We start from the raw sequence: 57,671 nt of genomic DNA on the forward strand, positions 1-57,671 counted from the left end.
TCAGCCATGGGCTTGCATTTGAAAGAAGGCGCAGACGACGATCTGGCCGAGAACCACGAAATCAACGTCACACCGTTCATTGACGTGATGCTGGTGCTGTTGATCATCTTCATGGTGGCAGCCCCGCTCGCCACCGTGGACATCAAGGTCGACCTGCCGGCCTCCAGCGCCAAACCGACGCCACGGCCGGAGAAACCGGTGTTCCTCAGCGTCAAGGCTGACCAACGCCTGTTCCTCGGCGAAGACGAAGTGAAAGCCGAAGCACTCGGCGCCACCCTCGACGCCAGGACCAAAGGCAAGAAAGACACGACGATCTTCTTCCAGGCCGATAAAGGCGTGGATTACGGCGACCTGATGAGCGTGATGGACAACCTGCGCTCTGCCGGTTACCTGAAGGTGGGTCTGGTCGGACTCGAGACGGCAGCCAAGAAATGATCACGACGCGCCAAAAGCTGACGCGTTACAGCGGGAGCCTGGCCGTGGTGCTGGGTGTCCATGCGCTGGCCATTGCGCTGGCGCTGAACTGGACGTCGCGCCCACCGATCGAGCTGCCGCCGCAGGCGATGATGGTCGAATTGGCGCCGGTTCCGGCACCGCCACCGCCGGCACCGCCGAAGGTCATAACGCCGCCACAGCCACCCGCCCCGGTGGAAGAACTGCCGATACCGAAGCTGGCTGAAGTGCCGAAGGCCGAGATCGCCGTGCCGAAACCGGTCAAACCCAAGCCAAAGCCTCAACCGCCCAAGCCTGTGGAGAAAAAGCCGGAACCGCCTAAAGAGAAGCCGTCCGAGGAAAAACCGAGCGACGCGCAACCGACTCGGGCGCCAACGGAGAAATCCGCTCAGCCGGCACCAGGCCCATCACCGGCGCAGCAAGCGGCCAAGGCCAGTTGGCAAGGCACCCTGCTCGCTCACTTGGCCAAGTACAAGAAATACCCGGCCAGTGCACAGGCGCGGGGCAAGGAAGGCATGAACCGTCTGCGCTTCGTGGTGGATGCCGAAGGCAACGTGTTGTCGTTCGAACTGGTGGGCGGTTCTGGTACTGCCGATCTGGACCGGGCCACCCTGGAAATGATCCGCCGCGCCCAACCGCTGCCAAAGCCACCGGCCGACATGTTGACCAACGGCGCCATCGAAATCGTTGCACCGTTTGTTTACTCGCTGGAAAAACGCCGGCGCTAAACCGCCGCAGATCCCCATGTGGGAGCGGGCTTGCTCGCGAAGAGGCCAGAATATTCAGCATCTATGTTGACTGACACACCGCTTTCGCGAGCAAGCCCGCTCCCACAGGAATATGTATCAACCATAAAAGGCACCCGAAAGGTGCCTTTTGCATATCCGCCAGCGGCAAACCTGCTTTGCCCTGTGTCACTCAACGCACTCAGTCTGATAACGTGCGTCTATCGATTGCAGCCGGTATGCTTGGCTCGCAACTTCATGGACGCTTGCTATGACTCTTACAGAATTACGCTACATCGTTACCCTCGCCCAAGAGCAGCACTTCGGCCACGCGGCCGAGCGTTGCCACGTCAGTCAGCCGACCCTGTCGGTGGGCGTGAAAAAGCTTGAAGACGAACTCGGTGTGCTGATTTTCGAGCGCAGCAAGAGTGCCGTGCGCCTGACCCCGGTCGGCGAAGGCATTGTCGCCCAGGCGCAGAAAGTGCTGGAACAGGCCCAAGGCATCCGCGAACTGGCCCAGGCCGGCAAGAACCAGCTGACCGCCCCGCTGAAAGTCGGCGCCATCTACACCGTCGGCCCGTACCTGTTTCCGCACCTGATTCCACAACTGCACCGGGTCGCCCCGCAGATGCCGTTGTACATCGAAGAAAACTTCACCCACGTGCTGCGCGACAAACTGCGCAACGGCGAGCTCGACGCGATCATCATCGCCCTGCCGTTCAACGAAGCCGACGTGCTGACCCTCCAGCTCTACGACGAGCCGTTCTACGTCCTGATGCCGGCCCAGCACCCGTGGACCCAAAAAGAATCCATCGACGCCGCCCTGCTCAACGACAAGAGCCTGCTGCTGCTCGGTGAAGGCCACTGCTTCCGCGATCAAGTGCTGGAAGCCTGCCCGACCCTGGCCAAAGGCAACGACGGCGCCAAGCACACCACGGTGGAATCCAGCTCCCTGGAAACCATCCGCCACATGGTTGCGTCCGGCCTCGGCATCTCGATCCTGCCGCTGTCGGCAGTCGACAGCCATCACTACGCCCCCGGCGTGATCGAAGTGCGTCCACTGACGCCTCCGGTGCCGTTCCGCACCGTGGCCATCGCCTGGCGCGCGAGCTTCCCGCGGCCGAAGGCGATTGAAATCCTTGCTGACTCCATTCGCCTGTGCTCGGTGGCCAAGCCGCAAGCACCGGTGGTTGCGGCCTAAGTCGCTGCCATGACCGAGTTGTCGCAAGTGTCGGTGACGGCACTCAAGGGTGTCGGCGAAGCCATGGCCGAGAAGTTGGCCAAGGTCGGCCTGGAGAATCTCCAGGACGTGCTGTTCCACTTGCCGCTGCGCTATCAGGACCGCACGCGCGTGGTCCCGATCGGCCATTTGCGACCGGGCCAGGACGCCGTGATCGAAGGCACCGTCAGCGGCGCCGATGTGGTCATGGGCCGCCGCCGCAGCCTGGTGGTGCGCCTGCAGGACGGCACCGGCGGGCTCAGCCTGCGTTTCTACCATTTCAGCAACGCCCAGAAAGAAGGCCTCAAACGCGGCACGCGCATTCGCTGCTACGGCGAAGCACGGCCCGGTGCGTCGGGGCTGGAGATCTATCACCCGGAATACCGCGCCATCACCGGCGACGAGCCGCCGCCGGTGGACGAAACCCTGACGCCGGTTTACCCGCTCACCGAAGGCCTGACTCAACAGCGCTTGCGCCAACTGTGCATGCAAACACTGACGATGCTCGGCCCCACCAGCCTGCCCGACTGGCTGCCGAATGAACTGGCGCGGGACTATCAACTGGCGCCGCTGGCCGATGCGATCCGCTACCTGCACCACCCGCCGGCCGATGCCGACGTCGACGAACTCGCCCTCGGTCATCACTGGGCGCAGCACCGTCTGGCCTTCGAAGAACTGCTGACCCATCAACTGTCCCAGCAGCGTCTGCGCGAGAGCATGCGCTCCCTGCGCGCGCCAGCGATGCCGAAAGCCAGCAAGCTACCGGCCCAGTATCTGGCCAACCTCGGTTTCAATCCGACCGGTGCTCAGCAACGGGTCGGCAACGAAATCGCCTACGACCTCAGTCAGCACGAGCCCATGTTGCGGCTGATTCAGGGCGACGTCGGCGCGGGTAAAACCGTGGTCGCTGCCCTCGCCGCACTGCAAGCGCTGGAGGCCGGATATCAAGTGGCGCTGATGGCGCCCACCGAGATTCTCGCCGAGCAGCATTTCATCACCTTCAAGCGCTGGCTCGAACCGCTGGGCATCGAAGTCGCGTGGCTGGCCGGCAAGCTCAAAGGCAAGAACCGCGTGGCCGCACTGGAGCAGATCGCCAACGGCACACCGATGGTGGTCGGCACCCACGCGCTATTCCAGGACGAAGTGCAGTTCAAAAACCTCGCGCTGGCGATCATCGACGAACAACACCGCTTCGGCGTGCAGCAACGGCTGGCGTTGCGGCAGAAAGGTGTTGGCGGGCGGATGTGTCCGCATCAGCTGATCATGACCGCCACACCGATTCCCCGGACGCTGGCCATGAGCGCCTACGCCGACCTCGACACCTCGATCCTCGACGAACTACCGCCCGGCCGAACCCCGGTGAACACCGTGCTGATCACCGACACCCGGCGTGTCGAAGTCATCGAGCGGGTACGCGGCGCCTGTGCTGAAGGCCGTCAGGCCTATTGGGTGTGCACGCTGATCGAAGAGTCGGAAGAGCTGACTTGCCAGGCCGCCGAAACCACCTACGAAGACCTCACCGCCGCCCTCGGCGAGCTGAAGGTCGGGCTGATCCACGGCCGCATGAAGCCCGTCGAGAAAGCCGCGGTCATGGCCGAATTCAAGGCCGGCAACCTGCAACTGCTGGTCGCCACCACGGTGATTGAAGTCGGCGTCGACGTGCCCAACGCCAGCCTGATGATCATCGAAAACCCCGAACGCCTTGGCCTTGCGCAGCTGCACCAATTGCGCGGTCGCGTCGGTCGAGGCAGCGCCGCCAGCCATTGCGTGCTGCTCTACCATCCACCGCTGTCACAGATCGGTCGTCAGCGCCTGGGCATCATGCGCGAAACCAACGACGGGTTTGTCATCGCCGAAAAAGACCTCGAACTGCGCGGTCCCGGCGAAATGCTCGGTACGCGTCAAACCGGCCTGCTGCAATTCAAGGTCGCTGACCTGATGCGCGACGCCGATCTGCTGCCCTCCGTGCGCGACGCCGCCCAGGCGCTGCTGGAGCGCTGGCCGGATCACGTCAGCCCGCTGCTCGACCGCTGGTTACGTCATGGGCAGCAATACGGCCAAGTGTGAGCACCGTCGCAGTTTCTGAACCACCGTCCTGAGCAAGCTGGTTATACTCCTGCCATTGTTTTAAAACGGATACAGACCATGACCGAAGTTGCCCTCGCACCCGCCTCCCCGCACGCTCCGTCGGTTATTCGGCTGATGCTGGGCAAATTGGGTATCGCCTACGAAGAAGTCCTCGACCATCACGGCCTGAACGCCGCACGCAAAGTGCAGGCTGTTCTGCTTGATGACGCCGTGGGCACGCTCATGGTGCTGTTCCCGCAGAGCCAATTGCTGGACCTCAATCGCCTCGCCGAACTGACCGGCCGCCGCCTCACCGCCGTGTCCACCGAACGCCTGGTAAAAATGCTCGGCAAACACAACCTGAGCCTGCTGCCCGGCATGCCGGCGCTCACCAGCTCACCGTGCCTGTATGAAGAAAGCCTGCTGCGCGAGCCGAAGTTGCTGATCAACTCGGGCGAGCCGGGCGTGTTGCTGGAGATCACCAGCGAAGACTTCAAGACCATGCTGACCAAGGCCAGCGCCGCCAACTTTGGCGAAGCGCTGATCAGCATTCGCCCGAACCTCGACCGCCCTCACGATGACCGCGAGGAAATCACCCAGGCCGTTCAAGCGTTCACCGCACGACGCATCCAGCAACGCCTGGAAGAGACCATCGAGATTCCGCCGCTGGCCGAGACCGCGCAGAAGATCATCAAACTGCGCGTCGATCCCAACGCCACCATCGACGACATCACCGGCGTCGTCGAAACCGACCCGGCCCTGGCCGCACAAGTCGTGAGCTGGGCAGCGTCGCCGTACTACGCCTCACCTGGCAAGATTCGCTCAGTAGAAGACGCCATCGTGCGGGTGCTGGGCTTCGACCTGGTGATCAACCTGGCGCTGGGCCTGGCCCTGGGCAAAACCCTGAGCCTGCCAAAAGACCATCCGCAACACACCACGCCGTACTGGCAGCAATCGATCTACACCGCCGCCGTCATCGAAGGCCTGACCCGCGCCATGCCGCGCGCCCAGCGCCCGGAAGCCGGCCTGACCTACCTCGCCGGCCTGCTGCACAACTTCGGCTACTTGCTACTGGCCCACGTCTTCCCGCCGCACTTCTCGCTGATCTGCCGCCACCTGGAGGTCAACCCGCACCTGTGCCACAGCTACGTCGAGCAACACCTGCTGGGCATCAGCCGTGAACAGATCGGCTCGTGGCTGATGCGCTACTGGGACATGCCCGAAGAACTGGCTACGGCGCTGCGCTTCCAGCACGACCCGGGCTACGACGGCGATTACGCCGAGTACCCAAACCTCGTGTGCCTGGCTGTGCGCTTGCTGCGTAGCCGTGGCATCGGCTCCGGCCCGGATGAAGACATCCCGGATGCCTTGCTGGAACGCGTCGGCCTGACTCGCGACAAAGCCAACGACGTCGTCAGCAAAGTCCTCGAAGCTGAAGTGCTGCTGCGCGAACTGGCTTCGCAATTCACCCAGGCCTAAAACCTATCGAGGGCAAGCTCACTCCCACAGAGGTCGCCTAATTCCTGTGGGAGCGAGCCTGCTCGCGAAGAATCCACCCCGGTCTACCTGAATCACCACACCCCCTGTGGTGAGGGGATTTATCCCCGTTCGGCTGCGCAGCAGTCGCATACCCATTCAAAGAGGTGTGCCAGATAAAACCGGGATCTCAGGTTTCAGGCCCGCTTCGCAGCCCAACGGGGATAAATCCCCTCGCCACAAAAAGCCCCTTCATAAACCGGACACAACTCTCAAGCCTTAGCCTTCGCCTTCCTAGGCTTCAAATACTTGGTCAACCCCTGGAACCAGATCACCAGCGCCGGGTTGCCCCTGATCTGAATCGACTTGTCCTGAATCCCCGTCATAAACGCCAACTGCTTGTTCTTCGCCTGCATTGTGGCAAAGCCATATGCCGCGTCTTTAAAGGCAATCGCAAACGCAGGCTCGGCATACACGCCGGACTTGCTGGTGATGCGCTGATCCTTAACAAAGAAATGCCGCGCCACTTTCCCGTCCAGGGTCTGTAGCTGAAACACCAACTCCTTGTCACCCAACTGCTGCTGAAACGCAGGATTAGTCCGACTGGCCTTACCCATCAACAAACCCAGCATCCACAGAAGAAAACGAAATTTCATGCGCACAGCCTCAAAAGGAAAATGAACGGCCGGCGCAGTGTAACGGCTTCATGCAAGAACGCCACTGTCTGGTTACGTTAGAAGAAGATGCTGGCCTTTTTGACGCTGATGACTACCAAGTCATTGACGAAACCAACTGTTTAAAAGCGAGGATATTTTGATCTTTCTACGCTCAAGTCCATCGGATATTTCCTTCAACACGCGGTGCTGTTCGTGAACTAGGCAGCCTTAGGTTTCACCGATAGTCTTTGTTCGTTACCGCAAAAACGGTGACACGGACGTGCAAGTCCGGTACATATCGCCGCACAATCGCCAATCCGAACATCGAGCGTTTTCATGCTCGCTGTAAATGATTTATGGCGGCTGTGCGTGGGAGGTCCCTTTGGGGTCTGCCGGGGTCCGATATGCCCGGTCTTGCACACCTGCGCACGGCTGCCACCCTTATTCGAATGCAAGCGAAGAGGACACAGCCACATCCAAAACACATATCGGGACATACCAATGATCAAGCCAACACCCAATCCTCCAGAACACGAAGACACATCCCCCTACGAATCCTTCGATTCCAAAAAGCTCCACGAAGCCGCCGAACGCGCGCTCGATCTTCACCTAGGCACACCTCCTGATAAAAAATCCACACGTCGCAATGGCGATCTCTTCATCGTCGCTCCCGACCTCCACACCGAAACCATCCTGGCCAACGCCTCAGAAGACCTGCTGTCCATCAGCGCCATCGCCGCCGACCTGGCCGACAGCGTAGAAGGCTCACGCCGCTCCGTCGCACTGGCACTCAGCAGAATGGCGGTCGGTGTGCATCTGTTAGTGGAGCGAGCGCTGGACCATATTGATTCGCCGGATCCGGCGGAGCATCGGGTGAAGGCGTAGCAACTTCGCGAATAGAGAGCGGGGGGCTTCGCGCCCCCCCTTCTTGCTGAACCAAAGTCACACCGAGCCTCAATACGATCGCCCGGCTTAACGTCCCCTTCTTCAACGTTTATATCTGCACAGCGAAATTCACAGGCAGTGACTGGCCTTTATGTCTGAGCCTTGCGAAACCAAGCGCTTCACGCCATCGCTACCCTGCGGGTGGCCTTTATCAGCGGACAACTGATAACAGGCCAGCGCCCGGGACAGATCCTTCGTTCCCAACTGGCCACTTTCAAAAGAAGAACCCAGATAGCTCATCGCATCTGTGGAGCCCATGGAAACCGCGCGAATAACTTCCCTTTCTGCCTTCTCGGGGTGCAGGCAAGGGCCGTTATAATCGGTGGAATTACCGTTACAAAAATACGTGGCATAACCCAACGCGCCGTTCGGTAGCGTCGAGGCCGCTTTGAACAATGTCTCAAGCTTGCTGGTTTCCAACTGAGGTGCCATCTGCGAAAGACTCAAGCGTGCCGCCGACAGACTCGCCTGTGGATCACCCGACTCTGCAGCACATACATAGTTTTCCAGGGACGCTTCAATCAACTCTTTAGTCAGACGGTATTGCTCAAGAAACCCTAACCCACCCAAACCCTCAGCACGTTGATAACAGAGGTTCTCGGCGCGGCTCATTCCGGGTCTACCGGGTGCGACAAGCTCCTTCTCGCTGATTGACCAATCCTCAATCCCCACAAGCGCCCAGCACGCCTTTTTAGCAAAGTTAAAAATCTTGATGTTGCTGTTACCGGCCCGTTTATCCACAACGTTCATGTGAGTGTCGTCGACCGTTTCGATCTCAACCCCTTCAGTCTTGCCTTCCGTCGCAGCCATCAACGGAAACGCCAAACTCGAGCCTGTCTCAGCAGTAATTTGAGGTTCAAATCGACCAGGGTCCGAGGTCCGCTTCAACACCAGTATTTTTACCGCCGGTGCGGTTAGGCGCTTCTGGGACTCGGCATTGGCGGAAAACGCTGGCAGAAACTGCGCGAAGTCCGAGGATGGACATGAAGCACTTCCCCCGCCCCCACTGCCTGAACGGCCCACAGTCTCAGGCGCGATCCCGTCCAAATAAGCCGAACGCTCCCGACTCATTTTTGCAATGCAATTGTTCACAACCGCCACATGAGCAGGCTTGGCTGCCTCAATCTCGAACGCCTCTACGGTGCAATTCGTATCCCGTAATTTGATCCATGCACGCTGGGATTCCTTTACCCGCGTCGAATACTCCACCCCTAATTTCGGGTCAACTGTATATTGAGATTCAAGCCTTGCCATCAGTTGATGATAGCTCGTATTCAACTGAGAATCGGCGGAATTCTTTGCAGCCTCGGAACACGGAACAACCTGCGAGCTAGAGCTGATTTCACTGCAGTCGTCTTGGGCGAACGCGGCCGAAACCGGCAGTAGCGAGAACGCGATTAGCACGCGGGTTAACCCTAAAACAAAGCATTTCACTGTCTTCAATCCTTGATTATAGAACATACCTATTTTTAAATTTATTTCAGCTACTTTGATGGCGGAGCAACCGCGATTTGCCTGGCACGATCAAGGGTCACACGAATCAAGCAACTAGCAGATTGCTCACCATATATAGACTTTACGCACTCGAGATCCCGAAGCTTCATCCAAGCTCGTTGAACCTCACGAAACGCGTTTCTTTTTTCGTCACTTAAACGATTTGCCTTATCATGGTAAGCCGAATTAAGCAGCGCATCCGCATCCGCCAAAACCAACTGATAAATATCGCTCTCTCGCACTATTTTGACTTGAGGTAAACTCTGAGATAGATCCGCATCCCAGTTATTCAATCCATTATTGTCATCAACTCTTAGCTTGACCGTTTTATTATCAAACCACCCATATTGATTTTTTGCCTGCTCCGACTTGTAAAACAACTCAATATAAATTGGGTCGCTTCCCCGTTGCGGATCATTTAGCAGAGTCTGCTTTAAAACACTGACATTTCCATTCCCCTCATCTAGTTCGAAAGAAAAGCAAGGGGTTGGCCCAGGCTGTGCGGCTGACTTGCTACCACGCATACAGTCCGCTCGAGTAGAGCCGCTCGGCTCATCACTTCCCGTTTCTACATCTTGAATTCTAATTAGCAGTCTCAAGTTAGGGGCCGCAGAATAGTCGGCTTGTAATATCTTCGCGGAATAGAACGGTTCTGCTTGAACGGTAGCGACGCCAAATACAAAAAATGCGGAGCATGCCAAGAAAATTATATTTTTAACCACAGGACTTAATTCCATTTAGTTTAAAAAATTTGGACATGTCTATTTATCGAAAGCCAAACCTACTTTACAAATAAATCCGTCTCCTTTTTGCTGCGGGTGATCCTGGAAAGGATCTTTTTCAGACTTGACCTCTCGTTTTCATAAAAGGTGTTGCACTGAGAAACAACGACAAAGCCCTTCGTGGTTTCTGCTTGAAGCGTGTTGCAGATTAATCCGAACCCTTCAACACCGCCCGGGCCAGGATAAATGACGTTTTTCATGTCCAGCAGCTTCCAGCCTTGCTGCTTCATTGACGCTTTGGCTGTCGCCGCAGCGTCCGAAAACTCCATAATTGATTCAGCATCAGGTAGATCGATCAGCTTGTTGTAGCGCTTTGTATTGTCGATTCCGACAACCGCAAAAATGTCCTGCAGATTTTTCCCAGTGACAATGACGGTGGGAAGATTATCGAAGTTTTTGGCGTAGTCCGGTTGGTTAAGGGGCACAAGCTTTAGTATGTTAATGCCCCCTTCCTGAACGCAGCTTGCAACCTTCAGTTCCGTTTGAGGCACGTCGAACGGGCAAGGTTGATCTTCAGCGAACGCATCCGCGCCCTCCAGGAACAGGCTCAGCACAACAGCGCCCATCAGAGCCGCCTTGAAGCCGTATCTTTTTAAAATACAATCCATGTCGCTCACTCAAAAAACTGCCACCCTCATAAATAAATCAGTCCTCTTTTCGTTGAAATAGGAACCGCTATTCCTTTGGCAAAAAGGGGCAGACCACTTAAAGCCCTACAAACAAATCCACCCCTTCCTTAAAATTATTTACGCGAGGGCTTGGTGATGCATAAAGTAGGCACATTACCTTTATAGTACATGCTACGCAGAACTTTCTTTTCCTTATTCACCTTAAGGTTGAGAAACTCATCACCGCAAGCAGACTTCAACTCTTTAAAAGATGAATCTTTTGGAGTATAAACAAAAATTCGATGAATAGAATACGTACCCATTCCATCATCGATATACCAAACTGAAAAATCCTGAAAGCCGTCAAAGTTATAATCCCCCACCTCAACATGCATAACTTTTTCTGTCTGAAACGATATCACCCTATCCTTGGAACCCTTCTTTGTTTGCACCGTAACAGTTAAGTCCGTCTTGTCAGGCACAAGCGTTACCGCCACTCGCTTTTCTGGCTCAAACTGTATAGGCTCAGCAAACGCCACAGCACTCCAAAACGCAAAAACAAGTACCGCATAAAAACTTTTGCTTCTCATATTCATCACTCCGCGGATAACAAATTTGCTCGAACAGTAGCTTTATCTGTTGCTGTAATATTTACTTGAGATCCAACCTCAGTACTATCCGTGAGTTTGCGGAGCATAAAAGCTGTATACGCCTGCCTCTCGTAGTACCCATTGCCGCCACCATTAACCAACCGATTCACAAATCCAGTGTTATCTGCCGAGTACGCTCTGTCGGAGATTCGATTTATATTAATTCCTAGAGAGAATGGCCTGAACACCCAATAAAAACCTCCAGAGTCACAAGCTTCATAAATGTTCTCGCCTATTAGATCCGGATCATATCTCGGAGCCCACCTAGAAAGGGTACCCCCCTCTGACGGGTTCTGATTGTAATGTGTGGAAGTTGCAGTTAACCGCGGGTGGATACCTTGACGACGTTCTGCATATGCACCTGCATGATTTGCCAACCCACGAAACTCCCCATAGGACTTATAGTTTCCAGCCCATGTTAACTGCATGATCCCTCGACCATAAAAAATGGTATAAAACTCGGTCGCCGGATTATTCGCGTTGTACTCTCCAAACCCCCACTCATGCATCAAACGTCTCGCCCCAGCGAGATTTCTCCACTGAGCTGTTTCAAGCAGTACTTGAGCTAAAAATATTGCTAGCCTTTTTTTATCTCCACCAAGATATTTTCTTATTGTTTTATTCAGCTCTACCCTATGTGCTGAAACCCTAGTTCGCGCAGTAGCTTTTGTAACTGTATAAATTGCATTGTTATCCGTATATGCAATTCTTGGATTTCCAGTTATATGATAAAACATGTGCTTAGGGAACGTACTAACTATCTCTTCCAAGCTCAGCCAACCACATTTTCTAAAAACAGAAATAAACTCTTTAGGAGAAAAGTGCCAATGTTCAGAATCAATCCCGGTCAAGCTTGCATCTTCCCAAAACGCCAAAGCTTCATAGTGCGCTCTTAACCTCTGGAAGTTATCAGCACCCATTATAGGAGCGTCACCATCGCGTAGCCAGTTGAAGCGAGTTTCAAATGCTCCTCTTATCCATTCGCTAGGAAATTTACAAACCAACCGTTTCAATTTTTCCTGACTCTCAGGGCGTGCAACGACAGCATTACATTCATTACGCTGCTCTGCTTTACTCGGTACTCCCGGCAGCCCCAAAAGGTTAATTATAAACTGGGACTGGCACCGCCCATCACCATTAGTATCATCCTCTACTAGTTTCCAACCCAGCCAATGTGGAAAATCGGAGTCACTATAAACGGTGACAGTCGTACTGTTGAGATTTACCCACCCAACTCCCCCTGCGTATGCAACCTGCCGCCAATGCGCGGCATCCGCGGGTTGAAGTTGAGCAGGCCCCAAAATCCTGCCAAATTTTAGAAGCTCATAACCTGCGCTTGGACTCTGCGGGTATAGATTGCATGCAGTATTATATAACTCGTACTCGTAGTCTTGCGCTTCATCCCGTGTACCTAGTTGCACACCTAACTCGTCAAACGTCGTCAGCGTGCATTGTCCTCGATTAAGACTCATCCGGACAAAGTAAGCGGCTTCCGGACGATGCACAATTGCTGACGCATTATCTGGACTTCTTGGGTTTTCCGGCCTACCTGCGTAAAAAACAACTTCCGGAGGCACATAAAAGTGCGTATCCCCCCAGCAGCTATCTGTCCTTCCATCGCTTACGGTGCTAGTAGCTCCAGAACTTCTTCCTATCAGCTTAGAAACTTGATCTTGACTACAAATAATTTCTAAATGTATTTTGTTCGAGACGCCATAGACACTTCCGGCCCGGCCCAATACGTCTTTCCGACTAACATGCTGCCCTACGTGAACGCCCGCTAGCGTGATGGTAGAGAGGTGCATGTAAATTGAATAAAAAACCACATTAGCTTCGGCATTTTCACCAATTTCCGTCTCGTGCTTTATCACCAAGCAACCATTATCGGTCCATCCACCACCGTAGTTCTGCGCATGCGTCAAGACATTATTTGGCTCAGATGCAGGGCGGAAATAAGCGACTTCTCCGTCAGCAATTGCACGTACGGGCAAATGGACGTTCGCACTAACGGGTGCAGTGAGATGAACTCCACCATGCCACCCCATATCATGACTGATTGGAAATGCACCGTTTCCAGGCTCTCCGCAGACCATAGCGCGATTAAGAAAATTCTCATCACTTTCATTGGCGACCGGCGCGGGAATAAAAGGAGGGCTAATTAACATTGATATGATCCATTTATATTCAATTTCAGATCCATAGAAACCAACTTCACAGGGAGAATGGGTAATCCACTTCTGGTTTCGTTTCTTGCTTCGCATTCCCCAACGCCTGATCCATCAAACTCCCCGCCTTATCCTTATCCGCAGCCCCCGGCAGCACCGGCGGTTTAATCCCAATCCCCGTCCCACTTCCAGCAGACCCACCGGCATTAATTTTCACCACCGGCCCAACAACCGTAATCCCGCCAGCGTCGAGTTTGATAAAGCTCCCACCCGCCTTCACGGTGAGCTCCATCCCCGCCTCAATCACAATCTTGTCCCCAGCCTTCAGATGAATCTCTTTCCCAACGCTAGTCAGCTGCGCAGTCCCCAACTTCACATGCTGGTTCTGCCCAATCGTCAGGTGGTCATCCATCCGCGCTTCAGTCTTGCGATCCGCAATCGTGGTCCGATGTTCCTCAGCCTTCAGCTCGGTGTAGGTGTTCTTCACAACCGTGTCGTGGCGTTCGTTACCCACGCGAATCTTCTGATCATGCTCAATGTTTTCATCCCAATCCCGCTGGGCATGGATGAAAATCTGCTCCGCGCCTTTCTTGTCTTCAATCCGCAGTTCATTAAACCCGCCGCCACCCGGTGAGCTGAGGGTTTTGAACACGGTGCGAGTCTTGTTCGCCGGCAATTCGTACGGAACCTGGTTTTCCTTGTGGTACAGGCAACCGGTCACCAGCGGCTGATCGGGGTCCCCTTCAAGGAAGGTAACCAGCACTTCCATCCCGATACGCGGAATGACGATGGCGCCATAACGATCGCCGGCCCAGCTCGATGAGACGCGCATCCAGCAGCTGGTTTTGTCATCAGCCAACCCTTCGCGGTCCCAGTGGAATTGCACCTTGATCCGGCCATATTGATCGCAGTGAATTTCTTCACCTTTGGGGCCGGTGACCATAGCGGTCTGGCTGCCGAGTACACGCGGCTTCGGATGCTCCAGCGCCGGGCGATAGAACACGTCCCACGGGGTGGCGAGGAAGCGGTTGCGGTAGCCCTGGTGGAAGTCGTCTTTGTCGTCGGTGGTGTCGCTGGTCACCGACTCTTCGAGGACTTGCGGTTGTTTGCCTTCGTGGAAGATTTCGGTGAGCAGCCACAGGTCGTTCCACTCGGTGCGCGGGTGGTCGGACATTTCCAGGAAGTGGCCGCTGATCAGGCGGGTTTGATCGCCGTGGCCTTCGGCCTGGCGGTAGTCGGCGCGGTGGCGTTCTAGGGCGCGTTGGCTGAGGAATTTGCCGCGCGCGCGGTCGATGAAGCGGCCGGGGTAGTCGTAGTCTTCGAGGTCCGGCGCGTCGCTTTGCGCCTCGGGTTTGTAGGCGGACTCGAGTTGCAGGCGTGGTTTTTCGAAGTCGTAGTCGCGGCGGGTGACGCGGCCGGTGCGGGTTTCCAGGCGTAGTTTGAAACCTTTGATCACCGGTTCGTCGGCGACCATGCCGCTGCCTTGGACGTAGGCGGTGGGCTGGCCGAGTTTCGGGAACACGGTCTGGTCGTCGCCGAACACCAACAGATGACCTTTGGAGCTGTGCTGGAAGTGGTAGTGGATGCCTTCTTCTTCGCACAGGCGCTGGACGAAGTGCAGGTCGGTTTCGTCGTATTGCACGCAGTAGTCGCGGTCCGGGCAGGGCTGGCTCAGTTGGAAGCTGTAGGCGTTGCCCTTGATGCCGTGTTCGTCGAGGATCAGCGCGATGATTTTCGGCGCCGACATCTGCTGGTAAATACGTTGGTTGGTGCGGTGATGCAGGTATTGCAGGTGCGGCACCAGGGAGATTTTGTAGCGGGTCAGGCGTTTGCCGGCGTCACCTTGGGCGACACGGTAGATCTGGCCGTGGATGCCACTACCCTGCGGATCGAACGCCAGAAATGCCTGCTTGTGCAGGAGCTTTTCGAGGTCGAGGTCGGGGTTTTCGCTGACCAGTTCCAGGTCGAAGCGATACGGCTGGCTGATGCCTTCGGTGCCGGTGAACGACAGCACCTGCAGGTCACCGACGTAATCTTCGACGGTCAGGCTGAAATGCGTTTCGTTGGAAGGGTTAAACATTGTTTGCTCCCTGTTCGGTAGTCATCCGTTACGCCCGACGTCGCAGACGTTGCAGCCAAGTCGATGTGGCGCCCATAGCGTCACGCAGTTGGGCGGCAGTGATCGTTCGATCTGCCGCATTGAATGCCAGCGCCGTTCGCAGGGCTGGCCAGCAGTGTTTCGGGAGATTCCTGGGGGCGTGCAGCTCGCGTTCGAGGTGGCCGTCGCGGGCTTCGGTCGAGGGCAAGCGGCGGAACGGGTGTTTGCCGCCCGCCAATTCGTAGAGTACGCAGGCCACGCCGTAGACATCCGCGCTGGCCGACAGCGGTTGGCCTTCGAGCAGTTCGGGGGCGGCGTAGCCGGGGGTCCAGGCGTTGAAGCGGTTGCGGCTCAGGTGTGGCAGGCCGGGCAAGATGCCCTCCTCGGCCTGGCCCAGACCGAAGTCGAACAGGCGCACGCCTTCTTCGCTGAGCATGACGTTGCTCGGTTTCATGTCACCGTGCAGCACGCCGCGAGCGTGGGCGAAGGCCAGCGCGTCGAGCAGCGGCAGCGCGATGTCGCGCAGTTCTTTCCACGGCAGGCCCAGCGGCCGCTCGCAGAGTAATTTGTCCAGGGTCAGCCCACGCATGAGTTCCATGGTGATGAAGGCGCGCTGGCAGTCGGTGTCCACTTCAAAGCTGTGCAAACGCAGCACGTTGTTGTGGCGCAGGCGTCGGGTCAGGGCGAACTCGCTGTAGAGCAAGGCACTGGCGTCCGGCGATTCGGCAAATTCTTCGCTGAGGATTTTCAGCGCGATGTAAGGGTCGGGGTCGCCGAACTGCTCGCTCAGCAGATCCCGTGCGCGGTAAACCGCGCCCATGCCGCCGGCACCGAGCAGGCGCTCGATGCGGTAACGGCCTGCGAGTACGTCCGGCATTTCGCCGACGCTGGCCTTGGTCGGCGCCAGCGCGGGTTCAGCCTTGTGTGATTTGGCGAACGCAAAGTAAGTCAGGTTATTGGCTTCCTCGTCAGTCACCAGCAGGTCGTCGAGCGACGGCATGAGTTGAGTCATTGTCGGATCACCACGGCAGTCAGGTTGTCCCGGGCCGAGCCACGCAGAGCGCCGTCGAACAGACGCTCCAGCGCAACGTGCGGCGCGGTCAGGCTCAGGGCGTTGCCCAAGGCATCGGTGCTCAGCCCCTGGTACAAACCGTCGCTGCACAACAGAAACGTATCGCCGGGGTAAACCTCGAGTTCGAGCACGTCCAGCGTCAGCACATCGGCAGCCCCGACCGCGCGGGTCAGGGCATGGGCCGAAGGATGCGCACGGGCGTCCTCGACGCTCATGTTTTGCTCGTCGATGAGTTGCTGTTGCAGCGAATGGTCCTTGGACAGCTGATACAAACGCTGGCCACGCCACAGGTAGCAACGGCTGTCGCCGGCCCAGATGCAGGCCGCGCGATTACCTTCCACCAGCAGCGCCACCACGGTGCTGCCCATGATGCTGTCGTGGCGCCCGGCCGTGACGGTCAACTCCTGACCCAAGCGACGGTTGAGCCAGTGCAGGCACTGGCGGATGCCTTTGAGTCGTTCGTCGAAGTCGTCCTGCACCGGCAATTCCGCCAGGCTGGCGACGATCAACTGGCTGGCGATGTCGCCACCCTGATGACCGCCCATGCCATCCGCGACCACCCACAGCCCCTGCTGTGGACAGTCCAGAAAAGCATCTTCGTTGCGCGCCCGAACCTTGCCCGGATCGGTACGCGCAGCGCTGCGCCAGGGACTGGCAACCAGCATCAGAGCTGCACCGGCATACGGAAGGTACGCAGCACGCCCATGTCGAACGGGTTCGGTGTGCGCTGGCTGCTAAGCAGGTAATTGGCGCGCAGGCCGCCTACGTCAGCTTTGAGCACCAGCACATCGCGACCGCTCAGGTACTCCGTCTGCATCAGGTCGAACAGACGGAACAGCGACCATGGGCCGGTGTTCTTCTCGATGCCGATCGGGCGGCCGGCCATTTTGTCGAGGACCAGGCTGGTGCGACCGTCTTCAGCATCGGTCGGCCATTTGAACGACACCGGCACGATCGGACCGTGGCGGTATTCGATGGTCTTGTCGCCAAACTTGAACTCGGAACGGCTGACGGCCGGGTCGAGGGTGTACGGCTCCAGTTTGAACTGCACTTGTGGCTCGGCCGGGTTGATCGAGAAGAAGCTCTGGCGAATCACTTGTGCCGCGGCCATCTGGTCGAGGTAGACCTTGGAGATCGGCATGCTGTGACCGTCGATGCTGCGCAGACGGTAGTTGCCTGCATCGCCACTCACGAACGGACGCATGTACGTGTCGAAGAAGCGATCGTTGATGCCCTGCGCCTTGAAGAACTCGCGGAAGTCGCTGATCGCAACGTCGCTGGTACTGTGGGCGCTGAACGGGTAACGCTTGTTGATCGCCTTGCCATAGAAGCTGTACAGCTCGCTCTGATAACGCTGGTTCAGGTACTGGTAGGAATCGTTCAGCACCAGACGCCAGGTGTCTTCAGCCAGTACGTTGAACCACACGCTGACCGGACGCGGCAGACGGTTGGAGGCATTGCGCAAGTTGCTCAGCGCATCACGCTGGCCACTCATGCGGGTCTTGGCCATTTCGAACGCAGCCTGTTCCGGCGCACTGGCACGCGCCAGGCTCGCCAGTTGCAGTTGCAGGTCGTTGAGTGCCGTCAGGGCCGGGGTCAAATCAGCGGCCGGGCCGTTGTTGTCATCCAGCAAACGGTGCAGCGGTTCGAAGCGGCGTTGCAGGGATTTCTTCGCGGTGTCGGGCAGGTTCTTGGTCATGTCTGCGGCTTTGTCAGCCGCAGCCGCCGCGAGTTTGCCAAGCTTGCCGCCCTTCTCGCCCAGTTTGTCCGCCGCCTCGGCCGCTTCATCAGCGCTGTCGGCGATCACCGGGAAACGGGTGTTTTCGCGTACTTCCACCAGCAGTTGCAGCACGGGCGAGTTGGCGGATGTCAGGCCCGCCAGTTGCTCGGCGCCCTCACTGAAGTCGCTGATTGGAGGCAATGCCACCTGGCCGACCGCTTCGCTCCAGAAGTTGGCGTAGTCGCGGAAGTACAGTTGCTCCAGTTCGACCATCAGGCGACGCAAGTCCATGCCGCTGATGCCCGAGCCTTCGCCCAGCACCCAGTTGTCGCGCAGGATATCGGTGACCAGCGCAGAGCCCTGAACCGAGAAGTACTGCTGATAACCCTGTTGGGTGTAGAACCCCGGGATCACATATTCGGTGCCGACAAACAGCGCACCCTGTGGGCCCAAGTGTTGGCTCAAACGGTACTCCGGCAGGTTGCGGGCCTGCTCGCGCAGCATCCGGTAAACCACGTTGGCCAGCGACTCGCTGCGTAACACCTGACGCGCCTGGGCCACCAGTTGATCGTTCAGCGGATAGATAAACGGCTGCTTGAGCAAACGCTCGAAGTGCGTGTTCAAACCGTTCTGCACGGCAGTGTTGCCGGCGTAACGCTGGGACCATTCGGTGGCCACCCAATCCTTGAGCCACGGGCTGTCGCGACGGTCTTTCATGTTCAACATCAGGTACGCACGCAGGCTGTTGAGCAGGCGTTCGCGGTCCTTCATGTTGGCGCGGATCTGCCCTTCCAGCAGGGTCGCAACCTTCGGCAGCAGTTGCTTTTCAAGCTCACGCTCGTAGGCCTCCTTGACCACCGGGTTGACCTCTTCGCCTTGGTACAGGCCGCCACGTTCGTGGTACGACACGTCACCTTTTTTCGGGAAGACCTGAGTCGCCGCGTAGCTGGTGTCGAGGGTTTTGAGTACTGCCATGGAATCATCACGCGCGGTCAGGGCCGAGCGCTGTTGAGTCCAGTTTTGAGCCAGGTTACGCAGGTTTTCCAGACGCTCGTAGTTGGCCGAAAATCCGCCCGCCCACAGCATGCCGAACAGCGCCAGTGCCGCCAAAGCGCCTACGTAGAGGGCACGTTGGCCCCAATGGATGCGGCTGCGTTCGCGCTTGTCCAGACCCGCCAGATCGGCTTCCGGGAAGATAACGCGGCTCAACAAATGGTGGATGAAGCGCGAACGGCCGCTGCGCAAGGTCGGCAGCACGCCAGCGTTCATGCCCAGATTGGCGCCGATGCCGGCGGTGGTCTGGTCCATCTCTTGAGTCAGGTGCGGTGCGCTGGTCAGGTAGAAACCGCGCAACTGGCTGACACGCTGGTAACGGTTGCCGGTGAACGCCATGTCGACGAACAGGCACAGGCGCTCGCCGATCTGCCCCAGTTGATGCGGGAAGTCGAGGATGCGGCCACGGCGCTGGGTGTCGCGCTCCTGGTGCATGCGCATGATCACTTGGCTGTTCAGGCGACGCAGCAGCTCTTCAAACTCGGCGCGCAGCACGGCGACGTCGGTGCCGCTCTGCTCTTTGCGGAAACTGGTGCCGAGTACTTGATCGCTTTCTTCGCGGGTCAGTTGATCAAAGAACTCGTCGAAACCGAGCAGCTTGTCAGCCTTGCTCAGCACCAGATAAACCGGCACATCGACGTGCAGTTTTTGATGCACGTCTTGCAGACGGGCACGCACCTGGCGAGCCAGGGTGTCGAGGTCTTGCTCGGTGTTGCCCAGCAGCATTTCCACCGGAATGGTCACCAGCACGCCGTTCAACGGACGGTTGCGGCGACGCTTGCGCAGCAGGTCGAGCAAGGTGCTCCAGGCGCTGCCATCGACTTCGGCATCCGGCTGGGTCAGGTAACGCCCGGCGGTGTCGATCAGCACACCGTGGTCGGCGAAATACCAGTCGCAATGACGGGTGCCGAGGGTGTCGCGGGTCAGTTTGCGGTCGATCTTGTTGATCGGAAACTCAAGGCCCGAGAAGTCCAGCAAACTGGTCTTGCCGCTGCCCTGCGGGCCGATCAGCAAGTACCAAGGCAAATCACTGCGCCAGCGTTCGCTGCGACCGCGATAGAGGCTCGAGGTCTTCAGGGTTTTCAACGCGTCCTTGAAGCGCACGCGAAGCTCTTTCTGCTCTTCGTCGATCAACTCTTCACGGCGGATACGATCCTGGCCGTCTTCGGTGTCTTCGATGGCTTTCTTGCGTACGCCAGCGCGCCAGCTGACGAAGACCATGGTCAGGCCCCAGATCAGGAACAGCACACTGATGGTCAGCAGGCGGGAGGTCGAACCTTCCCAGAACTTGTAGTCATTGACCGCCAGCAGCGGCCCGACGAACCACACCAACAGCGCGACGAACAGCACCAGCAGCAAGGTCCAGACCCAGGTCTGACGCAGGAATGCGCCGACTTTCTTGAAAAACTTTTTCATCACACGTCCCTGTTTACGGCTGCGACTGCGGCTGGACCGCGGCCGGATCTAGCTGCTGATAAGGTTGCAGAACGGTTTCGCGTTGCTCGCCCAGTACCCAGGCGAAGCCCGAATACATCACCACCAGGCACACCACGGTGAACAGCACCACCATCCACGCCGGCACGATGCGCACCAGGCTGCGGCGCTGATCGTTCAAGCCTTCCCAATGCGGCGACAGCTCACGTGGCACGTCGCCGCGCAACTGACGAATCTGGCGATACAAGGCGTCGCGGATGCCTTCGAGCTCGAGCATGCCGCGCGCTTGCACGCGGTACTTGCCTTCGAAACCCAGCGACAGGCACAGGTACATCAGCTCCAGCATCGGCAGGTGCTTGACCGGGTTTTTCGACAGGCGATCCAGCAGCTGGAAGAACTTCTCGCCGCCGAAAGTTTCGTTGTGGAAGCTGCTGAGCAGGCTCATCTGCGACCACTCGCTTTCGTTGCCCCATGGCGTGGTCACGACGGCTTCGTCGACCACGGTGCAGAGCACGTAACGGGCGGCCATCACCTGGCTGCTTTCGGCGCCGTTGTGCAGCGCCCGCACTTCAAACAGTTTCAGTCCGGCCGTCAGTCGCTCGTTGAGCGCGTACATGTCTTCGCGGGTGTCGCTGTGCTTGAGTCGCACCACTTCCGACAACAAGTCAGACGCCGCTGCGACCAGCGAATTGAGGCTGATGTTGAACGCTTCAGCCGGGCGTAAACGCGCGGCGTAGATCATCCGCTCTTCCAGCTGTTCAAAACGCGGCGGTGCGGCGAAATCGGTCAGCGGGCTCGAAGCAGGGCCGTGGCCCTGGCGGTCGAGCAGGACGGTTTTATCGTCCTGGGTATGTTCCATGTCCTTGATCATGTCGGTCAGTTCCTGATGGCCCAGAATTTCAGTTCAAGCTCGGCGAATTCGCCGGACACGTGGAACGCGAAGCCGCCGGAGCGCTCGAGTTGTGCCAGGTCTTCGGAACTGAGTTCGAGAATGAAATAGGTTTTGTTGGAGTGGAACGCGATCTGCCGCGGGGCCACCGGCAACGGTTTGACCTTGATTCCAGGCAGATGCAGGTTGACCAGTTGGCGGATGCGCTCCACCGGGCCGACCTTGAGGTGCGCCGGCAAGCGATGGCGCAGTTCTTCGGAGTCGCAGTTGGCACTGGCGGCGAGCACGAACGAGGCCGAGCCCAGCAGTTTGTGGTCGTGCAACGGCGAGACGATAATCCCGTACTGACGCGCTTGCAGGACCAGTTCGATGGCGTGCTGTTCGAGCACCATCGACAGCACCTGACGAATCGCTTCCATCAATTTGCGGAAGCTCGCGCCCTGGTCGCTGTGCTGGTAACGGCTGTCCAGACGCGGGCGTTTGCTGTCGCTGGAGAACGTCGCCAAGTCGCCAAGCATGGTCAGCAGCGTGCGGTACAACTCTTCCGGGTGAACCTGCTCCAGGCCGAGGTAGTGGCGCAGCAGCAGTTCGGTGCGGTTGATCAGTTGCAGCATCATGAAGTCGCCGACTTCCGCGCCACCGACTTTGCCGTTCGAGCGGATGCGTTCAGCGATGGTGTCGCCCCGATGGCCGAGCATGCTGATCACTTCTTTCAAGCACGACAGCAGGTAGCTGGACGAGTGCGCCTGAATGTAGGTCGGCACGAAATCCGGGTCGAGGCTGATCACGCCGTCGGGCGTGGTGTCGAGCACTTCGCAGATCTTCAGTTTCACGTAGGCCTGGTCGCTCTGCTGCTCGCCGAGCAACAGTTTGAAGTCCGGGCGGCCGCAGCTGACCTGGCTGGCGGAGTCGTCGCCGGCGTTGGAATCGGCGACTTCCGCTTCGTACGCGGTGTAGCGCGCCAGCACGTCGGATTGCTCCGGACGGCGCGACTCGATGTGGTTGCCGGTGACCAGCGGCAGCGCCAGGTAGATCGGCGTGTTACCGGTGTTCGGCGGTACGTCGAGAGCCAGCGGTTCGGTGTTGCCGCCGAGTTCGAACAGGCTGCCGTCCGGCAGAATCCCCGAGGCCTGGCTGATCACCAGTTTGCCCATGTTGAGGAACTGCAGGTCGATGTCCAGGTTCAGGAAGCCCCAGGTGTAGCTGCCCAGCAACTGCGTGCGGGTCTTCATCTGGTGGTCGTAGTAGCGATCGTTGTGCTGGAAGTGCTGCGGGCGCAGCAGCATGCCTTCCTGCCAAATCACTTTATGGGAATTCATGATCAGTCATCCGCCTTGGCGAGCGTTTCGTTGCTGTTGCGAATACCGGCCTGGTCGAGGGTCAGATCAGCGTCGGTGACTTCCACCGGGGTGACTTGCACCGTGTAGCGCCATTTGGTTTCCGGCAGATCGCGGTAGGCGGCGAGGATGCCGACGTAGCGACTGCCCTCCTCCACGCTGAGTTTCATCTCCACGGTTTCACCTGGACGCAACTCGATTTCTTCGCTGGCCACCAGGTCCGGGGCCAGGGATTCCTTGGCGCGCTCGTACAGGCTGAAGAAGTCAGCGTTCTCGAACGTCACCGGGTGCTTGAGCTCGAACAGACGCACAACGATCGGCGACGGACGCCCGTTGAGGTCCGGGTTCAGCTGATCGCTGGCGGTCAGCTTCAGGTTGAGCTTGGTGACGTGGGAATACGGCGACAGCGACGAGCAGCCGGCCAGCAGCACCAGGGCCGCGAACGCCGTCAGCGTCTTGAAAAAAGCGGTCGAGCAGCGAGACATGCGCATCATCCTTGGTGGTCGGTGTGAAGGGTGGAAATCAGGCGGATCTGTTCTTCGTAGGCCTGAGCGAAGTCGCGGGCCAGCAGGCGCTCGCTCCAGTCATCGTCCTGACGCAGGGCCTGGTGATAACGACCGTAGGCTCTCCAGCGACTGCCGGACGTGGCGAGCAACGGCTTGTTGTCGCGCTCGAAACGCAGGGTCAATTGCTGTGGCGAAAAGTGTTCCAGCGTGCCGCGAACAGCGGCGCGGCTAGCGGTCAACAGAGCGACCTGATGCGCCTGTAAATCGCGGAACGCACGGGAGATCGCCTGCTCGGCCGGCAACTGACCCGGCTTGTTCGGCTGCAACAAAATGCCCAACGCTTCGCCGGCATCGACGGCAAATTTCAGCGGGTTCTTTTGGGTGCCTTGCACGGTGGTCTGGGCCAGACGCAGTTCGTTTTTCAGTTCGCTGCGGGTGCGCAGGCTCTGCTGCAAACCGCCGACGCTTTGCTTGAGCAGGCGTGCAGCGTTCAGCGCCAGGGCTTCGCGGGCGTCGTGGTCGAGGCCTTTGAGGTCCACGCCCAGCGCCGCACCGAAGTGTTCCCAGAAACCTTCACTCTGACGCTCGACCGCTTTGGGCGGTGGCGCGGGCGCTGGCTCTGCCGGGGCGTTGATCAGCTCCGGCACCATCAGGCTTTCCATGTCGATGCGCGCATAGTCGGCGCGCTGACGGGTGTCCTCGATAGTCGTACTCGGGGAGATCAGTTCGTCGATTTCCGAATACACGCGCTCTTGCTGATCGAGGGCGTTGAGCGGGTCGAGATCGAGAAACGCATCGTCCGGAATGATGCTGCCTGCTGCTTGCGGACGGCCGACTTCAACGTCGAAGGTCGCCGGGTCGCGCACCAGCCGCGCACGGATCTCGAAGTCACCCAGCACGTAGACACTGCCGTGCTCGATACGCATCGCTTCGCCTTTGCGCAGGCGCGCGCCGCTTTCGCTGTCCTGGATACCGTTGCTGCTGGTATCGGTCAGGAAAAACGTGCCTTCGCGGTAGCTGATCACCGCGTGGTGATTGGACAGGTGACGCTTGCGGTCCGGGATGATCCAGTCGCAATCCTCACCCCGACCGATCACGCCACCGGCCTGTTTGAAGGTCTTCTGGCACAAATCCGTGGGCACGAACTGCTTGGTGTTGAGCATTTCGAAAACCAGTTCCATGGTGATACTCCTTGCGGTCACTTGCCGCGATTGACCGCCTGCGGATCACCCAATGGGCGATAGGTGTTGTCGTTGTATTTGTAATTGCCGCTACAGCCGCCGAGGCCGCATAGAACGACGAGGGTCAACAGGACGGCTTGCCAGTGACGAACAGACATCAGAGGGTCTCCAGGGGTAGACAAAGTACAAAGCGCCGACCCGTTTGGGCGGCGCTGTTAGAAGCGGATGAGGTGAAGCCGAGAGCTCTAGTCCGGGACATTGAGCACTGCCTTTGTGGCGAGGGGACTTGTCCCCGTTGGGTCGCGAAGCGGCCCCAAAACCGGCCACCCCCGTTTATTCAGGTAAACCGCATTTACCGGACTGCGACTGCTGCGCAGCCGAACGGGGACAAGTCCCCTCGCCACAGGAAGCTCGCTCACTGCAGGAAACTTCCTCACCACAGGGAATGCGCTGGCCACAGGTGGCATTCCAACCAAGTTGCAGAAATCGAGATCAACCATCGAAATCACCCAAATTGATATTCAGGCGCCCGAGGCGATACAGCAGCGTGCGGCGTGGCAGCCCGAGTTCGCGGGCGGCGAGGGTCTGGTTGCCGTCGTTTTTGCGCAGGCAATCGAGCAACAGGCTGCGTTCGACCTGCTCCAGGCGTTCGCGCAAGTTCAGGCCGCTGCTGTCTTCCGGCATGGCTTCCATGCGCAGAGAGAAATGTTCGGCCAGTAACTCACCGCCCTCGCACAGCAGCACCGCGCGTTCGACCAGGCCTTTGAGTTCACGCACGTTGCCGGGGAAGGCATAACCGGACAGGTGATCCAGCGCAGCATCGGACCAACTCACGGCGTCCCGTTGCAAGAACGAGCACGCCTTGTCGGCGAAGTGCCGGGCCAGGTCGAGGATGTCGCCTTCGCGCTGACGCAGGGCCGGCAACTCGATCGGAAATTGCGCGAGGCGGTAGTACAAGTCCTCGCGGAATTTGCCTTCGCTGACCAGCACCGACAAATCCCGGTGAGTCGCGGCGATGATGCGCACATCGATCTTGTGGGTGTCGTTGGAGCCCAGCGGGCGGATCTCGCCTTCCTGCAGAACCCGCAACAGCTTGGCTTGCAGGGACAACGGCATGTCGCCGATTTCATCGAGCAGCAAGGTGCCGCCGTTGGCCGCGTCGAACAGCCCGGCACGGTCGCGATCGGCACCGGTGAACGCACCTTTGCGGTAGCCGAACAATTCGCTTTCCAGCAGGTTCTCGGGGAACGCCGCGCAGTTCTGCACGATGAACGCCTGGGAACGGCGCGGGCCGCAATCATGAATCGCCCGCGCCACCACTTCCTTGCCGGTGCCGGTCTCGCCGCGCAGCAGCACGGTGTATGGGCTGTGCAGGACTTTGCTGATCAGCGAATACGTCTGGCGCATGGCCGAACTCTTGCCGATCAAACCGTAACCGCTGGCGCTCGGGACGCTGACCTTCGCCGGTCGTGCATCACCGGTCGGCTGACGCAAACGTTGCAGCAAATGCAGTTGGCCGAGCACGAACGAACCGAGTTGCCCGAGGGAATCAGCAAAGCCTTGCAGGTCGATGTGCCGGCGACTGGCGCACAGCAATAAGCCTTCGACAGCTTTCTGCTGATTGACCAGCGGCACGCACAGCAGCGACTGCCAGGGCGTGGCCTGAGGCGGCAGGAAACTGGTTTCGTGCAGGCTGCCGCTCAACTCGCTCAGGCACACCACGCGGTTCTGGCACAGGGCGAATTGCAGCAGTTGTTCACCGTTGTAATCCGCCGGCAGGCTCGCCGCTTCCCGGGGTTGCAGGATGCCGTTGAGGCACTCGGCGTTCATCCCCAGGCACGTGTGAGTCGCGTCCAGCAGGTACAGCTGCGTCAACTCACAACCGCTGAGCTCGGCCAACCCGCGCACGAAGTCACCCAGCAGCGCAGCACCGTCCGCCGACCGCGACAGGCTGGCGAATTGCGCCAGCAAGGCTTCGGCATAGACCAGCGGTTGCGGCACTTGAGTGAACATCACACCCACCTCAGGCGAACTCGCACGTCACGCTGGCGTTGCCATCGAGCGTCGCGTGAACGCGCTTGAGGCTTTCGCCCGTGGCCATCGCATCGAGCAAGCGGTCGGCCACCAACGGCAGCACGTGCAGGTCGAGCAAATGGTCGATCAGGCGCGCGCCGCTGTCGCTTTGGGTGCAACGTTCGGCCAGGTGATCGACGAGGTCTTGCGAGTAAGTGAAATCCAGCTGACGACGGTTCAGGCGCTCGCCCAGACGACCGAGTTTGATTTCGATCAGTTCGCGCAGCACCGGGCCACCGACCGGGTAGTAAGGCACGACGCGCATGCGCGCCAGCAGCGCCGGTTTGAAGTGTTTGCTCAGCACCGGGCGGATGGTTTCTTCAAGGACTTCGGCCGACGGCCGCGCGCCGTTTTCACAGAGCTCGGCGATGCGGTCGCTGCCCAGGTTCGAAGTCATCAGGATCAGCGTGTTGCGGAAATCGATCTCGCGCCCTTCGCCGTCGTTGGCCACGCCTTTGTCGAAGATTTGGTAGAACAGGTTCAGCACGTCCGGGTCAGCTTTCTCGACTTCATCGAGCAGCACCACCGAGTACGGTTTCTGCCGCACTGCTTCGGTGAGCATGCCGCCCTCGCCATAACCGACGTAGCCCGGCGGCGCACCGATCAGGCGCGAGACGGTGTGTTTCTCCTGGAACTCGGACATGTTGATGGTGGTGATGAAACGATCGCCGCCGTATAGCAAGTCCGCCAGGGCCAGCGCGGTTTCGGTCTTGCCGACGCCGCTCGGGCCGACCAGCAGGAACACGCCGACCGGTGCATCAGGTTTGTTCAGGCCGGCAGCGGTGGCGCGCATCGAGCGGTCCAGTGCGTGAACGGCTTGTTCCTGACCGCGAATGCGCGTGCGCAAGTCGGTGGCGAAGCTCGCGACCTTGGCGTTGTGCTCGCGGGCCAGTTGGGCCAATGGCACGCCGGTCCAGGCGCTGATCACTTCGGCGACCAGACGCGGGCAGACTTCGAAGCTCACCAGACGTTCTTTGACCTGAAGCTCGGTCAGCGCTTTGTGAGTTTCGTTGAGTGCGCTTTCCAGCGTTTCGACGCTTTGCGCTTCGTCCACCGGCAGCGTTTCGATCACGGTGCCTTCGGCATCTTCTTCAACCGTGACAATAGGCTCGACGGCGGCAGCTTCGCGGGCCTTGGCCAGTTGCTGACGCAGGTCCAGCAGGCGCTCGGCCAGTTCTTTCTGCTCAGTCCACAGCGCTTCGAGGGCGACCATTTCATCTTCGGCTTCGGCCAGGCGACCTTCCAAAGCGTCCAGCGCTTCGCGATCGATCAGCAGACCGGCCTCGGCATCACGGCGCAGCGCCTGACGCTGACGGCCACCTTCAGCCAGTTCGCCACGCAAGCGTTCGAGGCTTTCCGGGGCAGCGGCGAGGCTGATGCGCACGCGAGCGCAGGCGGTGTCGAGCACGTCGACGGCTTTGTCCGGCAGCTGACGGCCAGCGAGGTAACGAGCAGACAACTCGGCCGCCGCAACCACCGCGTCATCGCGCAGGTAGATGCCGTGGCTCTTCTCGTAAACCTGAGCCAGGCCACGCAGGATGGTCACCGCTTCGCTGACGGTCGGTTCGTGCAGTTGCACCGGCTGGAAACGACGGGCCAGGGCCGGGTCTTTTTCGAAGTACTTCTTGTACTCCGCCCAGGTGGTGGCGGCGATGGTGCGCAACTCGCCACGGGCCAGGGCTGGCTTGAGCAGGTTGGCCGCGTCGGAACCGCCGGCATTGCCGCCCGCGCCGATCAGTGTGTGAGCTTCGTCGATGAACAGGATGATCGGTTTCGGCGAGGCTTTGACTTCGTCGATCACGCCTTTGAGGCGACGTTCAAACTCACCTTTGACGCTGGCGCCTGCCTGCAACAGGCCCATGTCCAGCGACAGCAACTCAACGCCTTTCAAGACTTGCGGCACTTCACCGGCGGCGATGCGTGAAGCCAGGCCTTCGACGATGGCGGTTTTGCCGACGCCGGCTTCACCGACCACGATCGGGTTGTTCTTGCGGCGACGGGCGAGGATGTCGACCATCTGCCGGATCGCGCCATCGCGGCACAGCACCGGGTCGAGTTTGCCGTCGCGGGCCTGTTGAGTCAGGTTGTGGGTGAAGCGCTGCAGCAGCGATTCGCCGGGCACAGCGGGTTTACCGGTGGCCGGTTGTTCTTTCTGCGACAGAGCGAATTCTTTCAGGCGCTCGATGTTCAGCTTGGCCAGCAATGATTGGTAGCGGCTGCCGGCGTAGCGCATCGGGTTGCGCAACAACGCGAGAATCAACGCGGCTTGCTCGACCTGGCTTTGGCCCAGTTCAAGGTTGGCCACCAGCAACGCATCTTGCAGCCACTGCACCAGTTCCGGGGCGAACACCGGGTTGCGCGAAGCGCTGTGCTCGACCCGCGATTGCAACGCGGCGCTCAGCTCACCGGCATCCACTTCGGCGTCTTGCAGCGCGCGCGCGAGCAAGCCTTGCGGGCGCTCCAGCAAGCCCAGCAGCAAGTCTTCGACGAGGATTTTGCTGCCGCCACGGGCGACGCAGCGTTCGGCCGAACTTTCCAGGTCACGACGGGTTTCGGCGTCCAGCGCCTGGATAAGTTGTTGCAGGTCTACGTTGATCATTGGTCATCTGTCCTTAATGAATTTTGCTGCCCAGGGTCACCACGCCGTCCGCTTTTTCGCGGCCGAGCCAACTGGTCCATCCCAGGCGACAGGCGTTCTGCTCACCGATGCGCAGTTCGCGGATTTCTTCCTGGCGCAACACCAGGCGAATGTCGTAATCGAGCGGGTCACGCAGGGTGAACCGCACCAACGCACAGAGCGGCTGGTAGCCGAAACCGATCGGCAGGAATTCGTGGAAGCGTTGCCAGTCCAGTTCGCGGATATGAATGCGAAATTTGCCGCTGCGGTCGCGCACGTGTTCGCCCAGCACCAGGTCTTCGCCGAGCAGGCTGTTGGCGCGGCCCAAGCGATTGCGCTGCTCGTCGAGGATTTCGACGCGGCGCTCGATGCATTGCTCGATGGTCAGTTCGGCGTGTTTGAAGTAGTAACGCAGCACCGCTTCGATCAGCGCCGCCGAGTGCGCCCGCAGGCTGAGCAAACCGAGGTACGGCAGCAGGCGTTTCCAGTTGAGTTCCTTGGCCTTGCGGATCTCTTCGCCACCGAGGCCGATCAATGCAAACAGCTGCGAAGAAAACGGGTCGAGGGCACCGCTCTGGAAGCTTGCGCGGTAGCGGTATTTTTTCCAGATCGGCAGCATCAGCCGTTGCAGGCGATGGTGAAACAGGTCGAGGAAGTTGCGGGTCGGGTTGCCGTCTTCGCTGTCGCCCAAAGCCTGCTCGCCGTAGAACGCCGGCAGTGGCGAACCGGAACCGACCAGGCCGATCAGGTTGAAACGCAGACGCGCGCGCATCTGCCCGTGCTCTTCGAAAAACTCCACGCGATCGACGTCACTGCCGGGGAAACCCAGGCTCGGATTGGCCTGGAATTCCAGCTGGTCATACAGATCGTCTTCGCTCAGGTACGGGTGCGCCTCGCGCAGCCGGTCAACCACCAGCAGCACGGCCTGGAACAGCGAGTACTCGCGTATTACCCGGGTCAGCCCGCTTAAAGCAGGGGTTGCAGACCCATACGTGGTGTCCATTGGTACACCTCTCCCTGTGTGCTTTTTACTCGCAGCTCGTGGTACGAGTTGAGACTGGCGTAAAGCGCGAAAAACTCGTTAAGAACCGAAGCGAAAACGAACAGGTCGCCCTCGCCGATATACCCTTCCGGGTCGATGGTCAGCTCGGTGCGCAACCCGCGTACCGGCAACCCGCGGTGCAAGCGGTCGACGTGTTGGTGTTTGATCGACTTGAGCCCGCCCAGCAGGCGCTTGCTGACTTTTTCAGCGTGTTGGTCGTAGTAGCGCGGCAGGTCGTAGGTTTCAAGAATCACCTTCAACGCATTGACGTCCGCCAGCGACAGATAGTTAAGCGACATGTTGCTGATCAGCTTCCAGAGGAAGTCACGGTTCAGCGGCGGCGCATAACTGGGCGTGGCCGGTGTGATGTTGCGGAAACTGAGGAACTCCGGCGTCTCTTCGCAGGCCACGCAGATGTCGCCGAGCTTGAGCTTGCGCGGCAGGTTCTGGTTGGTGCACATCAGCTCGATCGACAGGGTTTCGTGGGCTTCGGTGTGGCGAATGCCAAAGCTCAGGTAAGTGTCGAGGCCATCATGCAACAGGGACGAACGCTGACGGATGCTGTAATGCGGACGGCTGTTGGGCACGTCGAAACTCGGGTCGTGCTCGAACGATTCGAACGGCACGTACTCCTGATAACCAAGGCCGCCGGGCTTCCAGCCGGTGACGTTTTCCACCGAAAACACACCGCAGTTCTGCAGATCGTATTCGGCTGGCAGCAGCAGGTATTCGTCTTGCTTGCCGTCGAGGCGGATCGGCAGTGCATCGTGCTTGAACAGGTTGACGATGGGCGTGCAGTAGAGCTTCACGTTGTCCAGCGTCGGACGCATCCGCATGATGCCGCTCTTGCGAATGTCGAAGCGCAATTCGAGGCCGCGCATTTGCTTCAGCGTGTCTTCCGGCAGGGCTTTGAGCAGGTCCAGACCGTTGACGTCGACAAACAGGAATTTATCCTGGAAGGCGAAATATTCCTGCAAGTAGCGGTAGCCGCGGAAGGTGTTCAGCGGATACGGGATCAACGCCTCTTCTTCGGCGAAACCCACCGGCTGCACGCGGTCGCCGGGCATCTTGAACGCCATCGGCGTGCCGTTGACGCCGTTGATGGGCTTGCCGGCGCCGTCCAGCGGGATCAGCTCGATGCCTTCCAGGTTGCGCAACAGGCTCAGGTAAAGCATCTGGCTGATGTAGCGCTCACCGGCGAAGTGCAGACGCAGACGGCTCAGCTCCAGCTCACCGAGGTGACCGTCAGCGCTCATCTCCAGACGCAGGCTCAACAGCGAACCGTCGCCTTTCACCGAGTAATTCAGCGCGGCCAGATCCAGCGGCAAGACTTCAGTCGGGTAGCAGGTACGGAAACGGCAACGCACGTCATCGATCGGCACACTCTCAACCGGCGTGTCGCGCTCGACCATCAACGCCGGCCCGGAACGCTTGAGCGGGTCGAACTGCAAAATGCTGAACGCCGGCAGCGGGCGCATGTAGTTGGGCCACAGCAAATGCATCAGCGAATGGCTGAGCTCCGGCAACTCGTCGTCGAGCTTCTGACGCAGGCGGCCGGTCAGGAACGCAAAGCCTTCCAGCAACCGCTCCACGTCCGGATCCCGCCCGGCCTGGCCGAGGAAAGGCGCCAACGCCGGGCTACGCTCGGCGAATCGACGACCTAACTGGCGAAGTGCGGTGAGTTCGCTTTGGTAGTAGTGGTTAAAGGACACGGGGGGTTACCTGTTTGTCGTTTTTGCAAAATTTTTCAGAGCCGGAACATCCAACAACTGCGTGCGTCATGGGCAAAAAGAACGGTCATCGACAGTCCATGAGCGCACGGCTTTTTCTTCGACCTTCTCAACCCGCGCCAAAGCCGTGCGTAGCGCTTGCCCATCAATGGTTTTGACGGCACTGGCGCTTTTTATCGACAGGCTGTACTGGTCGCTTATCTGGCCCGACACGTCCTTGCCCGCCGACGTGTAGTTGGCGATGGACCGGCGCTCGTCAGGGCTCAACGTAAAGCTGCGGGGCTGATCGTCATAGTTGGAGTCATGGGCCAGGGACAGCTCCAGCGGTACTCCGCAGGTGTTGAGCAGGTACACATCGTTGCGGTAGACCTGCTGCGCAGCGCAGGCCGTCAATGACACGAAGAAGGCAAAAAAACCGGTCCACTTAAACATCGAATCCATCCTTGGCAGCTTCATGGGCAGAACGATGCATCGTTGATCGTCCAGGAGCTGATATCGCCTTGTCTCACCGGTGTTTTGCCTTCAAGGGCCGCTCTTAATGCCTGCGCATGAATGACCTTCGAGACACTAGCGGTGTTGATCAGCAGTTCATAATCATCGGCAATGCGCACCACCGAGTCTTTGTCATACGAGATATAGCTGCCGATGATTTGTCGGGCGCCGACCGGCGCGACATAGTCGCCAACAGACGGTCCCCAGTTCGAAAAATGCGAAACCTTCAGCGTCAGGGGACTAGCGCAGCTGTTCTGCAGATAGATTTCGTCACGGAAAAGCTGCTGCGAGGTGCAGGCAGTCAGCGGGAACAGCAATGCTGCGCAGCCGATGTACTTAATCATCGAATTCGACCCGGGCCAGCCAGAGAAGGCTTTTGACGTCTTGTTCGGAGGCGACGGTGCGGCTCAGCCTATCGGCCGTGGGCGCGCGGTAGTCGCTAAAGTACTCCATGACATCGACTTCACCTGTCAGCGGATCGTCATGATTCGGCGTTGGATTTTGCATCAGGCTTGAAGAGCCTTTGTGCGTCCACGAATAAGTAGGAACTATCCCGCCACCGTATTCGTTGAGAATCAAATGGCCTAACTCATGAGCCGACGTTTCCTTGAACTGTTCTTTGGCGTAGTTCTTCGCGACTTCCAAGGGGCTACGACGTTGAACAACATAACTGTCATAGGCGAAGCCCATGTTGTGATAAAGCTTTCTGGCAATCGCCAGACTGGTAGAACGTCCGAAGTCCTTGGACAACGAATCAATCAGTGGGAAGTTTCCAGCTTTCGGTGTGGCATTGATGTCGGCTTTGACCGTAACTTTGTAAGCACCCTTGCCGGTCGTGATCCCACTGGCAATACCACCGGCCCGCGAGCCATTACGCGACCAATAGAGCTCGATCCCTTCCTTGGCCCAACCCAGTAATGTGTTGAACGGCGTCGGCGCCAGGCCCGGGGTAGAACCACTGCTGCCGCCATCGGAGAAGCTCGGCCGCAACACGACATCAACCGTCTTCGCACTCCGATCAACCCGAACATCAACCCACTTCACTTCTTGCGCCGAGCACTCAAGCGTCAGATCGGTGACCTGTTGTTCGCCGCCCTGAGTCGCGGTCAATCGCACCTTCAGGTTCGGGCTTTTCAGAACACGGGTGTCGAGAATGCCGGCGGTGTCGTAGCCATCCCACTGCCATGAGTGCTCACCAGTCGGCAGGAACGCTGCGGTATTGGGTTCGGCGTAGATCAACTTTTCGCCGTCCAGCACTTCCAGCTTCACGGTGTCGGCAGCGGCCTTGCGGTTGTCGATGAGGAAGTCGATCAGCTCACGGTTTTTCGTGGCACCGCTTTTGATTTCATCGTAATCCGGGACCTCCAGCGGCGTCAGAACCGAGTTGCCGCCAGACTTCAGTTTCAGCCGGTAATCGAGCTTCTTTTCATCAGCGCTGACTTCTGGAATCAGTGCCGCGACCACAGCACCCAGCGCGGTCGCAACAATCCCGGAGAACGACGCCGCCGAATGCGAATTCCCGATAATCACCGTCCCGGACCCGGCCGTAACCTTGTTGCCATGAGTTCCAACGGAATCCACCGTCGCAGCCGGTTTCCCGTTGATCAAAACCGTCGTCGCCAACCCGCCCGACATCGCACCACCACACGCCGAGGCATCGCCTTGGCGGGCGGCCGCGAGGCCGTCGAAGAAGACGTCGCCGGAACCGGCGACAATCGGGTTGGTGCCGTGACCGGGGAGCGGGCAAGCGGTGGGGTCGGTGACGCGGGCTGCGGGTTTGCCGGACATCGGAGTCTCCTTAGTTGACCTTCACTTGACCGCTGCCATCCAGGCGCGCGGCGAAACTGACCTGACGCTTGAAACCATCAACTTCCAGCAAGCCTTCGATGCTGAAGGACAGGCGAAGCTGATCGTGGTCACGCGGCAGGGAAATGACACGCACATTGCTCAGGCGTGGCTCGTAGGCTTCGATGAAATTTTCGATGGCCAGACGGGCCTGACTCAGGGAGTCGTGCAGGCTCAGACGCATGTCATTGAGATCGGGTAGCCCGTAATCGGACAGCGTTTGCACGCTGCCCGCACGGGTGCTGAGCATCTTGGCCAGATGGGCAGCCACGGACGCCATGGCGGAGACCTCGCGGCTCCAGCCGACGCGTTTGTCCGCGTCGCCACCCAGGCGTTCGAAAAGGCTGCCGTATCCAGTCATGAGTTAGCTCCGCTTACTCTTTGTCCAGCTTGCCAACCAGCGACAGGGTGAAATCGGCACCCATGTACTTGAAGTGCGGGCGCACGTTCAGGCTGACGCGGTACCAGCCAGGCTCGCCTTCGACATCGCTGACGATGATCTGGGCAGCGCGCAGTGGACGACGGCCACGGACTTCGGCGCTTGGGTTTTCCTGGTCGGCCACGTACTGGCGGATCCACTTGTTGAGTTCCAGCTCGAGGTCGGTACGTTCTTTCCACGAACCGAGTTGCTCGCGCTGCAGCACTTTCAAGTAGTGAGCCAGGCGGTTGACGATCATCATGTACGGCAGTTGGGTGCCGAGCTTGTAGTTCAGCTCTGCCGCCTTGCCTTCTGCGCTGATGCCGAAGAACTTCGGCTTCTGCACCGAGCTTGCGGAGAAGAACGCCGCGTTGTCGGAGCCTTTGCGCATGGTCAGGGAGATGAAGCCTTCCTCGGCCAGTTCGTATTCACGACGGTCGCTAACCAGAACCTCGGTAGGAATCTTGGTTTCGATTTCGCCCATGCTTTCGAAGTGGTGCAACGGCAGGTCTTCAACCGCGCCACCGCTCTGCGGGCCGATGATGTTCGGGCACCAGCGGAATTTGGCGAAGCTGTCGGTCAGCTTGGTGCCGAACGCATAGGCGGTGTTGCCCCACAGGTAGTGCTCGTGGCTGTTGGCGACGGTTTCTTTGTACACGAACGATTTGACCGGGTTTTCTTCCGGGTCGTACGGGTTACGCAGCAGGAAACGCGGCACGGTCAGGCCAACGTAACGGGAGTCTTCCGACTGGCGGAAGCTCTGCCATTTGGCGAATTGCGGGCCTTCGAAGTGATCTTTCAGATCCTTCAGGTCCGGCAGACCGGTGAAGCTTTCCAGACCGAAGAATTTCGGGCCGGCAGCCGCGATGAACGGCGCGTGGGACATGCAGGCAACGCTGGACACGTACTGCATCAGTTTCACGTCCGGCGAGCTTGGGGACATGAAGTAGTTGGCGATGATCGCGCCAACCGGCTGACCACCGAACTGACCGTATTCAGCGGTGTAGATGTGCTTGTACAGGCCCGATTGCATCACTTCCGGCGAATCTTCGAAATCGTCCAGCAGGTCCTCTTTGGAGACGTTGAGGATTTCGATCTTGATGTTTTCGCGGAAGTTGGTGCGGTCAACCAGCAACTGCAGACCACGCCACGACGACTCCAGGGACTGGAACGCCGGGTGGTGCAGGATCTCGTCCATCTGGCGGCTGAGCTTGGCATCGATCTCGGCGATCATGCGGTCAACCATGGCTTTCTTGACCGGCTCACCGTTGTTCTGCGGCTTGAGCAGCTCTTCGATGAAGGCCGATACACCGCGCTTGGCGATGTCGTAGGCTTCGTCGTCCGGCGTCAGGCGGGTTTCGGCGATGATGCTGTCGAGAATGCTGTATTCGCCGTTCTCGTTGCTCTTTTGCTGTGCTGCGCTAGTGCTCATGGTGTTGGCTTCCTTGGCTGATGGAGACTCAGGCGTCCTGGGCTGCGGCATTCAAGCCCAGCTCACCCAGTACGCGACCGCGGGATTCGTCGTCGGCGAGCACGCCTTCGATGGCTTTGCGGAACGCAGGCGCGTTACCCAGCGGACCTTTGAGGGCCACCAGCGCGTCGCGCAGCTCCATCAGTTTTTTCAGCTCAGGCACTTGCTCGACCAGGCTGGCCGGGTTGAAGTCCTTCATCGAGTTGACGCGCAGTTTCACGGCCAATTCTTCAGTGTCGCCTTCTTCCTGAAGACGGTTCGGTACGCTCAACGTCAGCTGCAACTCTTGCTTGGCCAGCACTTCGTCGAAGGTCATCTTGTCGATGCTGATCGGCTTGCGATCTTCGACTTTACGTTCGTCCTTGCGGTGGGTGTAATCACCGATTGCCAGTAGTTTCAACGGCAGTTCAATCTCTTCCTGAGCACCACCAGTGGCAGGTTTGAAAGTGACGTTGATGCGTTCCTTGGGGGCTACCGAGCCTTCTTTGGCCATGGCTATTCTCCTTGCGGTTGTGGCCCTGGGGCCTATTCGAGTACCACTTCGAGATCGAGGTGGCACAGCCTGCGATAAATCTCTTCCTTGCGTTCACGTACGGCATGGTTCTGCGGTAACAACTCGCAGCAGCTATGCAGTAAATGCAGCACTTCCAGCGCAAGATCGGGCTCCCAGGCGTTCAGGCCTGAGTCCTGTAATGTTTGGTCCAGGGTTTCGAGTTGGGTCTTGGCCAGTTCGTATTTCTTGGCCATGAAGCACAGCCGCGCGAGGGCGAACTGCCAGAAGAATCGGACGCGTCCGCCGTGGGCGCTTTGCAGGCCTTGCTTGAGGATCTGCACGGCGGCCTTGAGGCCGTCCTTGCGCAGGATCGGCAAGACTTCTTCCAGGGCCAGTTCCCAGGCCGGCTGACTGTCGGCGACTTCGACCTTGCGCGGCGCACTGGCGCTTTGCAGATGCGGCATGACGTGGGCGCTGACCCAGGCGCGGGTCGCCGGATCGGCAAACGGGGCGCCGTCATGGAATCGCAATTCGATGATGCCGGGCAGGCGCTGAATCAAAAGCGCGAAGTGGATTTCCACTTCGCGCATAGACATCTCGGCGCTGAGCCCCTGGAGGCACTCCCAGACCATTCGCTGGCCATCGAACCAGAACGGCGCCTTCGCCAGGCTCGCCTCCAGTTCCACCAGCAGGTCAGCGTATTTGGCGTGGTCGTAACGGTCCTGGTAGGCCTTGAGCTTGTCGGCTGGCAAACCACGCAGAACGGTAATCTGCTCGGCATTGCGCTCGGGCACCGCGTCGATGGGCAACCACAACAGTGTGCGATTGAGGCGCAAGGCGCGCAGGTCGGTGGCTTTTTGCTTGAGCCACCAGGCACACAACGGTCGCGCGCTTTCCTGTTGGGCGCGCAGGGCCTTGTGGGCTTCTTTCTCGTTATCGATCGGTGCGCCGGGGGTGAACAGCTGCGTGGCGACTTGTTTGACCTGGGCCACGGCAGCCCCGACCACGCCGGGTTCTGGCTGGTTGTCGGCGGCGCGCTGAACCATGTTTTTCAAGCGGCGGGAGATCGGCAGCAGCAACGGCGCATCGTCGCCCAAGTGCGCGGTGCAAGCGGCATCGAGACCTTCAAGGTGTTCGACCAGCCGCCGGAACATCGGCAACTGCTCTTTGATCGCGACGTTTTCGGTCAGCACCTGCTCAAGACGCGGTACCAACCAACTGATGGCAGCGGAGCGGGTGCGGGCCTTGTTCGGGTGGACTTCGGCCCAGTGGCTTTCGCACAGGTAGTGCAGCAAACCGAGGCCGGCCAGCAGCCCCTGGAATGATTCGCGCTGGTACAGCGCCCAGGTCAGCCAGGCGCCAACCCGCAAATCCTTGGACTGGGTGCGCAGCAGGTTTTCACTGTTTTCGCGGATTTTCAGCCAGTCGATCTGACCGCTTTCGTGCATGGATTGGGCTTTGCCCAGCTCGCTTTCCAGCGCCTCATATTCGCTCGAAAAGCGAACGTCCTCGCCCGCGAAATTCTCTTTGGAAACAGAGGCTTTTGCGAGTTCGAGGTAATGAGCGGAAAGTTTGCTTGAGTAGGACATCCATGACCTTTAATTAGGATTACAGTCATACGTCTATTGGAGTTCCAACGACGCGAGACAGAATCAAAGAGCTGCGATGAGTCTCATCCAATTGAGTTCGTGCTCTTTCAAGTGCGCGCATCGTACTCACGATGATGGCCACTAGCAAGCATCTGGTTAAACAACAAGACGAAGCGTCTCTATTGCTCGTAGGTGAATTCCTTATATATCGCAAGGGATTCCCTGATATCAGTTTAATATTTCCTCACCTGACGTATCGATCGGAAAGCACCGACTTAGAGCCGTCGCTGTCAATCAACCGCGGTCGCTGCCGATTGAATCGCTGCCACGCGTCTGAATCATGACAACAATAAAAATTATTAAATGTAGGAGGCTTCCGAAAGTCGCTGTCATCTTTCAACAAATTGGAGCGACAACAGCCCGCATGAAAAGTGCCACTATAATGATGGCACCCCATACACAAAACAAAGTTCCACATTGGAACTTTCGGTATCGCGGAAATTTCATATCGGGTTTTAAGGAGTGCCTACATTTCCGATGGTTAAACACCGCTCAATTGCGCGTGTTTAAAACGCCTCAAGGTTACTTCCTGCAAGCTACAACACCTTGCGCCGTTGCCTACGGCTACGCCAGAATCCGCCGGCTTGTGCGCCTTGGGGCTGGTCGGTAACTTGGTTCCTGTCACTGCCCATCAGTGATCGGGTTTAGCAGCCCGTGGTTGTTAGTGAGGTGCATAGCGTTTCCTTCAGTCAGGTATTCATATCCCTGCACTTGATGGTGGCTGTGCGTGGGGCGCCCTAGGGCGCGCCGGTTTGCTAACTCCCCGGTCTGCTAACCCGCGCACAGCCGCCACCCATCGTTTAGCAGCGACGTGTGAACGGCTCCATTTCAGGAGCTAGCAAATGTTCAAAGTCACACCCAACCCACCCGACACCGATCCGGTCTCTCCCTACGAAAGCCCCGATTCAAACAAACTCAGCGAAGCCGCCGAACGCGCCCTCGACCATCACTTCCCGCCAGCCGACCCCATACCACCAAAACGCAACGGCCAACTCTTCAGCGTCTGCTCGGGCATCAACCCTGAAACCCTGCTCGCCAATGCCTCGGAAGATTTGCTGTCCATCAGCGCCATCGCCGCCAACCTCGCCGACGATGTGGACGGTTCCCGCCGCTCCGTAGCCCTGGCGCTCAGCCGCATGGCTGACGGCGTGCATTTGTTGGTGGAGCGAACACTGGATTATCTGGATGAGCCGGAGATGGCGGCGATTTTCGCCAAGCAACAAAGCCGCGTCATCTAATCCGTCACCCATAAAAAAATGGGCACCCAACCTCGTTGGCGTGCCCATTTTTTATCCCGCTCACCCGCTACGCGGGAAGTCGGTGCGTGTTACGGATTAACGCTGTCTTTCAACGATTTGCCTGGCTTGAACGCAACAGTGTTGCTGGCCTTGATTTTGACGGGCTCACCGGTTTGCGGGTTTTTGCCGGTGCGGGCACCGCGGTGGCGTTGCAGGAAGGTACCGAAGCCCACCAGCGTGACGCTGTCCTTGCGGTGCAGAGCGCCGGTGATTTCTTCGAGAACGGCGTTGAGAACGCGGTTAGCCTGCTCTTTGGTGAGGTCTGCTTTTTCAGCAATTGCAGCGGCGAGATCTGGTTTACGCATTAGTGAAGCCCCTTTGACGGTTTTTTGTTGTTATGTCCGTGCTGTTCTCGTTGGAACAGCGCCCAAAGCGCCGCAGATGCTCTACTCTGCGGCAGACGGGAATGAGGATGGCACGCAGCGAAGAGCCGCGCCAGTCTCGGCGCGACCTTTGTATGGGCAAAAGAGGGGTGATTCCGACAGAACGACCGGTATTTACGCCAGCAGTGCCGGAAGCTCTTTGTTCAGGGCCAGTTTTTCCATCACCGCCGCGCCTGTCAGGGCATATCCCAGCAGTTTGCCGCTGGCATCGCGGCACAATACCTTGATGTCCGCGCCCTGCCCTTCGACTGTCCAGACGCCCTCCAAACCCCGTGGTGGCGGTGAAACCACCAAGGGGCAGACCGGCGTTTTAACGGTGATGGGCATCGGGCCATAACTGACCGCCGTCGGGTTTCCGGCGAGGGTCTGGGCCAGCGCTCTCGCACAGCTCATGAGGGGCATCACGTACAACAGATTCAGCCCATCGACTTCGGCGCAGTCGCCCAAGGCATAGATATTGGCGTGGGAGGTTTTCAGCTGACGATCGACCACCACGCCGCGATTGACCTGCACACCGGCCGCCGCCGCCAGGTCGATGCGCGGACGCAGACCGATGGCCGACACCACCACATCGCAAGGGATCACCTGGCCATCGGACAGATGCGCTTCCAGTCCGTCAGCAACGCGCTGCAAGCGATTGAGCACCGGCCCGAGGTGGAAGCGTGCGCCGAGGCTTTCCAGCCCGGCCTGGACCGCAGCGGCCGCCGCCGGGTGCAACAGGGTCGGCATGACCTGCTCGCACGGTGCAACCAGTTGCACCTCGTAGCCGCCGAGGACCAGGTCGTTGGCGAACTCGCAGCCGATCAGACCGGCGCCCAGCAACAACACCCGACGCTTGCCGGCCGCCGCTGCGCGAAAACGTGCGTAATCTTCCAGATCGTTGATCGGGAAGACTGCGTCAGCCGCGTCGCCTTCGATCGGCACTCGCACGGTTTCCGCGCCCCAGGCGAGGATCAGGTCACGGTAAAACACCGCTTCCTCACCGACCCACAAGCGCTTGTGGCCAGGGTCGATGCCGCTGATGCGCGTATGCGTACGCACTTCGGCCTTCAATTGCTCGGCCATGGTGCCCGGTTCAGCCATGCTCAGGCCGTCGGCGTCTTTGTTTTTGCCGAAGCCGGTGGAGAGCATCGGCTTGGAGTAGGAGCGTCCGTCATCGGCAGTAATCAGCAGCAGCGGGGTTTCGCCATCGAGTTTGCGAAACTCCCGGGCCAGGTTGTAGCCAGCCAGCCCGGTACCGACGATCACGACAGGTGCGTTCATTCCTTACTCCTCTAATTGTTTTAAGCAGCGATTTCGATCATTTCGAAATCCATCTTGCCCACGCCGCAGTCCGGGCACAGCCAGTCTTCCGGTACGTCTTGCCACAGTGTGCCCGGCGCAATGCCGTCGTCCGGCCAGCCTTCGGCTTCGTTATAGATCAGGCCACAGACCACACATTGCCACTTTTTCATTGGGTTCATCCTCAGGATTCAGGCTTATTGCCGGCGCGAACGGTCGATGGTTGGAGCGCTGCCGTCCGGCTCAGCGCGTTTTGTACTGATCGGGCCCGGCAGATGCAAGCCTGTTCGACGCAATGGCCGGCCGGATCAATCAAAATCACAGGCTGACATGGTAAGCTCGCCGCCTCATTTGCTGCCAATAATGACTCACTGTGCCGCACTCAAAATCCCCTGCCGCGACCCCGCTTTGGCTCCCTCGAAGCCAACTGACGCCCCTCCCCGACATGTCTACGCTCGACTGGCTGTTCGACGAAGGCTCTTTGACCCGACGGCTGATCCGTTTGTCGAATGACGGTTTCAGCGTCACGCCACTCTTCGAAGGCTGGCAACCGCTGCGCGCCGACGAATGTGCCGCGCTGGACTTGGCCGAAGGCAGCGAGGGCTGGGTGCGCGAGGTGTATCTGCGCGGCCACGGCGAAGCCTGGGTGTTTGCCCGCAGCGTGGCGGCGCGCAGTGCGTTGCAGGGCGATGGGTTGCACATGGACGAATTGGGCAGCCGCTCCCTGGGCGAATTGCTGTTTTGCGATCAGGCATTTCAACGGCGCGTCATTGAGGTTTGTCACTATCCTCAGGAGTGGCTGCCGATGGAGTCCCGGGCACCTGAGCTGTGGGGCCGCCGTTCGCGTTTCGACCGCGGCGCCTTGAGCGTGCTGGTGGCCGAAATTTTCTTGCCGACCTTGTGGAACGCTACTCGCGCCCATCCGGAGAATTGCTGATGTATCAGAGCCTGCTCAAGTCCCTGAATCACTTGAATCCACGGGCCTGGGATTTCATTCAGCTGACCCGCATGGACAAACCGATCGGCATTTATCTGCTGCTGTGGCCGACGCTGTGGGCTCTGTGGATTGCCGGCAAAGGGTCGCCCTCGTTGGCCAACATCGTTATTTTCGTCCTCGGTGTGGTGCTGACCCGCGCCGGCGGCTGCGTGATCAACGATTGGGCGGACCGCAAGGTCGACGGCTACGTGAAACGCACCGAACAGCGGCCATTGGTGAGCGGCAAGATCAGTTCCAAAGAAGCGCTGGTGTTTTTCGCGCTGCTGATGGGCGTGAGTTTCCTGCTGGTGTTGTGCACCAATGCGGCAACGGTCTGGCTGTCGTTCGGTGGCTTGGCGCTGGCCTTCACTTACCCGTTCATGAAGCGCTACACCTATTACCCACAAGTGGTGCTGGGCGCGGCGTTCTCCTGGGGGATGCCAATGGCGTTCACCGCCGAAACCGGTGAACTCCCGGCGGCGGCGTGGTTGCTGTGGATCGCCAACCTGCTGTGGACGGTGGCCTACGACACCTATTACGCCATGACCGACCGCGACGACGATTTGAAGATCGGCGTGAAATCCACGGCGATTCTGTTTGGTGATGCGGACCGGATGATCATCCTGATCCTGCAAGGGTTGGCGTTGGGTTGCCTGCTGCTGGCCGGGTCGAAATTCGAGTTGGGCGGCTGGTTCCACCTGGGATTGCTGGCGGCGGCGGGCTGTTTTGCGTGGGAGTTCTGGTACACCCGCGGCAAGGACCGGATGCGTTGCTTCAAGGCGTTTCTGCACAACCACTGGGCCGGGTTGGCGATTTTTGTCGGGATTGTGCTGGATTACGCGTTGCATTGACCGTTGGAAAAGATCGCAGCCTGCGCCAGCTCCAACAGGGGGATGGAGCGACCGCAGGCTGTGAACTGTTTACGGCACAGGCGAATCGCTTATTTATGCTCGCGCATGACGTGCCAGACGTCCTTCATATTGTCGCCTGCCATGTCACCGGGTTTTTTGTCCTTCATGAACATGTAAAGCGGCTTGCCGTCATAGGCCCACTGCATCTTACCGTCGTCACGCTTGATCGTGCTCCACTTGCCTTCGGGCTTGGCGCCCGCCGGCGCCATCATTGGTGGCCAGTATTCAGCGCACTCGCCGTTGCACATCGACTTGCCGCCCGAGTCCTTGTCGTACATGTACACCGTCATGCCCTTGTGATCGACCATCATCCCGTCTTTCATCATCGCCGGCTCGGCGGCGAAGGCCAGTGTCGGCAGCGTTAGCGCAGCCGTGACCAGCAGAGCCTTCCAGGTTTGAGCAATGTGTTTCATGGAAACCTTCCTTTTGTGGTTGTCAGGATTCGGAATTAGAGCTTAGTTCAGGATCATGACAATCGCCGGGCGACTAAAATACTGTCACACGACTGCAATAATTCCGTTATCTAATGCGGCGCAAGACAGTTAAATGACAAGAGGATTAAGGCATGGTTGGCAGGAGCATTCTGATCGTCGACGACGAAGCGCCCATTCGCGAAATGATCGCCGTTGCGTTGGAAATGGCCGGCTATGACTGCATGGAGGCTGAGAACTCGCAGCAGGCCCACGCCATCATTGTCGACCGCAAGCCGGACCTGATCCTGCTCGACTGGATGCTGCCCGGCACGTCCGGCATCGAGCTGGCCCGACGCCTCAAGCGCGATGAGCTGACCGGGGACATCCCGATTATCATGCTCACCGCCAAGGGTGAAGAGGACAACAAGATCCAGGGCCTGGAAGTCGGTGCCGATGACTACATCACCAAACCCTTTTCCCCACGTGAGCTGGTTGCGCGCCTGAAGGCCGTACTGCGCCGTGCCGGTCCTACCGATGGCGAGACGCCGATCGAAGTCGGCGGCCTGCTGCTGGACCCGATCAGCCACCGCGTGACCATCGACGGCAAACCCGCCGAGATGGGCCCGACCGAATACCGCCTGCTGCAATTCTTCATGACCCACCAGGAACGTGCCTACACCCGTGGCCAGTTGCTGGACCAGGTCTGGGGCGGCAACGTCTATGTTGAAGAGCGCACCGTCGACGTGCACATCCGCCGCCTGCGCAAAGCCCTCGGCGATGCTTACGAAAATCTGGTACAAACCGTGCGCGGCACCGGCTACCGGTTCTCCACCAAGGCCTGATCCGGGCCTTTCCCGCCCGACAAGCTGACAAGGACGCGCGTTCAAGTGAACCAAAACTGGCATGGCACCCTGATCCGCCACATGCTGCTGCTGGTCACCGCCTGCCTGGTGATCGGCCTGATTACCGGCTATTACGGCTGGAGCCTCGCCGCGGGCCTGGGCCTTTATCTGGCCTGGACGCTCAAGCAACTGCTGCGTCTGCACGAATGGCTGCGCCTGCACAAATCCGATGAAGCACCGCCCGATGGCTATGGCCTGTGGGGCGAAGTGTTCGACAGCATTTACCACCTGCAGCGTCGCGACCAACGTGTGCGCGGGCGTCTGCAAGCGGTGATCGACCGGGTCCAGGAGTCGACTGCAGCGCTGAAAGACGCAGTGATCATGCTCGACAGCGACGGCAACCTCGAATGGTGGAACCGCGCCGCCGAAACGCTGCTCGGCCTCAAGACACCACAAGACAGCGGTCAGCCGGTGACCAACCTGGTGCGCCATCCGCGCTTTAAGGAATACTTCGAGCAGGACAGCTATGCCGAGCCGCTGGAAATCCCGTCACCGATCAATGATCGCCTGCGCATTCAGCTGTACATCACCCGCTACGGCAACAACGAACACTTGATGCTGGTGCGCGACGTGACGCGTATCCATCAACTGGAACAGATGCGCAAAGACTTCATCGCCAACGTCTCCCATGAACTGCGCACGCCGTTGACGGTGATTTGCGGCTATCTGGAAACCCTGCTCGACAACGTCGAGGACGTGAACCCGCGCTGGTCCCGTGCCTTGCAGCAGATGCAGCAGCAAGGTGGGCGCATGCAGACCTTGCTCAACGATTTGCTGCTGTTGGCCAAACTGGAAGCCACCGATTACCCGTCGGACAACCAACCGGTGGCCATCGACGGCTTGCTGCAATCGATCAAGAGCGACGCTCAGCAACTGTCCGCCCAGCGCAATCAGAAGATCACCCTGGAAGCCGACCCGACGATTCTCCTCAAGGGCAGCGAAGCCGAGTTGCGCAGCGCATTTTCCAATCTGGTGTTCAATGCGGTGAAATACACACCGGCCGAAGGCAATATCCGCATTCGCTGGTGGGGTGATGAGCAAGGCGCACACCTGAGCGTGCAGGATTCCGGGATCGGCATCGACAGCAAACACCTGCCGCGCCTGACCGAACGCTTCTACCGCGTCGATTCCAGCCGCAACTCCAACACCGGCGGCACAGGGCTCGGGCTGGCGATCGTCAAACACGTGCTGCTGCGCCACCGCGCACGGATGGAAATCAGCAGTGTGCCGGGCCACGGCAGCACGTTTACCTGCCATTTTGCGCCGGCCCAGGTCACCAAATCCCGGGTCATCAGCGCCGCCGACTGATACCGGCGAGCACTCGCCACTAGGCAATCGCCCGGTCAGCCGCTACATTGGCTGACTTGCGCCTGCCCTTCAGGCGCACTTTTTTCTTTCCTTTCGAATACACGGAAACCGCAAAACTCCATCATGGACCCTTCCCCTGGCTTGACCCTCGCGACACTCTTCGCCGATTTCGGCATGATTCTTTTTGCTCTGATCCTGGTTTTGCTCAACGGTTTTTTCGTTGCGGCGGAATTTGCCATGGTCAAACTGCGCTCGACCCGTGTCGAGGCCATCGCTGATAAAAACGGCTGGCGCGGACACATCCTGCGCACCGTTCACAGTCAGCTCGATGCTTACCTGTCGGCGTGCCAATTGGGTATCACCCTCGCCTCCCTCGGCCTCGGCTGGGTCGGTGAGCCGGCGTTCGCGCACATCCTCGAGCCGATCCTTGAAGCCGTCGGCGTGCAGTCGGCCGAAGTGATCAAAGGCGTGTCGTTCTTCGCCGCGTTCTTCGTCATCTCGTACCTGCACATCGTGGTCGGTGAGTTGGCCCCGAAATCCTGGGCCATCCGCAAACCCGAGCTGCTGTCGCTCTGGACCGCCGTGCCGCTGTACCTGTTCTACTGGGCCATGTACCCGGCCATTTACCTGCTCAACGCCAGCGCCAACACGATCCTGCGGATCGCCGGCCAAGGTGAACCCGGCCCTCATCACGAGCACCATTACAGCCGTGAAGAACTGAAACTGATCCTGCACTCCAGCCGTGGCCAGGACCCGAGCGACCAAGGCATGCGCGTTTTGGCCTCCGCGGTGGAAATGGGCGAGCTGGAAGTGGTCGACTGGGCCAATTCCCGGGAAGACCTGGTGACGCTGGAATTCAACGCGCCGCTGAAGGAAATCCTGGCGATGTTCCGTCGCCACAAGTTCAGCCGTTATCCGGTGTACGACAGCGATCGTCAGGAGTTCGTCGGCCTGCTGCACATCAAGGATTTGCTGCTGGAACTGGCAGCCCTTGACCACATTCCCGAGTCGTTCAACCTCGCCGAACTAACCCGGCCGCTGGAGCGTGTTTCGCGCCATATGCCGCTGTCGCAGTTGCTGGAACAGTTCCGCAAAGGCGGCTCGCACTTCGCCGTGGTTGAAGAAGCCGATGGCAACATCATCGGCTACCTGACCATGGAAGACGTGCTGGAAGTATTGGTCGGCGACATTCAGGACGAACACCGCAAGGCTGAGCGCGGGATCCTCGCGTACCAGCCGGGCAAGCTGCTGGTGCGCGGCGACACGCCGCTGTTCAAGGTCGAGCGCCTGCTGGGCATCGATCTGGACCACATCGAAGCCGAAACCCTCGCCGGGCTGGTCTACGAAACCCTGAAACGGGTGCCGGAAGAGGAAGAAGTGCTGGAAGTCGAAGGCTTGCGGATCATCATCAAGAAGATGAAAGGGCCGAAGATCATTCTGGCCAAGGTGTTGATGCTCGATTGATACGCTGATCCGGATCCGCGTCGATCCCTTCGCGAGCAAGCCCGCTCCCACATTGGAATGCATTTCAAATGTGGGAGCGGCGGTGCGGCGGTCCGACTTGCTCGCGAAGGCGTCAGAACAGGCAACACCTCACTGTTTGCCGAGCGCAAAGTTTGACAGGCTGCCCACCGGTTGATTGAACTGGTACGGGATCGACACCAGCCCCAACCCGGTATTGCGCTGCACCACGAAATGCAGGTGCGGCCCGCTGCTGTTGCCGGTATTGCCCGACAAGGCCAGCGGACTCCCTACCGACACCCGCTGCCCCTCGCGAACGCTCACCGAACCTCGCTTGAGGTGCAGGTACACGCCCATCGTCCCGTCATCGTGCAGCACCCGCACGAAATTACCCGACGGATCGGTGCCGCGCCCGGTCTGGGCATTCTCGGTTTTCACCACTACACCGCCTCGCGCCGCAATGATCTGCGTGCCTTCGGGCATGGCGATGTCCATGGCGTAGCGGTTCTTGGGACCAAAGTGGCTGTATTGACCGTTGGCGCCCTGACTCAACCGAAACGGCCCGCCACGCCACGGCAGCGGGTACCGATAGGCCATGGTGGCGCCTGAGGGGTCGCCCAGGGAGTATTCAAATTTTGGGGTATACGCGAGCGGCCTTTCGGGCTTCGTGGCCGTGAGCAGCGCCAGACGAATACTGCTGCGTGCCGGCATCACCCGGCGAATCGGCCGGCTTGGCGCACCACTGACGTTCTTCAGCCCGCCGAAGCTCAACTCGATTTCTACCGGCGCATACAGGTCATTGCGCACGTAAACGCTGTCCACGCCCTTCTTCTTCGTGATGACGACGTACACCTGGCGCTCAAGATTCTCGACCATGCGATCACGAAAAACGAACACCTTGGAGCCCGCCGTGGGGCGGTCGCTGTAGGAGACCACGCCACTGGCGTCGGTGGACTTGTAGATCGTCATGGCCATCGCCGAGGCGGATGCCATGAAAAGACCGCAGAAAAACAGCAGGCGCGCGAGCATGGGCAAGATTCTGTCGAGTAAGGCCTGGGTAGGAGCCTAGCAGCTGCAATGGACCCGGGTAGTCGACAGATGTTTCAAAATGGGCCGTTCAGCGGATGTGCGGTGAATTCGAAGGCCTCATCGCGAGCAAGCTCGCTCCCACAGGGGAATGCATTCCAATGTGGGAGCGAGCCTGCTCGCGATGGCGGCCTGACAGACGATACCGAACTTAAGCGCCGGGTACGAAATGCTTCTGCGCCGTACCACGCGCTATCAACCGGGAGATGTAGTCGAGCTTCTGCGCATCCTGGTCGACGAAGCGGAAGGTCAGTTGCAACCAGTCGCTGTCGGGCTTCGGCTCGTGGGCGACGATGGCGTGCAGGTAGCCGTTCAGACGGGCGGTTTCGGCGTTATCGCCCTGTTCCAGGTCGAGCACGGCGCTGTCGAGCACTTGCGGCAGGGAGTCGGTGCGTTTCACCACCAGCAGTGCTTCCTTGAGACTCAAGGCCTTGATCACACATTGCTGAATGCCGTTCGGCAGGCGCAGTTGGCCCTGACCACGACCGCCCGTTGGCGCTGCGGAGGACGCTGGAGGCTTGATCGGCGGGCTGTTGAGCAGACCGCGAGACGGAGCAGCCGCCGGGGCCGGCGCGGCGGCGGCAGGTTTGGCGAACGGGTTGACCGGCGCCGCTGCTGGCGCGACCACGGCAGCCTTGCCGCCGGTCAATGCGCTCAGGGAATCGTTGCCGAACGCCGAGTTCATTTTGGTCGGCGCGCTGTTCATCAAGGTGTCGAGCTTGCCCACTTTGTTCAGGGCCTGCTTGACCTTGGTCAGCAGTTGCTCGTTGGTGAACGGCTTGCTGACGTAGCCTGAAACCCCGGCCTGGATCGCCTGGACGACGTTCTCTTTATCGCCACGGCTGGTCACCATCACGAACGGCATGGTCTTGAGGTTGTCCTGCTCGCGGCACCAGGTCAGCAGCTCCAGACCGGACATTTCCGGCATTTCCCAGTCGCACAGGACCAGGTCGAACGCTTCCCGAGCCAGCAAGGCCTGAGCCTTCTTGCCGTTAACCGCGTCTTCGATCCGGATCCCCGGGAAGTAGTTGCGCAAGCACTTCTTCACCAGGTCACGAATGAACGACGCGTCGTCCACGACCAACACACTGACCTTACTCATCCATCACCCCTTTAAAAAATCCCGGCAAGCATACCGCTTTGCTGATGGCACATTGCCAAAAACCTTCAGTCACGCCGGGACTTTTCGTTCGCGGGTGCTGCTTTCGAATTCATCAACCACAAACAAAAACGCCCGGCCAAAAGGCCGGGCGCTTTTCTCAGGCAATCTTACTTATCGTCAGCTTTGCCCGGAACATTAGCGGTTTCGCCACTTGTGCCTTCAACTTCTTCTTTCATGCGCTTGAGGCCCAGGTGACGCACGTCGGTGCCGCGCACCAGGTAAATCACCAGCTCCGAGATATTGCGTGCGTGGTCGCCGATCCGTTCCAGCGAACGCAGCACCCAAATGATGCTCAAGACCCGCGAGATAGAGCGCGGGTCTTCCATCATGTAGGTGGCGAGCTCACGCAACGCGGTTTTGTATTCGCGGTCGATGATCTTGTCGTACTGGGCCACCGACAACGCCAGGTCGGCGTCGAAACGGGCAAAGGCGTCCAGCGCATCGCGAACCATGTTGCGGACCTGGTCGCCGATGTGGCGAACCTCGACGTAGCCTCGTGGGGCTTCGCCTTCTTCGCACAACTGGATGGCACGACGGGCGATCTTGGTCGCTTCGTCACCGATACGTTCCAGGTCGATCACCGACTTGGAGATGCTGATGATCAAACGCAAGTCCGACGCTGCCGGCTGACGACGGGCCAGAATGCGCAGGCATTCTTCGTCGATGTTGCGTTCCATCTGGTTGATCTGATCGTCGATCTCGCGAACCTGCTGGGCCAGGCCGGAGTCGGCCTCGATCAGCGCGGTCACCGCGTCGTTGACCTGCTTTTCCACTAGCCCGCCCATGGCCAGGAGGTGGCTGCGCACTTCCTCGAGCTCAGCGTTGAACTGCGCGGAGATGTGATGGGTAAGGCCTTCTTTACTAATCATGTTGGCGTCCTTGGAGCGTCCGGTAAGGTGCGGTGGACCGCAGCGTCAGTTCAGTGAGCAACAACAGCTTCCTAGCCGTAGCGACCCGTGATGTAGTCTTCGGTCTGCTTCTTCGCCGGATTGGTGAACAGGGTGTCGGTGTCGCCGAATTCCACCAGTTTGCCCATGTACATGAACGCCGTGTAGTCGGAAACCCGCGCGGCCTGTTGCATGTTGTGGGTCACGATGACGATGGTGAACTTCGATTTCAGTTCGTAGATCAGCTCTTCGACTTTCAGCGTGGAGATCGGGTCGAGTGCCGAGCACGGTTCGTCGAGCAGCAGCACCTCCGGCTCCACGGCGATGGTGCGAGCGATCACCAGACGTTGTTGCTGACCGCCGGACAGGCCAAGTGCCGACTCGTGCAGACGATCTTTGACTTCGTCCCACAGTGCCGCGCCTTTCAACGCCCACTCGACGGCTTCGTCGAGTACGCGTTTTTTGTTGATGCCCTGGATGCGCAGGCCGTAGACCACGTTCTCGTAGATGGTTTTCGGGAACGGGTTCGGCTTCTGGAACACCATGCCCACGCGACGACGCAACTCGGCTACGTCTTCGCCCTTACGGTAAATGTTGTTGCCGTAGAGGTTGATCTCGCCTTCGACACGGCAGCCATCCACCAGGTCGTTCATGCGGTTGAAGGTGCGCAGCAGCGTGGACTTGCCGCAACCGGACGGGCCGATGAAGGCGGTCACGCGCTGTTTCGGGATGTTCATGCTGACGTCGTACAGCGCTTGTTTGTCGCCGTAGAACAGGCTCAGGCCCGGCACTTCAATGGCCACGGTTTCCTGTTCGAGACTCAGGCTCTGTTTGTCGCGGCCCAGCGCCGACATGTTGATGCCGTGGGTATGTGCTTCGTGCTGCATGGGAGGCTCCCTGTGCTAACAAATTCGGTTCAGTGAGCGGCTGGCATTGAGGCCAGCAGCCCATTCAATTTTTGCGGCAGCTATCAGCTATCCAGCGCTTTGTATTTTTCGCGCAGGTGGTTACGGATATAGACGGCCGACAGGTTAAGCGTGGCGATCACCAGCACCAGCAGCAACGCCGTGGCATACACCAGCGGCCGCGCGGCTTCGACGTTCGGGCTCTGGAAGCCGACGTCATAAATATGGAAGCCCAGGTGCATGATCTTCTGGTCCAGGTGCAAGTACGGGTAGTTGCCATCCACCGGCAGCGACGGCGCCAGTTTCACCACACCTACCAGCATCAGCGGCGCCACTTCACCCGCGGCGCGAGCCACGGCGAGGATCATGCCGGTCATCATCGCCGGGCTAGCCATCGGCAGTACGATCTTCCACAAGGTTTCAGCCTTGGTTGCGCCGAGGGCCAACGAGCCTTCGCGCACGGTGCGAGGAATCCGCGCCAGACCTTCTTCCGTGGCCACGATCACCACCGGCACCGCCAGCAACGCCAGGGTCAGGGACGCCCAGAGCAGACCCGGCGTGCCAAAGGTCGGCGCCGGCAGCGCTTCAGGGAAGAACAACCGGTCGACTGAACCACCCAACACATAAACAAAGAAGCCCAGACCGAACACGCCGTAAACGATCGCAGGAACGCCCGCCAGGTTGTTCACGGCAATGCGGATCAAGCGAGTCATGGTGTTCTGTTTCGCATATTCACGCAGGTAAACCGCTGCCAACACGCCGAACGGCGTCACGATCATCGCCATGATCAACGTCATCATCACGGTGCCGAAAATCGCCGGGAAGATCCCGCCTTCGGTGTTCGCTTCACGCGGGTCGTCGCTCAAGAACTCCCAGACCTTGCTGAAGTAGAAGCCGATCTTGGTGAAGGTGTTCATGCCGTTCGGCTGGTAGGCGTGAACCACTTTGCCAATGCCGATTTCGATCTCTTTGCCGTTGGCATCGCGGGCCGTCAGGCTGTCGCGGTTGAACTGGGCGTGCAGGTCGTTCAGGCGAGCTTCGATGTCCTGATAACGAGCGTTCAGTTCGGCGCGCTCGGACTCCATGTCCGCTTGCGCGGTAGCGTCCATCGTGCCGGTCAGTTCCAGCTTGCGACCGTGCAGGCGCACGCGCTCGAGGCCGGCGTTGATTGCGCCAATGTCGGTTTTTTCCAGGCTCTTGAGCTGTGCGGCAAGCTGGTTGACGCGAGCGACACGGGCCTGCAGCTCAGGCCATGCAGCTTCACCTTCAGCGATGACCTTGCCGTCCTGTTTGACGTTGACCAGGTAGCCGTAGAAGTTGCCCCACTCACGACGCTCGATGGTCATCAGCTCTGGCGGGGTCGTTTGGTTAGTCAGCCACTCGCCGACGATCCAGGTGAAGTCGGTGCCGTTCAGGTCACGGTTGCCGACCTTGATCAGCTCGCGGGTCATGAACTCCGGGCCCTGATCGGGCACCGGCAGGCCAGCGCTTTTCAGGCGCTCGCGCGGCACTTCTTCTTTCTGCACCACTTCGCCGATGACGAGGTGATTGGCCTGGCCCGGCACGTCGTAACTGGCGTGCACCAGATCCGCCGGCCAGAAATGGCCCAGACCGCGCACGGCAATCACTGCCAGCAAGCCAATGGTCATGATGACCGCGATGGACACCGCGCCACCGCTGATCCAGACGCCGGGGGCGCCGCTCTTGAACCATCCTTTCAGGGAGTTCTGTTTCACAGACTTCTACCTTTCTTAAAGCGACGAGTATTTCTTGCGCAGACGCTGACGAATCAGTTCCGCGAGGGTGTTCATGACGAAGGTGAACATCAGCAGCACCAGCGCCGAGAGGAACAGCACGCGGTAGTGGCTGCCGCCGACTTCCGATTCGGGCATTTCCACCGCAACGTTGGCCGCCAGGGTGCGCAGGCCTTCGAACAGGTTCATTTCCATGACCGGAGTGTTGCCGGTGGCCATCAGCACGATCATGGTTTCACCGACCGCACGGCCCATGCCGATCATCAGCGCCGAGAAAATACCCGGGCTGGCGGTGAGGATCACCACGCGAGTCATGGTCTGCCATGGCGTGGCACCGAGGGCCAGAGAACCGAGGGTCAAACCGCGAGGCACGCTGAACACGGCGTCTTCGGCGATGGAGTAGATGTTCGGGATCACCGCGAAGCCCATGGCCAGACCGACCACCAGAGCGTTGCGCTGGTCGTAGGTGATACCCAGGTCGTGGGAGATCCACATGCGCATGTCGCCGCCGAAGAACCAGGTTTCCATGTACGGGCTCATGTACAGCGACAACCAGCCCACGAACAGGATCACCGGGATCAGGATCGCGCTTTCCCAGCCTTCCGGCACTTTCAGGCGGATCGATTCAGGCAAGCGGCTGAAGGTGAAACCTGCTACCAGAATGCCGATCGGCAAGAGCATCAGCAGGCTGAAAATGCCTGGTAAGTGCCCTTCTACATACGGCGCGAGGAACAGGCCGGCGAAGAAGCCGAGGATCACCGTCGGCATCGCTTCCATCAACTCGATCACCGGTTTGACCTTGCGGCGCAAGCTTGGGGCCATGAAGTATGCGGTGTAGATCGCCGCAGCGACGGCCAGCGGCGCGGCCAACAGCATGGCGTAGAACGCGGCCTTCAAGGTACCGAAGGTCAGCGGAGACAAGCTCAGCTTGGGTTCGAAGTCAGTGTTGGCGGCGGTCGATTGCCAGACGTATTTCGGCTCGTCGTAGTTCTCGTACCAGACCTTGCTCCACAACGCGCTCCACGACACTTCCGGGTGCGGGTTGTCGAGCAGCAACGGTTGAATCTTGCCGCCCGCCTCCACGATCACCCGGTTGGCCCGTGGCGACAGACCGAAAATGCCTTGGCCATCGACCACCTGATCCACCAGCAAGGTGCGGTGGGCGGTGCTGTGGAACACGCCGAGCTTGCCGGACGCGTCGAGCGCGATGAAGCCTTTGCGACGTTCTTCAGCGGTGATTTCAACGATCGGCGCCGTGCCCATCTGGAAGTTACGAATCTGCTTCAGACGCAGTTCGCCATCGTGGTCGCGGGCCATGAACCATTGGGCCAGACCGCCCTTGGAATCGCCGAGGATCAGCGAGATCCCGCCCACCAGTTGAGTACTGGCAGTGATTTGCGCTTCGCCATCATCCAGCAGTTTGTAGCGACCGTTGAGGCTCTTGTCGCGCAGGCTGAACACGTCGGCCTGGGCGCGACCGTTAATCACGTAGAGCCACTGCTGACGCGGGTCGACGAAGATGTTCTTCACCGGCTCGGTCATCTGCGGCAGATCGATGCGCTTCTGCTCATTGGTGATTTCGCCGGTCATCATGTTTTCTTCGCTGGTCAGCGACAAAACATTGAGCTGCGAACCCGTGGAGCCGACCAGCATCAGCGTCGTATCGGTGGCGTTGAGGCTGACGTGCTCCAAGGCTCCGCCCGCCTCGTTCAGCGCAATCGGCGTTTCGCCGTACGGGTATTCGATGGCCGGCGAGATGGTTTTTTTGCCGTCCGGGTAGCTGACTTTATAAGTGTGACGGAACACCAGCGCCTGGCCGTTGGACAAGCCCACTGCCACCAATGGATGGCCTGGTTGGTCTTCGCCGATGGAGGTCACGGTAGTGCCGGCCGGAATCGACAGATCGACACGCTTGAGTTCAGCGCCACTGTCGATATCGAAGAACAACGCCTGGCCCTTGTCGGAAACCCGCATGGCGACCTGGTTCTGCTCTTCCAGGGAGATCATCAACGGCTTGCCGGCGTCTTGCATCCAGGCGGGCGTGATGGCGTCCTTGGCGGTCAGGTCGGCGCCCTGAAACAGGGGCGCGACAACGTAAGCGAGGAAGAAAAAGATCAGCGTGATCGCGCCGAGAACGGCGAGGCCGCCCACAAGGACGTACCAGCGGGTCAGGCGATCTTTGAGCGCGCGGATGCGGCGCTTGCGTTGCAGCTCAGGCGTATTGAAGTCAATTCGCTTGGGGGGATTAGTAGTCATGGTGGAATTGGCCAGATCATTCATTCGCACACCCTAGCGATCCTGTATGACAGAAAGATGACAATGCAGTGACGCAACAAATCCGCCGCCTGTGGGAACTGGCAGCGGACTGAAAATTTGGGGGTTGTAGGAGCTGTCGAGGGAACCGAGGCTGCGATCTTTTGATCTTGCGGTTAGAGGCCAGATCAAAAGATCGCAGCCTCGTTTCACTCGACAGCTCCTACAGAGTCCGGGATTACCCCGGACTCAGGGTTTTACTTTTTTGCGACTTCAGCGCCGCCTTCCTGCAGACCCAGGTCAGCCAGTGCTTTTGCAGCAACCTTGGCCGGCAGTGGGATGTAGCCGTCTTTCACTACAACTTCCTGGCCCTGTTTGGACAGAACCAGTTTCACGAACTCGGCTTCCAGCGGGGCCAGAGGCTTGTTCGGTGCTTTGTTGACGTAAACGTAGAGGAAACGCGACAGCGGGTACTTGCCGTTCAGGGCGTTTTCTTCGGTGTCTTCGATGAATTCAGTGGTGCCTTTTTTGGCCAGAGCCACAGTCTTCACGCTAGCGGTTTTGTAGCCGATGCCCGAGTAACCGATGCCGTTCAGCGAGGAGCTGATCGACTGCACGACCGAAGCCGAGCCTGGTTGTTCGTTGACGTTTGGCTTGTAGTCGCCTTTGCACAGGGCTTCTTCTTTGAAGTAGCCGTAGGTGCCGGATACCGAGTTACGACCGAACAGTTGAACTGGCTTGTTGGCCAGGTCGCCGGTCACGCCCAGGTCACCCCAGGTTTTCACGTCGGTTTTAGCGCCGCACAGACGAGTCGAGGAGAAGATCGCGTCGACTTGCTCCATGGTCAGGTGCTGGATCGGGTTGTCTTTGTGAACGAAGACAGCCAGGGCGTCCACGGCAACCGGGATAGCAGTTGGCTTGTAGCCGTACTTCTGCTCGAAGGCAGCCAGTTCGGTGTCCTTCATCTTGCGGCTCATCGGGCCCAGGTTAGAGGTGCCTTCAGTCAGCGCAGGTGGCGCAGTGGCGGAGCCAGCGGCCTGAATCTGGATGTTTACGTTCGGGTATTCTTTTTTGTAGTTCTCAGCCCACAGGGTCATGAGGTTGGCCAGGGTATCGGAGCCGACGCTGGACAGGTTGCCCGACACACCAGTGGTTTTGGTGTAGCTCGGGATAGCAGGGTCAACAGCGGCAACCGCGTTGGCAGTCGCAACGCCAGCAGCGACAAAAGTCATTGCCGCCATCAAACGCTTCAGTTTCATGCCTTACTCCTAGCAGATAGGTGTGTTAAGTCGGGGCCAAGTATCAGCAGGCCGTGTGAACACTCTATGGCTGAAATATGACAATTGGATGAAAGGCCAGCATTCGATCTTTTGCTGGGGCACCGCGTTATCGTTCTTCGCGAGCAAGCCCGCTCCCACACTGGATCTGCGTCTGAACACAGAGTTTGTGTCCAATTGAATCAAATGTGGGAGCGGGCTTGCTCGCGAAGGCGTCAGAGCAGTCGATACAAAGGGCCGGCCTAGCGACCCTTCTTCCAGAGGTAAGCGCCCACCAGAATCCCGACACCGCAAATGATTGCCACATAATAGGCAGGCCCCAACGGGCTTTCCTTGAGCAGCAAGGTGACAACCATCGGGGTCAGGCCGCCGAAGATGGCGTAGGCCAGGTTGTAGGAGAACGACAGCCCGCTGAAGCGCACCACCGCCGGGAAGGCTTTGACCATCACATACGGCACTGCGCCGATGGTGCCGACCAGCAAGCCGGTCACGGCGTACATCGGGAACAGCCAGTCAGGGTGGTTGAACAGGCTGTGGTAGAAGGTCCACGAACTGATCAGCAGCGCGGCACTGCCGAACACGAAGACACGACCCGCGCCGAAGCGGTCAGCCAGCGCACCGGAGGCGACGCAGCCCAGGCTCAGAAACACGATCGCCAGGCTGTTGGCCTGCAATGCGGTGGTTGGCGAGAAGTGGTAGACGGTCTGCAGCACGGTCGGGGTCATGAGGATGACCACGATGATGCCGGCGGACAGCAGCCAGGTCAGCAGCATGGAAATCAGGATCGCCCCGCGATGGTCGCGCAACACGGCGCGCAGCGGCACTTCTTCTGCCAGGGCCTTGCGCAGTTGCAGCTCGGCGAATACCGGCGTCTCGTGCAACCAGCGGCGCAGGTAAACCGAGAACAGGCCGAACACGCCACCCAGCAGGAACGGGATCCGCCAAGCGTAATCCGCGACTTCCACCGAGGTATAAATGCTGTTGATCGCTGTTGCCACCAACGAGCCCAGCAGGATACCGGCCGTCAGGCCGCAGGTCAGGGTGCCGCAGGCAT

General features: G+C 59.2%; 49 protein-coding genes and 1 pseudogene (1 of these 50 only partly in view). 12 read left to right on the forward strand and 38 right to left on the reverse strand.

Annotation, left to right across the window (positions count from 1 at the left end):
* Positions 1-6: 6 nt before the first annotated feature.
* From exbD to KGB23_RS01110, 5 genes are all read left to right on the forward strand, one after another.
* Entirely contained in the window at positions 7-435 is a 429-nt protein-coding gene (gene exbD / locus KGB23_RS01090) for a TonB system transport protein ExbD (protein ID WP_223429574.1), read from the forward strand.
* Positions 432-1,181: a TonB family protein gene (locus KGB23_RS01095; protein WP_095126904.1), complete on the forward strand. Its 750-nt coding sequence runs from the start codon at positions 432-434 to the stop codon at positions 1,179-1,181. Before exbD ends, KGB23_RS01095 begins: the two co-directional genes overlap by 4 nt.
* Positions 1,182-1,449: 268 nt before the next feature.
* Complete coding sequence (locus tag KGB23_RS01100; RefSeq protein ID WP_008150125.1) at positions 1,450-2,379, forward strand: hydrogen peroxide-inducible genes activator; 930 nt, start codon at positions 1,450-1,452, stop codon at positions 2,377-2,379.
* Between the two features lie 9 nt (positions 2,380-2,388).
* A complete protein-coding gene (recG, locus tag KGB23_RS01105) occupies positions 2,389-4,464 on the forward strand; it encodes an ATP-dependent DNA helicase RecG (protein ID WP_223429575.1) in 2,076 nt (691 codons plus the stop codon).
* 78 nt (positions 4,465-4,542) lie between these two features.
* A complete protein-coding gene (locus tag KGB23_RS01110) occupies positions 4,543-5,943 on the forward strand; it encodes an aminoacyl-tRNA deacylase and HDOD domain-containing protein (protein ID WP_223429576.1) in 1,401 nt (466 codons plus the stop codon).
* A 269-nt stretch (positions 5,944-6,212) separates the two neighbouring features.
* Here the strand turns inward: KGB23_RS01110 and KGB23_RS01115 are convergent, their stop codons facing one another.
* Positions 6,213-6,596, reverse strand: a complete 384-nt coding sequence (locus tag KGB23_RS01115; protein ID WP_223429577.1) for a helicase — start codon at positions 6,594-6,596, stop codon at positions 6,213-6,215.
* 501 nt (positions 6,597-7,097) lie between these two features.
* Here KGB23_RS01115 and KGB23_RS01120 point away from each other — a divergent pair.
* The gene (locus tag KGB23_RS01120; RefSeq protein ID WP_223429578.1) at positions 7,098-7,481 is read left to right on the forward strand and encodes a DUF6124 family protein; all 384 of its coding nucleotides are present in this window, start codon (positions 7,098-7,100) and stop codon (positions 7,479-7,481) included.
* A 129-nt stretch (positions 7,482-7,610) separates the two neighbouring features.
* On the opposite strand, the gene KGB23_RS01125 is transcribed toward KGB23_RS01120, so the two are convergent.
* The 25 genes and pseudogenes from KGB23_RS01125 to tssA form a co-directional block, all read right to left on the reverse strand.
* Positions 7,611-8,975: a lysozyme inhibitor LprI family protein gene (locus KGB23_RS01125; RefSeq protein WP_411741479.1), complete on the reverse strand. Its 1,365-nt coding sequence runs from the start codon at positions 8,973-8,975 to the stop codon at positions 7,611-7,613.
* 50 nt (positions 8,976-9,025) lie between these two features.
* Positions 9,026-9,559 (reverse strand): lysozyme inhibitor LprI family protein, encoded by a 534-nt coding sequence (locus KGB23_RS01130; RefSeq protein WP_223429580.1) that lies wholly within the window; start codon positions 9,557-9,559, stop codon positions 9,026-9,028.
* Between the two features lie 257 nt (positions 9,560-9,816).
* Positions 9,817-10,434 carry a hypothetical protein gene (locus KGB23_RS01135; protein ID WP_223429581.1) on the reverse strand — a complete coding sequence of 206 codons (618 nt, stop codon included), beginning with the start codon at positions 10,432-10,434 and terminating at the stop codon, positions 9,817-9,819.
* A 125-nt stretch (positions 10,435-10,559) separates the two neighbouring features.
* The gene (locus KGB23_RS01140; protein ID WP_223429582.1) at positions 10,560-11,015 is read right to left on the reverse strand and encodes an XAC2610-related protein; all 456 of its coding nucleotides are present in this window, start codon (positions 11,013-11,015) and stop codon (positions 10,560-10,562) included.
* Between the two features lie 5 nt (positions 11,016-11,020).
* Complete coding sequence (locus tag KGB23_RS01145) at positions 11,021-13,336, reverse strand: M23 family metallopeptidase (RefSeq protein WP_223429583.1); 2,316 nt, start codon at positions 13,334-13,336, stop codon at positions 11,021-11,023.
* Positions 13,287-15,320, reverse strand: coding sequence for a type VI secretion system tip protein TssI/VgrG (tssI, locus tag KGB23_RS01150; protein ID WP_223429584.1), 2,034 nt, complete (start codon positions 15,318-15,320; stop codon positions 13,287-13,289). The genes KGB23_RS01145 and tssI overlap by 50 nt, the downstream gene beginning before the upstream one ends.
* A gap of 28 nt (positions 15,321-15,348) precedes the next feature.
* Positions 15,349-16,350 carry a serine/threonine-protein kinase gene (locus tag KGB23_RS01155; protein WP_223429585.1) on the reverse strand — a complete coding sequence of 334 codons (1,002 nt, stop codon included), beginning with the start codon at positions 16,348-16,350 and terminating at the stop codon, positions 15,349-15,351.
* Positions 16,347-17,075 carry a PP2C family protein-serine/threonine phosphatase gene (locus KGB23_RS01160; RefSeq protein WP_223429586.1) on the reverse strand — a complete coding sequence of 243 codons (729 nt, stop codon included), beginning with the start codon at positions 17,073-17,075 and terminating at the stop codon, positions 16,347-16,349. The genes KGB23_RS01155 and KGB23_RS01160 overlap by 4 nt, the downstream gene beginning before the upstream one ends.
* Positions 17,075-20,599, reverse strand: a complete 3,525-nt coding sequence (tssM, locus tag KGB23_RS01165; protein WP_223429587.1) for a type VI secretion system membrane subunit TssM — start codon at positions 20,597-20,599, stop codon at positions 17,075-17,077. Before tssM ends, KGB23_RS01160 begins: the two co-directional genes overlap by 1 nt.
* Positions 20,600-20,612: 13 nt before the next feature.
* Complete coding sequence (gene icmH, locus KGB23_RS01170; protein WP_046045023.1) at positions 20,613-21,488, reverse strand: type IVB secretion system protein IcmH/DotU; 876 nt, start codon at positions 21,486-21,488, stop codon at positions 20,613-20,615.
* Positions 21,489-21,493: 5 nt separating this feature from the next.
* The gene (tssK, locus tag KGB23_RS01175) at positions 21,494-22,825 is read right to left on the reverse strand and encodes a type VI secretion system baseplate subunit TssK (RefSeq protein ID WP_046045022.1); all 1,332 of its coding nucleotides are present in this window, start codon (positions 22,823-22,825) and stop codon (positions 21,494-21,496) included.
* Between the two features lie 2 nt (positions 22,826-22,827).
* Positions 22,828-23,328 (reverse strand): type VI secretion system lipoprotein TssJ, encoded by a 501-nt coding sequence (gene tssJ / locus KGB23_RS01180; protein WP_008150089.1) that lies wholly within the window; start codon positions 23,326-23,328, stop codon positions 22,828-22,830.
* Between the two features lie 5 nt (positions 23,329-23,333).
* Positions 23,334-24,530, reverse strand: a complete 1,197-nt coding sequence (gene tagH / locus KGB23_RS01185) for a type VI secretion system-associated FHA domain protein TagH (protein WP_046045021.1) — start codon at positions 24,528-24,530, stop codon at positions 23,334-23,336.
* 17 nt (positions 24,531-24,547) lie between these two features.
* Positions 24,548-24,688, reverse strand: coding sequence for a hypothetical protein (locus tag KGB23_RS01190; RefSeq protein ID WP_008150087.1), 141 nt, complete (start codon positions 24,686-24,688; stop codon positions 24,548-24,550).
* A 334-nt stretch (positions 24,689-25,022) separates the two neighbouring features.
* Complete coding sequence (locus KGB23_RS01195; RefSeq protein ID WP_223429588.1) at positions 25,023-26,543, reverse strand: sigma-54 interaction domain-containing protein; 1,521 nt, start codon at positions 26,541-26,543, stop codon at positions 25,023-25,025.
* A gap of 10 nt (positions 26,544-26,553) precedes the next feature.
* On the reverse strand, positions 26,554-29,202 hold the full coding sequence (tssH, locus tag KGB23_RS01200; protein ID WP_223429589.1) for a type VI secretion system ATPase TssH: 2,649 nt from the start codon (positions 29,200-29,202) through the stop codon (positions 26,554-26,556).
* A gap of 13 nt (positions 29,203-29,215) precedes the next feature.
* Complete coding sequence (gene tssG, locus KGB23_RS01205) at positions 29,216-30,223, reverse strand: type VI secretion system baseplate subunit TssG (RefSeq protein ID WP_223429590.1); 1,008 nt, start codon at positions 30,221-30,223, stop codon at positions 29,216-29,218.
* Positions 30,187-31,974, reverse strand: a complete 1,788-nt coding sequence (tssF, locus tag KGB23_RS01210) for a type VI secretion system baseplate subunit TssF (protein ID WP_223429591.1) — start codon at positions 31,972-31,974, stop codon at positions 30,187-30,189. Before tssF ends, tssG begins: the two co-directional genes overlap by 37 nt.
* A gap of 66 nt (positions 31,975-32,040) precedes the next feature.
* The gene (locus KGB23_RS01215) at positions 32,041-32,424 is read right to left on the reverse strand and encodes a hypothetical protein (RefSeq protein ID WP_223429592.1); all 384 of its coding nucleotides are present in this window, start codon (positions 32,422-32,424) and stop codon (positions 32,041-32,043) included.
* Between the two features lie 20 nt (positions 32,425-32,444).
* The gene (locus tag KGB23_RS01220; protein ID WP_223429593.1) at positions 32,445-32,828 is read right to left on the reverse strand and encodes a hypothetical protein; all 384 of its coding nucleotides are present in this window, start codon (positions 32,826-32,828) and stop codon (positions 32,445-32,447) included.
* Positions 32,829-33,983: 1,155 nt separating this feature from the next.
* A pseudogene (locus tag KGB23_RS30200) lies at positions 33,984-34,272 on the reverse strand (PAAR domain-containing protein); the annotation flags it as partial.
* A gap of 10 nt (positions 34,273-34,282) precedes the next feature.
* Positions 34,283-34,690: a type VI secretion system baseplate subunit TssE gene (gene tssE / locus KGB23_RS01230; protein ID WP_008150080.1), complete on the reverse strand. Its 408-nt coding sequence runs from the start codon at positions 34,688-34,690 to the stop codon at positions 34,283-34,285.
* Between the two features lie 13 nt (positions 34,691-34,703).
* Positions 34,704-36,179: a type VI secretion system contractile sheath large subunit gene (tssC, locus tag KGB23_RS01235; protein ID WP_223429595.1), complete on the reverse strand. Its 1,476-nt coding sequence runs from the start codon at positions 36,177-36,179 to the stop codon at positions 34,704-34,706.
* Between the two features lie 28 nt (positions 36,180-36,207).
* Entirely contained in the window at positions 36,208-36,711 is a 504-nt protein-coding gene (gene tssB / locus KGB23_RS01240) for a type VI secretion system contractile sheath small subunit (protein WP_046045012.1), read from the reverse strand.
* A gap of 32 nt (positions 36,712-36,743) precedes the next feature.
* Positions 36,744-38,300, reverse strand: coding sequence for a type VI secretion system protein TssA (gene tssA / locus KGB23_RS01245; protein ID WP_223429596.1), 1,557 nt, complete (start codon positions 38,298-38,300; stop codon positions 36,744-36,746).
* Positions 38,301-39,202: 902 nt separating this feature from the next.
* On the opposite strand from tssA, the gene KGB23_RS01250 reads away from it, so the two are divergent.
* Positions 39,203-39,598 (forward strand): DUF6124 family protein, encoded by a 396-nt coding sequence (locus KGB23_RS01250; protein ID WP_223429597.1) that lies wholly within the window; start codon positions 39,203-39,205, stop codon positions 39,596-39,598.
* Between the two features lie 89 nt (positions 39,599-39,687).
* Here the strand turns inward: KGB23_RS01250 and KGB23_RS01255 are convergent, their stop codons facing one another.
* From KGB23_RS01255 to KGB23_RS01265, 3 genes are all read right to left on the reverse strand, one after another.
* Positions 39,688-39,963, reverse strand: coding sequence for an HU family DNA-binding protein (locus KGB23_RS01255; RefSeq protein WP_003195589.1), 276 nt, complete (start codon positions 39,961-39,963; stop codon positions 39,688-39,690).
* A gap of 192 nt (positions 39,964-40,155) precedes the next feature.
* Complete coding sequence (locus KGB23_RS01260; RefSeq protein WP_223429598.1) at positions 40,156-41,304, reverse strand: NAD(P)/FAD-dependent oxidoreductase; 1,149 nt, start codon at positions 41,302-41,304, stop codon at positions 40,156-40,158.
* A gap of 20 nt (positions 41,305-41,324) precedes the next feature.
* Positions 41,325-41,495 (reverse strand): rubredoxin, encoded by a 171-nt coding sequence (locus KGB23_RS01265; RefSeq protein WP_046045006.1) that lies wholly within the window; start codon positions 41,493-41,495, stop codon positions 41,325-41,327.
* A gap of 200 nt (positions 41,496-41,695) precedes the next feature.
* Here KGB23_RS01265 and KGB23_RS01270 point away from each other — a divergent pair, with 200 nt between their 5' ends.
* Positions 41,696-42,259 carry a chorismate--pyruvate lyase family protein gene (locus tag KGB23_RS01270; protein ID WP_223429599.1) on the forward strand — a complete coding sequence of 188 codons (564 nt, stop codon included), beginning with the start codon at positions 41,696-41,698 and terminating at the stop codon, positions 42,257-42,259.
* Positions 42,259-43,149, forward strand: coding sequence for a 4-hydroxybenzoate octaprenyltransferase (gene ubiA, locus KGB23_RS01275; protein WP_223429600.1), 891 nt, complete (start codon positions 42,259-42,261; stop codon positions 43,147-43,149). Before KGB23_RS01270 ends, ubiA begins: the two co-directional genes overlap by 1 nt.
* A gap of 89 nt (positions 43,150-43,238) precedes the next feature.
* On the opposite strand, the gene KGB23_RS01280 is transcribed toward ubiA, so the two are convergent.
* Complete coding sequence (locus KGB23_RS01280; RefSeq protein ID WP_223429601.1) at positions 43,239-43,622, reverse strand: hypothetical protein; 384 nt, start codon at positions 43,620-43,622, stop codon at positions 43,239-43,241.
* A 152-nt stretch (positions 43,623-43,774) separates the two neighbouring features.
* On the opposite strand from KGB23_RS01280, the gene phoB reads away from it, so the two are divergent.
* The 3 genes from phoB (at position 43,775) to KGB23_RS01295 (ending at position 47,296) form a co-directional block, all read left to right on the forward strand.
* A complete protein-coding gene (gene phoB / locus KGB23_RS01285; protein ID WP_046045002.1) occupies positions 43,775-44,464 on the forward strand; it encodes a phosphate regulon transcriptional regulator PhoB in 690 nt (229 codons plus the stop codon).
* Between the two features lie 81 nt (positions 44,465-44,545).
* Positions 44,546-45,832, forward strand: coding sequence for a phosphate regulon sensor histidine kinase PhoR (gene phoR, locus KGB23_RS01290; RefSeq protein ID WP_263288501.1), 1,287 nt, complete (start codon positions 44,546-44,548; stop codon positions 45,830-45,832).
* A 123-nt stretch (positions 45,833-45,955) separates the two neighbouring features.
* On the forward strand, positions 45,956-47,296 hold the full coding sequence (locus KGB23_RS01295; protein ID WP_223429602.1) for a hemolysin family protein: 1,341 nt from the start codon (positions 45,956-45,958) through the stop codon (positions 47,294-47,296).
* A gap of 129 nt (positions 47,297-47,425) precedes the next feature.
* Here KGB23_RS01295 and KGB23_RS01300 read toward each other — a convergent pair whose 3' ends face one another.
* The 8 genes from KGB23_RS01300 to KGB23_RS01335 all read right to left on the reverse strand — a co-directional run.
* Entirely contained in the window at positions 47,426-48,322 is an 897-nt protein-coding gene (locus KGB23_RS01300; RefSeq protein ID WP_223429603.1) for a peptidoglycan DD-metalloendopeptidase family protein, read from the reverse strand.
* Positions 48,323-48,530: 208 nt separating this feature from the next.
* A complete protein-coding gene (locus KGB23_RS01305) occupies positions 48,531-49,481 on the reverse strand; it encodes a response regulator (protein WP_046044999.1) in 951 nt (316 codons plus the stop codon).
* A gap of 167 nt (positions 49,482-49,648) precedes the next feature.
* The gene (gene phoU / locus KGB23_RS01310; protein WP_008150055.1) at positions 49,649-50,410 is read right to left on the reverse strand and encodes a phosphate signaling complex protein PhoU; all 762 of its coding nucleotides are present in this window, start codon (positions 50,408-50,410) and stop codon (positions 49,649-49,651) included.
* Positions 50,411-50,481: 71 nt separating this feature from the next.
* Entirely contained in the window at positions 50,482-51,315 is an 834-nt protein-coding gene (pstB, locus tag KGB23_RS01315) for a phosphate ABC transporter ATP-binding protein PstB (protein ID WP_046044998.1), read from the reverse strand.
* Between the two features lie 83 nt (positions 51,316-51,398).
* Positions 51,399-53,069 (reverse strand): phosphate ABC transporter permease PstA, encoded by a 1,671-nt coding sequence (pstA, locus tag KGB23_RS01320; protein WP_223429604.1) that lies wholly within the window; start codon positions 53,067-53,069, stop codon positions 51,399-51,401.
* A 15-nt stretch (positions 53,070-53,084) separates the two neighbouring features.
* Entirely contained in the window at positions 53,085-55,118 is a 2,034-nt protein-coding gene (locus KGB23_RS01325; protein WP_223429615.1) for an ABC transporter permease subunit, read from the reverse strand.
* A gap of 479 nt (positions 55,119-55,597) precedes the next feature.
* Positions 55,598-56,599 (reverse strand): phosphate ABC transporter substrate-binding protein PstS, encoded by a 1,002-nt coding sequence (locus KGB23_RS01330; protein WP_223429605.1) that lies wholly within the window; start codon positions 56,597-56,599, stop codon positions 55,598-55,600.
* A 260-nt stretch (positions 56,600-56,859) separates the two neighbouring features.
* Positions 56,860-57,671: the 3' portion of an MFS transporter gene (locus tag KGB23_RS01335; protein ID WP_223429606.1), read on the reverse strand. 487 nt of this gene lie beyond the right edge of the window; the window shows 812 of its 1,299 coding nt (coding positions 488-1,299); the start codon falls outside the window, past its right edge; its stop codon occupies positions 56,860-56,862.

The organism is Pseudomonas sp. GL-B-26 (assembly GCF_019947405.1).
In the GTDB taxonomy this organism is placed as follows: Bacteria; Pseudomonadota; Gammaproteobacteria; order Pseudomonadales; family Pseudomonadaceae; genus Aquipseudomonas.

Coding starts and splice junctions, on each gene's coding strand:
- KGB23_RS01280 (WP_223429601.1), bottom strand. CDS start 43,622: ATGAAACACATTGCTCAAACCTGGAAGGCTCTGCTGGTCACGGCTGCG.
- KGB23_RS01195 (WP_223429588.1), bottom strand. CDS start 26,543: ATGTTCACTCAAGTGCCGCAACCGCTGGTCTATGCCGAAGCCTTGCTG.
- KGB23_RS01100 (WP_008150125.1), top strand. CDS start 1,450: ATGACTCTTACAGAATTACGCTACATCGTTACCCTCGCCCAAGAGCAG.
- tssA (WP_223429596.1), bottom strand. CDS start 38,300: ATGTCCTACTCAAGCAAACTTTCCGCTCATTACCTCGAACTCGCAAAA.
- KGB23_RS01295 (WP_223429602.1), top strand. CDS start 45,956: ATGGACCCTTCCCCTGGCTTGACCCTCGCGACACTCTTCGCCGATTTC.
- KGB23_RS01220 (WP_223429593.1), bottom strand. CDS start 32,828: ATGATTAAGTACATCGGCTGCGCAGCATTGCTGTTCCCGCTGACTGCC.
- tagH (WP_046045021.1), bottom strand. CDS start 24,530: ATGGAACTGGTTTTCGAAATGCTCAACACCAAGCAGTTCGTGCCCACG.
- tssE (WP_008150080.1), bottom strand. CDS start 34,690: ATGACTGGATACGGCAGCCTTTTCGAACGCCTGGGTGGCGACGCGGAC.
- tssC (WP_223429595.1), bottom strand. CDS start 36,179: ATGAGCACTAGCGCAGCACAGCAAAAGAGCAACGAGAACGGCGAATAC.
- tssH (WP_223429589.1), bottom strand. CDS start 29,202: ATGATCAACGTAGACCTGCAACAACTTATCCAGGCGCTGGACGCCGAA.
- KGB23_RS01305 (WP_046044999.1), bottom strand. CDS start 49,481: ATGAGTAAGGTCAGTGTGTTGGTCGTGGACGACGCGTCGTTCATTCGT.
- ubiA (WP_223429600.1), top strand. CDS start 42,259: ATGTATCAGAGCCTGCTCAAGTCCCTGAATCACTTGAATCCACGGGCC.
- KGB23_RS01110 (WP_223429576.1), top strand. CDS start 4,543: ATGACCGAAGTTGCCCTCGCACCCGCCTCCCCGCACGCTCCGTCGGTT.
- tssG (WP_223429590.1), bottom strand. CDS start 30,223: ATGGACACCACGTATGGGTCTGCAACCCCTGCTTTAAGCGGGCTGACC.
- KGB23_RS01330 (WP_223429605.1), bottom strand. CDS start 56,599: ATGAAACTGAAGCGTTTGATGGCGGCAATGACTTTTGTCGCTGCTGGC.
- icmH (WP_046045023.1), bottom strand. CDS start 21,488: ATGATCAAGGACATGGAACATACCCAGGACGATAAAACCGTCCTGCTC.
- KGB23_RS01120 (WP_223429578.1), top strand. CDS start 7,098: ATGATCAAGCCAACACCCAATCCTCCAGAACACGAAGACACATCCCCC.
- KGB23_RS01155 (WP_223429585.1), bottom strand. CDS start 16,350: ATGACTCAACTCATGCCGTCGCTCGACGACCTGCTGGTGACTGACGAG.
- KGB23_RS01190 (WP_008150087.1), bottom strand. CDS start 24,688: ATGTCTGTTCGTCACTGGCAAGCCGTCCTGTTGACCCTCGTCGTTCTA.
- KGB23_RS01325 (WP_223429615.1), bottom strand. CDS start 55,118: ATGCAAGACGCCGGCAAGCCGTTGATGATCTCCCTGGAAGAGCAGAAC.
- phoR (WP_263288501.1), top strand. CDS start 44,546: ATGCTGCTGCTGGTCACCGCCTGCCTGGTGATCGGCCTGATTACCGGC.
- pstB (WP_046044998.1), bottom strand. CDS start 51,315: ATGCAGCACGAAGCACATACCCACGGCATCAACATGTCGGCGCTGGGC.
- KGB23_RS01260 (WP_223429598.1), bottom strand. CDS start 41,304: ATGAACGCACCTGTCGTGATCGTCGGTACCGGGCTGGCTGGCTACAAC.
- KGB23_RS01130 (WP_223429580.1), bottom strand. CDS start 9,559: ATGCGTGGTAGCAAGTCAGCCGCACAGCCTGGGCCAACCCCTTGCTTT.
- KGB23_RS01095 (WP_095126904.1), top strand. CDS start 432: ATGATCACGACGCGCCAAAAGCTGACGCGTTACAGCGGGAGCCTGGCC.
- recG (WP_223429575.1), top strand. CDS start 2,389: ATGACCGAGTTGTCGCAAGTGTCGGTGACGGCACTCAAGGGTGTCGGC.
- KGB23_RS01115 (WP_223429577.1), bottom strand. CDS start 6,596: ATGAAATTTCGTTTTCTTCTGTGGATGCTGGGTTTGTTGATGGGTAAG.
- KGB23_RS01300 (WP_223429603.1), bottom strand. CDS start 48,322: ATGCTCGCGCGCCTGCTGTTTTTCTGCGGTCTTTTCATGGCATCCGCC.
- tssI (WP_223429584.1), bottom strand. CDS start 15,320: ATGTTTAACCCTTCCAACGAAACGCATTTCAGCCTGACCGTCGAAGAT.
- KGB23_RS01250 (WP_223429597.1), top strand. CDS start 39,203: ATGTTCAAAGTCACACCCAACCCACCCGACACCGATCCGGTCTCTCCC.
- KGB23_RS01265 (WP_046045006.1), bottom strand. CDS start 41,495: ATGAAAAAGTGGCAATGTGTGGTCTGTGGCCTGATCTATAACGAAGCC.
- KGB23_RS01145 (WP_223429583.1), bottom strand. CDS start 13,336: ATGCGAAGCAAGAAACGAAACCAGAAGTGGATTACCCATTCTCCCTGT.
- phoU (WP_008150055.1), bottom strand. CDS start 50,410: ATGATTAGTAAAGAAGGCCTTACCCATCACATCTCCGCGCAGTTCAAC.
- exbD (WP_223429574.1), top strand. CDS start 7: ATGGGCTTGCATTTGAAAGAAGGCGCAGACGACGATCTGGCCGAGAAC.
- tssM (WP_223429587.1), bottom strand. CDS start 20,599: ATGAAAAAGTTTTTCAAGAAAGTCGGCGCATTCCTGCGTCAGACCTGG.
- tssJ (WP_008150089.1), bottom strand. CDS start 23,328: ATGTCTCGCTGCTCGACCGCTTTTTTCAAGACGCTGACGGCGTTCGCG.
- tssB (WP_046045012.1), bottom strand. CDS start 36,711: ATGGCCAAAGAAGGCTCGGTAGCCCCCAAGGAACGCATCAACGTCACT.
- KGB23_RS01255 (WP_003195589.1), bottom strand. CDS start 39,963: ATGCGTAAACCAGATCTCGCCGCTGCAATTGCTGAAAAAGCAGACCTC.
- phoB (WP_046045002.1), top strand. CDS start 43,775: ATGGTTGGCAGGAGCATTCTGATCGTCGACGACGAAGCGCCCATTCGC.
- KGB23_RS01160 (WP_223429586.1), bottom strand. CDS start 17,075: ATGCTGGTTGCCAGTCCCTGGCGCAGCGCTGCGCGTACCGATCCGGGC.
- KGB23_RS01140 (WP_223429582.1), bottom strand. CDS start 11,015: ATGAGAAGCAAAAGTTTTTATGCGGTACTTGTTTTTGCGTTTTGGAGT.
- KGB23_RS01215 (WP_223429592.1), bottom strand. CDS start 32,424: ATGTTTAAGTGGACCGGTTTTTTTGCCTTCTTCGTGTCATTGACGGCC.
- tssK (WP_046045022.1), bottom strand. CDS start 22,825: ATGAATTCCCATAAAGTGATTTGGCAGGAAGGCATGCTGCTGCGCCCG.